Source organism: Streptomyces sp. NPDC087310 (assembly GCF_044744405.1).
Classification (GTDB): domain Bacteria; phylum Actinomycetota; class Actinomycetes; order Streptomycetales; family Streptomycetaceae; genus Streptomyces.
Window position 1 is genome coordinate 112,171 of sequence record NZ_JBIUYF010000006.1, and the last position, 56,211, is coordinate 168,381.

At 73.2% G+C, this 56,211-nt stretch carries 49 protein-coding genes; 23 read left to right on the forward strand and 26 right to left on the reverse strand.

The window, feature by feature from the left end; translation table 11 throughout:
- The first annotated feature begins 36 nt into the window (after positions 1-36).
- Complete coding sequence (locus tag ACIO3P_RS23395) at positions 37-501, forward strand: hypothetical protein (RefSeq protein WP_329823186.1); 465 nt, start codon at positions 37-39, stop codon at positions 499-501.
- A gap of 23 nt (positions 502-524) precedes the next feature.
- Here the strand turns inward: ACIO3P_RS23395 and ACIO3P_RS23400 are convergent, their stop codons facing one another.
- The 3 genes from ACIO3P_RS23400 to ACIO3P_RS23410 all read right to left on the reverse strand — a co-directional run bounded on the left by ACIO3P_RS23400 (position 525) and on the right by ACIO3P_RS23410 (position 2,463).
- Positions 525-1,019: a hypothetical protein gene (locus ACIO3P_RS23400; RefSeq protein ID WP_401851974.1), complete on the reverse strand. Its 495-nt coding sequence runs from the start codon at positions 1,017-1,019 to the stop codon at positions 525-527.
- A gap of 165 nt (positions 1,020-1,184) precedes the next feature.
- Positions 1,185-1,748 (reverse strand): DinB family protein, encoded by a 564-nt coding sequence (locus tag ACIO3P_RS23405; protein WP_401851977.1) that lies wholly within the window; start codon positions 1,746-1,748, stop codon positions 1,185-1,187.
- A 31-nt stretch (positions 1,749-1,779) separates the two neighbouring features.
- Positions 1,780-2,463, reverse strand: a complete 684-nt coding sequence (locus ACIO3P_RS23410) for a TetR/AcrR family transcriptional regulator (protein ID WP_401851980.1) — start codon at positions 2,461-2,463, stop codon at positions 1,780-1,782.
- A gap of 104 nt (positions 2,464-2,567) precedes the next feature.
- On the opposite strand from ACIO3P_RS23410, the gene ACIO3P_RS23415 reads away from it, so the two are divergent.
- Positions 2,568-3,800 (forward strand): FAD-dependent monooxygenase, encoded by a 1,233-nt coding sequence (locus ACIO3P_RS23415; RefSeq protein WP_401851983.1) that lies wholly within the window; start codon positions 2,568-2,570, stop codon positions 3,798-3,800.
- Positions 3,801-3,884: 84 nt separating this feature from the next.
- Positions 3,885-4,790: a Gfo/Idh/MocA family protein gene (locus ACIO3P_RS23420; protein ID WP_401851986.1), complete on the forward strand. Its 906-nt coding sequence runs from the start codon at positions 3,885-3,887 to the stop codon at positions 4,788-4,790.
- On the opposite strand, the gene lnt is transcribed toward ACIO3P_RS23420, so the two are convergent.
- From lnt to ACIO3P_RS23435, 3 genes are all read right to left on the reverse strand, one after another.
- On the reverse strand, positions 4,714-6,282 hold the full coding sequence (gene lnt / locus ACIO3P_RS23425; protein WP_401852558.1) for an apolipoprotein N-acyltransferase: 1,569 nt from the start codon (positions 6,280-6,282) through the stop codon (positions 4,714-4,716). The genes ACIO3P_RS23420 and lnt overlap by 77 nt on opposite strands.
- A gap of 169 nt (positions 6,283-6,451) precedes the next feature.
- The gene (locus ACIO3P_RS23430; protein ID WP_329823176.1) at positions 6,452-6,907 is read right to left on the reverse strand and encodes a nuclear transport factor 2 family protein; all 456 of its coding nucleotides are present in this window, start codon (positions 6,905-6,907) and stop codon (positions 6,452-6,454) included.
- 124 nt (positions 6,908-7,031) lie between these two features.
- Positions 7,032-7,202: a hypothetical protein gene (locus ACIO3P_RS23435; protein ID WP_329823175.1), complete on the reverse strand. Its 171-nt coding sequence runs from the start codon at positions 7,200-7,202 to the stop codon at positions 7,032-7,034.
- A 166-nt stretch (positions 7,203-7,368) separates the two neighbouring features.
- Here ACIO3P_RS23435 and ACIO3P_RS23440 point away from each other — a divergent pair, with 166 nt between their 5' ends.
- The gene (locus ACIO3P_RS23440) at positions 7,369-7,548 is read left to right on the forward strand and encodes a hypothetical protein (RefSeq protein WP_329823174.1); all 180 of its coding nucleotides are present in this window, start codon (positions 7,369-7,371) and stop codon (positions 7,546-7,548) included.
- A 63-nt stretch (positions 7,549-7,611) separates the two neighbouring features.
- Here ACIO3P_RS23440 and ACIO3P_RS23445 read toward each other — a convergent pair whose 3' ends face one another.
- The gene (locus ACIO3P_RS23445) at positions 7,612-8,484 is read right to left on the reverse strand and encodes an undecaprenyl-diphosphate phosphatase (RefSeq protein ID WP_401851989.1); all 873 of its coding nucleotides are present in this window, start codon (positions 8,482-8,484) and stop codon (positions 7,612-7,614) included.
- Positions 8,485-8,968: 484 nt separating this feature from the next.
- Between ACIO3P_RS23445 and ACIO3P_RS23450 the strand changes: the two genes are divergently transcribed.
- From ACIO3P_RS23450 to ACIO3P_RS23465, 4 genes are read left to right on the forward strand one after another with little or no spacing between them, the layout of a single operon-like run.
- Positions 8,969-10,879: a methylmalonyl-CoA mutase family protein gene (locus ACIO3P_RS23450; RefSeq protein WP_401851991.1), complete on the forward strand. Its 1,911-nt coding sequence runs from the start codon at positions 8,969-8,971 to the stop codon at positions 10,877-10,879.
- Positions 10,879-13,080 carry a methylmalonyl-CoA mutase gene (gene scpA, locus ACIO3P_RS23455; protein WP_401789870.1) on the forward strand — a complete coding sequence of 734 codons (2,202 nt, stop codon included), beginning with the start codon at positions 10,879-10,881 and terminating at the stop codon, positions 13,078-13,080. Before ACIO3P_RS23450 ends, scpA begins: the two co-directional genes overlap by 1 nt.
- A gap of 4 nt (positions 13,081-13,084) precedes the next feature.
- Entirely contained in the window at positions 13,085-14,071 is a 987-nt protein-coding gene (gene meaB / locus ACIO3P_RS23460) for a methylmalonyl Co-A mutase-associated GTPase MeaB (RefSeq protein ID WP_329823170.1), read from the forward strand.
- 52 nt (positions 14,072-14,123) lie between these two features.
- Positions 14,124-15,209 (forward strand): enoyl-CoA hydratase/isomerase family protein, encoded by a 1,086-nt coding sequence (locus ACIO3P_RS23465; RefSeq protein WP_401789873.1) that lies wholly within the window; start codon positions 14,124-14,126, stop codon positions 15,207-15,209.
- Between the two features lie 7 nt (positions 15,210-15,216).
- On the opposite strand, the gene ACIO3P_RS23470 is transcribed toward ACIO3P_RS23465, so the two are convergent.
- Positions 15,217-15,939: a TVP38/TMEM64 family protein gene (locus ACIO3P_RS23470; RefSeq protein ID WP_401851995.1), complete on the reverse strand. Its 723-nt coding sequence runs from the start codon at positions 15,937-15,939 to the stop codon at positions 15,217-15,219.
- 378 nt (positions 15,940-16,317) lie between these two features.
- Here ACIO3P_RS23470 and tuf point away from each other — a divergent pair, with 378 nt between their 5' ends.
- From tuf to ACIO3P_RS23485, 3 genes are read left to right on the forward strand one after another with little or no spacing between them, the layout of a single operon-like run.
- On the forward strand, positions 16,318-17,496 hold the full coding sequence (gene tuf, locus ACIO3P_RS23475; RefSeq protein ID WP_401789875.1) for an elongation factor Tu: 1,179 nt from the start codon (positions 16,318-16,320) through the stop codon (positions 17,494-17,496).
- A gap of 57 nt (positions 17,497-17,553) precedes the next feature.
- Positions 17,554-18,414 (forward strand): spermidine synthase, encoded by an 861-nt coding sequence (locus tag ACIO3P_RS23480; RefSeq protein WP_401851997.1) that lies wholly within the window; start codon positions 17,554-17,556, stop codon positions 18,412-18,414.
- 28 nt (positions 18,415-18,442) lie between these two features.
- Positions 18,443-19,090 carry a class I SAM-dependent methyltransferase gene (locus tag ACIO3P_RS23485; RefSeq protein WP_329823165.1) on the forward strand — a complete coding sequence of 216 codons (648 nt, stop codon included), beginning with the start codon at positions 18,443-18,445 and terminating at the stop codon, positions 19,088-19,090.
- Positions 19,091-19,198: 108 nt separating this feature from the next.
- Here the strand turns inward: ACIO3P_RS23485 and ACIO3P_RS23490 are convergent, their stop codons facing one another.
- On the reverse strand, positions 19,199-20,284 hold the full coding sequence (locus ACIO3P_RS23490; RefSeq protein WP_329823164.1) for a hypothetical protein: 1,086 nt from the start codon (positions 20,282-20,284) through the stop codon (positions 19,199-19,201).
- Between the two features lie 93 nt (positions 20,285-20,377).
- Here ACIO3P_RS23490 and ACIO3P_RS23495 point away from each other — a divergent pair, with 93 nt between their 5' ends.
- The 3 genes from ACIO3P_RS23495 to ACIO3P_RS23505 all read left to right on the forward strand — a co-directional run bounded on the left by ACIO3P_RS23495 (position 20,378) and on the right by ACIO3P_RS23505 (position 23,004).
- Entirely contained in the window at positions 20,378-20,830 is a 453-nt protein-coding gene (locus tag ACIO3P_RS23495; protein WP_329823163.1) for a DUF4442 domain-containing protein, read from the forward strand.
- Positions 20,831-21,001: 171 nt separating this feature from the next.
- The gene (locus tag ACIO3P_RS23500) at positions 21,002-21,670 is read left to right on the forward strand and encodes a DedA family protein (RefSeq protein WP_329823162.1); all 669 of its coding nucleotides are present in this window, start codon (positions 21,002-21,004) and stop codon (positions 21,668-21,670) included.
- 107 nt (positions 21,671-21,777) lie between these two features.
- Complete coding sequence (locus tag ACIO3P_RS23505) at positions 21,778-23,004, forward strand: cytochrome P450 (protein ID WP_401789881.1); 1,227 nt, start codon at positions 21,778-21,780, stop codon at positions 23,002-23,004.
- A 125-nt stretch (positions 23,005-23,129) separates the two neighbouring features.
- Here the strand turns inward: ACIO3P_RS23505 and ACIO3P_RS23510 are convergent, their stop codons facing one another.
- The 5 genes from ACIO3P_RS23510 to ACIO3P_RS23530 all read right to left on the reverse strand — a co-directional run bounded on the left by ACIO3P_RS23510 (position 23,130) and on the right by ACIO3P_RS23530 (position 27,733).
- Positions 23,130-24,398: a cytochrome P450 gene (locus ACIO3P_RS23510; protein WP_401852002.1), complete on the reverse strand. Its 1,269-nt coding sequence runs from the start codon at positions 24,396-24,398 to the stop codon at positions 23,130-23,132.
- The gene (locus tag ACIO3P_RS23515) at positions 24,395-25,009 is read right to left on the reverse strand and encodes an ATP/GTP-binding protein (protein WP_329823159.1); all 615 of its coding nucleotides are present in this window, start codon (positions 25,007-25,009) and stop codon (positions 24,395-24,397) included. The genes ACIO3P_RS23510 and ACIO3P_RS23515 overlap by 4 nt, the downstream gene beginning before the upstream one ends.
- The gene (locus ACIO3P_RS23520) at positions 24,990-25,346 is read right to left on the reverse strand and encodes a DUF742 domain-containing protein (protein ID WP_329823158.1); all 357 of its coding nucleotides are present in this window, start codon (positions 25,344-25,346) and stop codon (positions 24,990-24,992) included. The genes ACIO3P_RS23515 and ACIO3P_RS23520 overlap by 20 nt, the downstream gene beginning before the upstream one ends.
- Complete coding sequence (locus ACIO3P_RS23525) at positions 25,343-25,762, reverse strand: roadblock/LC7 domain-containing protein (RefSeq protein WP_329823157.1); 420 nt, start codon at positions 25,760-25,762, stop codon at positions 25,343-25,345. Before ACIO3P_RS23525 ends, ACIO3P_RS23520 begins: the two co-directional genes overlap by 4 nt.
- A 117-nt stretch (positions 25,763-25,879) precedes the next feature.
- Positions 25,880-27,733 (reverse strand): ATP-binding protein, encoded by a 1,854-nt coding sequence (locus ACIO3P_RS23530; RefSeq protein ID WP_401852005.1) that lies wholly within the window; start codon positions 27,731-27,733, stop codon positions 25,880-25,882.
- A gap of 529 nt (positions 27,734-28,262) precedes the next feature.
- Here ACIO3P_RS23530 and ACIO3P_RS23535 point away from each other — a divergent pair.
- A complete protein-coding gene (locus ACIO3P_RS23535; protein WP_329823155.1) occupies positions 28,263-28,835 on the forward strand; it encodes an XRE family transcriptional regulator in 573 nt (190 codons plus the stop codon).
- Positions 28,836-28,891: 56 nt separating this feature from the next.
- Here the strand turns inward: ACIO3P_RS23535 and ACIO3P_RS23540 are convergent, their stop codons facing one another.
- Positions 28,892-29,338 (reverse strand): CoA-binding protein, encoded by a 447-nt coding sequence (locus tag ACIO3P_RS23540; protein ID WP_329823154.1) that lies wholly within the window; start codon positions 29,336-29,338, stop codon positions 28,892-28,894.
- Between the two features lie 123 nt (positions 29,339-29,461).
- On the opposite strand from ACIO3P_RS23540, the gene ACIO3P_RS23545 reads away from it, so the two are divergent.
- From ACIO3P_RS23545 to ACIO3P_RS23560, 4 genes are all read left to right on the forward strand, one after another.
- Positions 29,462-29,878, forward strand: a complete 417-nt coding sequence (locus ACIO3P_RS23545; protein ID WP_401852008.1) for a cold-shock protein — start codon at positions 29,462-29,464, stop codon at positions 29,876-29,878.
- 67 nt (positions 29,879-29,945) lie between these two features.
- Entirely contained in the window at positions 29,946-30,581 is a 636-nt protein-coding gene (locus tag ACIO3P_RS23550; protein WP_329823152.1) for a YigZ family protein, read from the forward strand.
- Positions 30,582-30,700: 119 nt separating this feature from the next.
- Positions 30,701-31,867, forward strand: a complete 1,167-nt coding sequence (locus ACIO3P_RS23555; RefSeq protein ID WP_329823151.1) for an exonuclease SbcCD subunit D — start codon at positions 30,701-30,703, stop codon at positions 31,865-31,867.
- On the forward strand, positions 31,864-34,947 hold the full coding sequence (locus ACIO3P_RS23560; protein WP_401852010.1) for an AAA family ATPase: 3,084 nt from the start codon (positions 31,864-31,866) through the stop codon (positions 34,945-34,947). The genes ACIO3P_RS23555 and ACIO3P_RS23560 overlap by 4 nt, the downstream gene beginning before the upstream one ends.
- Positions 34,948-34,965: 18 nt before the next feature.
- On the opposite strand, the gene ACIO3P_RS23565 is transcribed toward ACIO3P_RS23560, so the two are convergent.
- Positions 34,966-36,186 carry an MFS transporter gene (locus ACIO3P_RS23565; protein WP_401852013.1) on the reverse strand — a complete coding sequence of 407 codons (1,221 nt, stop codon included), beginning with the start codon at positions 36,184-36,186 and terminating at the stop codon, positions 34,966-34,968.
- A gap of 117 nt (positions 36,187-36,303) precedes the next feature.
- On the opposite strand from ACIO3P_RS23565, the gene ACIO3P_RS23570 reads away from it, so the two are divergent.
- Positions 36,304-37,275, forward strand: a complete 972-nt coding sequence (locus ACIO3P_RS23570) for an ArsR/SmtB family transcription factor (RefSeq protein ID WP_401852015.1) — start codon at positions 36,304-36,306, stop codon at positions 37,273-37,275.
- 133 nt (positions 37,276-37,408) lie between these two features.
- On the opposite strand, the gene ACIO3P_RS23575 is transcribed toward ACIO3P_RS23570, so the two are convergent.
- A complete protein-coding gene (locus ACIO3P_RS23575) occupies positions 37,409-38,296 on the reverse strand; it encodes an ATP-grasp domain-containing protein (RefSeq protein ID WP_329823147.1) in 888 nt (295 codons plus the stop codon).
- A gap of 88 nt (positions 38,297-38,384) precedes the next feature.
- Between ACIO3P_RS23575 and ACIO3P_RS23580 the strand changes: the two genes are divergently transcribed.
- Positions 38,385-38,789, forward strand: a complete 405-nt coding sequence (locus tag ACIO3P_RS23580; RefSeq protein WP_329823146.1) for a GNAT family N-acetyltransferase — start codon at positions 38,385-38,387, stop codon at positions 38,787-38,789.
- Positions 38,790-38,819: 30 nt separating this feature from the next.
- Here the strand turns inward: ACIO3P_RS23580 and ACIO3P_RS23585 are convergent, their stop codons facing one another.
- The 5 genes from ACIO3P_RS23585 to ACIO3P_RS23605 all read right to left on the reverse strand — a co-directional run bounded on the left by ACIO3P_RS23585 (position 38,820) and on the right by ACIO3P_RS23605 (position 48,266).
- Complete coding sequence (locus ACIO3P_RS23585; protein ID WP_329823145.1) at positions 38,820-40,502, reverse strand: DUF885 domain-containing protein; 1,683 nt, start codon at positions 40,500-40,502, stop codon at positions 38,820-38,822.
- Positions 40,503-40,783: 281 nt separating this feature from the next.
- Positions 40,784-42,211, reverse strand: coding sequence for a GNAT family N-acetyltransferase (locus ACIO3P_RS23590; RefSeq protein WP_401852019.1), 1,428 nt, complete (start codon positions 42,209-42,211; stop codon positions 40,784-40,786).
- A 31-nt stretch (positions 42,212-42,242) separates the two neighbouring features.
- The gene (locus ACIO3P_RS23595; protein WP_401852022.1) at positions 42,243-45,122 is read right to left on the reverse strand and encodes a DUF6493 family protein; all 2,880 of its coding nucleotides are present in this window, start codon (positions 45,120-45,122) and stop codon (positions 42,243-42,245) included.
- Positions 45,119-46,534: an SWIM zinc finger family protein gene (locus ACIO3P_RS23600; protein WP_401852025.1), complete on the reverse strand. Its 1,416-nt coding sequence runs from the start codon at positions 46,532-46,534 to the stop codon at positions 45,119-45,121. The genes ACIO3P_RS23595 and ACIO3P_RS23600 overlap by 4 nt, the downstream gene beginning before the upstream one ends.
- Positions 46,535-46,646: 112 nt before the next feature.
- Positions 46,647-48,266 (reverse strand): alkaline phosphatase D family protein, encoded by a 1,620-nt coding sequence (locus ACIO3P_RS23605; protein ID WP_401852028.1) that lies wholly within the window; start codon positions 48,264-48,266, stop codon positions 46,647-46,649.
- Positions 48,267-48,518: 252 nt separating this feature from the next.
- Between ACIO3P_RS23605 and sigJ the strand changes: the two genes are divergently transcribed.
- Entirely contained in the window at positions 48,519-49,415 is an 897-nt protein-coding gene (gene sigJ / locus ACIO3P_RS23610) for an RNA polymerase sigma factor SigJ (protein ID WP_329823140.1), read from the forward strand.
- A 202-nt stretch (positions 49,416-49,617) separates the two neighbouring features.
- On the forward strand, positions 49,618-50,391 hold the full coding sequence (locus ACIO3P_RS23615) for a GntR family transcriptional regulator (protein WP_329823139.1): 774 nt from the start codon (positions 49,618-49,620) through the stop codon (positions 50,389-50,391).
- A 97-nt stretch (positions 50,392-50,488) separates the two neighbouring features.
- Here the strand turns inward: ACIO3P_RS23615 and ACIO3P_RS23620 are convergent, their stop codons facing one another.
- The 4 genes from ACIO3P_RS23620 to ACIO3P_RS23635 form a co-directional block, all read right to left on the reverse strand.
- Entirely contained in the window at positions 50,489-51,646 is a 1,158-nt protein-coding gene (locus ACIO3P_RS23620; RefSeq protein ID WP_329823138.1) for an ROK family transcriptional regulator, read from the reverse strand.
- Positions 51,647-51,850: 204 nt separating this feature from the next.
- Positions 51,851-53,308, reverse strand: a complete 1,458-nt coding sequence (locus ACIO3P_RS23625) for an MFS transporter (protein WP_329823137.1) — start codon at positions 53,306-53,308, stop codon at positions 51,851-51,853.
- Between the two features lie 224 nt (positions 53,309-53,532).
- Entirely contained in the window at positions 53,533-54,567 is a 1,035-nt protein-coding gene (locus ACIO3P_RS23630) for an NAD(P)-dependent alcohol dehydrogenase (RefSeq protein ID WP_329823136.1), read from the reverse strand.
- 120 nt (positions 54,568-54,687) lie between these two features.
- Positions 54,688-56,211, reverse strand: coding sequence for a mannitol dehydrogenase family protein (locus ACIO3P_RS23635; protein ID WP_401852032.1), 1,524 nt, complete (start codon positions 56,209-56,211; stop codon positions 54,688-54,690).

Here is a 56,211-nt window from a genome sequence, read left to right on the forward strand (position 1 = left end):
TCGTCGGAGTTACGGGACGGGCAAGCGGAGGCGGCAGTGGCGGAGCAGCGGCAGACGTCGGCGGATGCCGTCCTGACCAGGATCGGTCAGGCGGCCATGCTGCTCCACGGCGGCGACCGTGAGGAGGCCCGCAACCGCTTCGGCGAGCTGTGGGCGGAGATCGGTGAGGCGGGGGACGCGCTCCACCGCTGCACGCTGGCGCACTACCTGGCCGACACCCAGGACGACCCGGGGGACGAACTGGCGTGGGACCTGCGGGCGCTGACCGCCGTGGAGGGGCCGGACGGGGGCGCGGAGGAGCTTTCGCCCGCCGTGCGCGCCTTCTACCCGTCCCTCCATCTCAACCTCGCGGCCGACTACCTCAAGCTCCAGCGGCCGGAGGCGGCCCGGCTCCACCTCGACCGGGCGCGGGACGCGGCGGACGCGCTCGGGGCCGCCGGATACGGGAACGGGATCAGGACGGGCATCGACCGCCTGGAGCGGCGGCTGGGGGAGCGGTGAGGGGGCGGGGGTGAGGGGTGGGCTCAATTTCCGTTCGTCCCCTGGCAGATACGGGCCTGCGGACTGTCGGCCGGCCAGCGCCCGTAGCCCTCGCCGAGGGCGCAGACCTCACTGAGGGTCGGTACGGACGGGATCGATGCGGGCAGCCGGGGCGCCGACTGCCCGTGAGCCCCCTCGCCGGGCTGCCCGTGACCCCGCCCGGGCGCTCGCGAGGCCGAGGAGTGGTCCCCGCCCGCCGACCGCCCGGCGCCCTCCCGGTCGGGTGCCTGGCCCCGCGCCCCGGGGGAGGCGGAGGCGTCCCGCCCCGGGGTCCGGGTGGGGGCGATCCGCTCCAGGGCCTCCTTGGCCGGGGACTGCACGACCTGGGGTTCCACGTCGCCCGGCCCGCTGGAGGGGGCGGTCGCCGAGGGCGCGGGCCGGAGGTCCTGCGCGGGGCGCGGCCCTACGGCCACACATCCGGAGGTGGCCGTGACCGCCACGCCCACCAGGGCCATCACCACGTTTCTCGTTCGCTGCACGCGCGCAACTCTGCTGGGCGCGGGGCGCCGTTGGCGAGCGGAAGCGCGCTCCATGGCTCGTACGGGTGAAGCCAATCGGGGGGTGCGGTCGGCGCCCGTTGACGGCTCGATGCCACTGGCCGTGCGGCGCGGCGCGACGCGGCGGGTCTCGGGGCGCGCGCGGGGTCAGTCGCCCGTCGTGCCGTCGACGCGCTCGCGCAGGAGGTCGGCGTGGCCGTTGTGGCGGGCGTACTCCTCGATCATGTGCGTGTAGATCCAGCGGAGGTTGTACGGCTCGCCGGTCCTCCGGCTGCGCTCGCCCGTGCCGAGATGGTCGAGCGGGAGCGGCGCCGCGACCTCCCGCGCATGGGCGATCTGGGCCTGCCAGGTGGCGTACGCCTCGTCCCAGGTGTCGTCCTCGCCCGGGTGGAGGTCCCCGTCCGGGTCGGCGTCGGTGAAGTAGATCGGCGGGGCCTTCTCGTCGGTCAGCCGGTTGCGGAACCAGGAGCTCTCGACCTCGGCCATGTGCCGGACGAGACCGAGCAGGTTCAGGTCCGACGGTGGTACGGCTCTCTCCCTGAGCTGTTCCCCGTTCAGTCCGGCGCATTTGAGGGCCAGGGTCCCCCGGTGGAATTCGAGCCAGCCCTCCAGCATCTCGCGTTCACCCGCGACGGTGGAGGGCTCGGTGCGGGTGTCGGTGGTCAGGGCGGTGGGCGCGGAGGCGCTCTCAGTGGTGGTCATGGCGGTCATCCTCATGTACGGAGCCCGCCGTGGCCAGCGGTTATCCGACGGGCCCCGCCTTGTCACCCGTAGGTGGCACGGCTCCGCCCAGCATGCCGCGCAGCAGTTCGGCGAAGCCCCGGCGCAGCTCCTCCAGGGAGGGTACGGCGCTGTGGTACGAGCCGGCCGCGCAGGCGAACATCAGCCCCTCGCACCACGCGACCAGCGAGAGCGCGTGCCGTTCGGGTTCGGCGGAGCCCGCCGCCGTCATCATCGCGACCAGCGGTTGCCGGAACTGACCGCCCGTCGCGTCGTAGAAGGCCCGCAGCTCCGGACGGCGGGTGGCCTCCAGCGCCAGTTCGTAGCGGGCGATGAGCAGATCGGGGTGGCGGGTCAGATACCGGTGCAGGGCCAGGGCCAGCGCGTCGACAGGGCCGGCCTCGCCACCCATGGCCGCGGGCATCTCGTCCGGGGTGAGCACCCGCATCTCGCGCTCCGCGTGGCGCCGTACCGCGGCCTCCAGCAACGCCTGCCGGGTGCGCGCGTGGTTGGAGGTGGAGCCCTGCGGGAGCCCGGCCCGCTCGTCCACCGCCCGGTGGGTGAGTCCGCGCATCCCGCGCTCGACGAGCAGGGCGAGGGCGGCGTCGGCGATCAGCTCCGCGCGAGCCGTACCGCTCGTGCCCGAGGTTCCGGAAGGGGGCGGGGTGTCGGAGGCGCCGGCGGGGCGTGTCGTGCGTGGGGGCATGGCACCAATCTATCCCCATCACTACGCCTGTAGTACGCTGACGGCGTCAACCACTACACCTGTAGTTCGCGCCGATGGCGGTGCGGCGAGTGGAGGAGACGCCCATGAACCAGCCCCGGGCCGTCGTCATCGGCGGCGGAATCGGCGGACTGACCGCGGCCATCGCCCTGCATCAGCGGGGCTGGGCGGTCACCGTCCTGGAACGGGCCTCCGCGCTCACCCCGGTCGGCGCGGCCATCGGCCTCATGCCCAACGCGCAGCGCGCGCTCGATGTCATCGGCCTCGGCGGCCGGGTCAGGGAGCTCTCCGCCTGGCAGGGCGCGGGCGGACTCCGTACCCCCGGCGGCCGGTGGTTGAACCGGATGGACGGACAGGCGGCGGCCGACCGGTTCGGCGGCCCCCTCGTCCTGCTCCACCGGGCCACGCTGATCGGGATACTGCGCGACGCGCTCCCGGACGACGCCGTCAGAACCGGGGTCGCCGCCACGCTCGGCGACCCCGGGGACGACCGGAGGACCGCCGTCGTGGACACCACGGAAGGCGCCCTGGAGGCCGAACTCGTCGTCGCCGCCGACGGCATCCACTCCGCCGCGCGCCGGATGCTCTTCCCCGGCCACCCGGGTCCCGCGTACGCCGGATACACCACCTGGCGCGTGGTCGTCCCGCCGCCCGGACGGCCGTTCGCACCGCACGAGACCTGGGGCCGGGGCCGCCTCTGGGGCACCCAGCCGCTCAAGGACGGCCGGGTCTACGCGTACGCCATGGCCGTGCGCCCCGCCGGCGCCCACGCCCCCGACGACGAGCGGGCGGAGCTGCGCCGGCTCTTCGGCGACTGGCACGACCCCGTACCGCGTGTCATCGAGGCCGCCACGGCGGAGGGTGTCCTGCGCCACGACGTCCACGAGATGCGGGTGCCGCTGCCCGCGTACCACCGCGGCCGGGTCGCGCTGATCGGGGACGCCGCCCACGCCATGCAGCCCACCCTGGCGCAGGGCGGCAACCAGGCGATCGAGGACGCCGTCGTCCTCGCCCACCACGCCGGACCGGGCGCCGCCCCCGGACCCGGTGCCGACGCGGGCGCCGGGACCGTACCCGGCCTCGCCGCGTACACCGCCGACCGGCTGCCCCGCACGACCGCGATCGTCCGCCAGGCCCGCCGCACGGGCAGGCTGGCCGCCGCCGACGGGGCGGTCACCGTGGCCCTGCGCGACCACCTCGTCGCCGGGGTCTCCCGGCTCGTCCCCGGGCTCGTGCTGCGGAACTTCGACGGCATCGCCGACTGGCGGCCTCCGCGGCGCACGTATGCTTCCGGGACACCGCGCGGGCAGCGGGGATGACGCCCCGCATCAGGTCGTCGGGCCGCGCGGAGCACTGAACCCCACCGTGGAGCACCGCACTCCACCCACGCCAGGGAGACCCTCGTGAAGGTCGGCTGCATCGGGCTCGGCGACATCGCGCACAAGGCGTACCTGCCGGTGCTCACCACCCTGCCCGGGGTCGAGCCGCACCTCCAGACCCGTACCCCCGCCACCCTCACGCGCACCGCCGAGACCTTCCGCGTCCCCGCCGAGCACTGCCACACCGATCTGGACGCGCTGCTCGCCCAGGGGCTCGACGCCGCGTTCGTGCACGCCCCGACCGCCGCGCACGCCGGGATCGTCAGCCGCCTGGTGGATGCGGGCGTGCCCACGTACGTCGACAAGCCCCTGGCATACGAACTCGCCGACGCGCGGAGCCTGGTGGAGCTGGCCGAGGAGCGCGGCGTCAGCCTCGCCGTCGGCTTCAACCGCCGTTTCGCGCCCGGCTACGCCCAGTGCCTGGAGCACCCGCGCGAGCTGATCCTGCTCCAGAAGAACCGGGTCGGGCTCCCGGAGGACCCGCGCACCTTCGTCCTGGACGACTTCATCCATGTCGTCGACACCCTGCGCTTCCTGCTGCCGGGACCCGTCGAACACACCGATGTACGGGCCAGGATCAGGGACGGGCTGCTGCACCACGTCGTCCTTCAGCTCTCCGGCGACGGCTTCACCGCGATCGGCATGATGAACCGGCTGAACGGCTCCACCGAGGAGATCCTCGAAGTGTCGGGACAGGACACCAAGCGGGCCGTCCACGATCTCGCGACGATCGTCGACCACAAGGGGCAGCCGAGCGTACGGCGGCGCGGCGACTGGGTGCCCGTCGCACGCCAGCGCGGTATCGAGCAGTGTGTGCTGCACTTCCTGGACGCCGTACGGGCGGGCAGGCACCTCAGCGCACAGGACGCCCTGCGGACGCACGAGCTGTGCGAGCTGGTGGTACGCGCGGCGCTGGACCAGGCGGCCTGAGCGACCGTACGCCCTCCACCGCGAGCGCGACCGCCAGCACGGCGAGCGCCGCGTACACCGCCCAGTCGCCCAGCCTGACGTACGGGGTCGTGCCCGTCGCCAGCGGTACGTCGAAGACCGCGGCGGTGGAGCGGTCCGTACCGACGGCGTCCCCGACCCGCCGCCCGTCCGGGCCGAAGACCGCGCTGACGCCGGTGAGCGTGGCATGGACCATCGGACGGCCGCTCTCCGCGGCCCGCAGCGCCGCCAGCGACGCGTGCTGCTCCGGCGCCCAACTCCCCTGGAACGACGAGGTGGACGACTGCGCGACCAGCACCCGCGCCCCCGACTGCACCAGCCGCCGGCTCAGATCGGGGAACGCCGACTCGAAGCAGATCAGCGGCCCGAACCGCAGCTCACCGTCCGGTCCCGGCGCCGTCATCACCACCTGGCGCGTGCCGCGCACCCGGTCCTCGCCCGCCGCCTTGCCCACCGAGGTCGCCCAGCCGAGGGCGGCGCGCGCCGGTATGTACTCGCCGAAGGGGACCAGGCGCATCTTGTCGTACGCGGCGCCGGTCGGCCCGTCGGGGCCCACGAGGACGCTCCGCTTGAAGATGCCCGTACGGCCCGACGCGTCCGTGCTGCGCGCGTCCACGTTGACCAGGATCTCCGCGCCGACCGTGCGCGACAGCGCGGCGAGCCGCCCCGCGAGATCGGGCCGCCTCTCCAGATCCATCCCGACGCTGCTCTCGCCCCACACCACCAGACCGAGGCCCTGCCCGGCCAGGGTGCGGGTCAGGGCCTCGCCGCGCGCGAAGCGCCGCTCGACGGAGTCGGCGCCGCCTATGACGCCCGGCTGGACGACCGCGATCCGGGTGTGGCCCGACGGCTGCGGCCGGGGCGCCCACGCCGCCACCGACGCGACGGTGAGCCCGCACACCACCAGGGCCATGGCGGCGGCGGTTCGCGCGGCGGCCACCGCGATCAGCAGCGTCAGCGCGGTGTTCACCGCGACCACCAGCAGACTCACCAGCCACACCCCGCCCACCGAGGCGAGCCGCAGGGCGGGGGAGACCTCCCACTGGCTGGCGCCGAGCAGCCCCCAGGGGCCGCCCAGCCCCTCCCAGGACCTGGTCAGCTCGATCACCAGCCACCCGGAGGGCACCACGGCGAGCGCGCCGGCCGCGCGTCCCGGGGACGGCGCGGCGCCGCCCAGCGCGGACCGCACCAGCCACCCCCAGGGCGCCCAGAGCAGCCCGAGCAGGCCCGCCAGCAGCACGATGAAGACATGCAGGCTCGGCATCAGCCAGTGGTGCACGGCGACCATGAACCCGAGACCGCCCAGCCAGCCGTCGAGCGCGGCCCGGCGGGAGGTGGGGGCGCTCCGTACGAGCAGCATCCAGGGCACCAGCGAGACATACGCGAGCCACCACAGCGACGGCGCGGGAAACGCGAGCGCGGAGAGCGAGCCCGCCGCCACCGCCGCGGCCCCGCGCCACCACGGCGACGCCAGGCCGGGGCGGTACCGCGAGCGCTCCGGCCGGTCGGCCGTGGTCGCCGTCCCGGTACCTGTCCCCGTCCCCGTCACCCTGCCTCCTCGCCGAGTCCGTCCAGCGGACCCTTCCGTCCAGCAGACCCTTCCCCCGCCGGACGGCGGTGAAGCGGATCGGCGAGCGGCTGGATCAGGTCGCGGCGGGATCAGCGCCGCGCCGCCACTTCTCGTGCACCGCGACCGTACGCAGCCGCCACCGCGCGTCGTCACGGAGCAGCCCGAACGCGAGGGTGCCGCCGCGCAGCAGGTCCGCACCGGAGGCGTGGCGCAGCGGGCTCAGATAGTCGGCGCGTACCTCGGCGCGGTCGCCGGTGTAGCCGCCCAGATCCTGGAGGCGCAGCCGCCGGTTGACGATCAGGTGCTGACGTACGGTGTACGGCCGCAGTATGCCGGCCAGCCAGTCGGCGACCTCGGCGGCCGGTCCTTCGATACCGCCCGCCGCCGTGTAGTCGGCGCGGCCGTCCGGGGTGAACAGGGCCCGGAACCCCGGCCAGTCCGCCTCGTCCACGGCGACCGCGTAACCGGTGATCACCTCATCGATGGCGAGCCGGTCCATCACGGTCGCGAGGTCCACACGCTGTGTCATCGGCTCAGTCTCCGGCAGGGAACGCCCCGGGCCAAGAGGCGCGCACACCGGTGGCAAAAGGAACAGCCCCCGGATGGTCCAGGGGCTGTGCGGTGCGACGGCGGCCGGCGGTCGGCCGCGGGAACTAGGCGGCCTGGTCGACCTCGTCGTGGAGGGCCGCGGCCCACTCCAGCAGGAGGACTTCGTACGCCTCCGAGGGCCATGTTCCATCGGCCGCGTCGACGAGGGCGCGGATCCGCTCATTGGCCGCGACGGCGCCGGAGGCCGGGACAGCGGATGCGGAAGAAGAGGACATGGCCCAAGCGTAGGCGCAGTGAAGGGGCTCCTGGTGCCGATCCGGGAGCGTCCTTGCTCACACTCGTGGTAGGCAACCCCTTACACATCGGTATTTCATTTTATGTGCATTCGACGTCTTTGCGGGTATAAGACCCGTGGGGAGTGACCTCTGTGAGGAGGTGCGTATGAAGACCGAAGCGGAGTTCTACGCGAGTGACAGGCCGCCCCACCCGAAGCTGCCGGAGGACCGGCCGCGTGGCGGAGGCCCGAAGGCACCCCTGGTGCACACCGGTACCTGGAGCATCATCGCCATCGTGGTCGTCGTCGTGCTGGTGATCGCTGTCGGGATCGTGCTGTTCCCCTGATCCGCCGATCACCTGAATCCCTTCGGGGCCCCTGGAGTCGGGGCCCCTGGAGTCCGTACGCGGTCAGCCCGCCGACTCGCCGGCGTGCGGGCTGACCGTGTCCGTGCCGACCAGGACGAAGAGGGCGATGCCGAGCAGGACCCGGTAGATCACGAAGGGCATGAAGCTCTTGGTGGTGATGAACTTCATGAACCATGCGATGACGGCGTATCCCACCGCGAAAGCGATGAATGTGGCGAAAATGGTCGGACCCCAGGAGACATGACCCTCGCCCGCGTCCTTCAGCTCGTACGCGCCCGAGGCCAGCACCGCCGGGATCGCGAGCAGGAAGGAGTAACGGGCCGCCGCCTCACGGGTGTAGCCCATCAGCAGGCCGCCGCTGATGGTGGCGCCCGAGCGGGAGACGCCCGGCACCAGGGCCATGGCCTGGCAGAAGCCGAAGATCAGACCGTCCTTGACGCTCAGGTCCTTGAGGGACTTGCGCTCCTTGATCGCGCGGTGCTTGCCGCCCGTCTCGTCGCGGGCCGCCAGCCGGTCGGCGACGCCGAGGACGATGCCCATCACGATCAGCGTGACGGCGATCAGCCGCAGGTCCCGGAACGGGCCGTTGATCTGGTCCTTCAGCGTGACCCCGAGGACCCCGATCGGGATGGAGCCGACGATGACCAGCCACCCCATCTGGGCGTCGTGGTCGCCGCGCATCTCCTTGTTCGTCAGCGAGCGGAACCACGACGAGACGATGCGGGCGATGTCCTTCCGGAAATAGATCAGCACGGCCGCCTCCGTACCGATCTGGGTGATCGCGGTGAACGCCGCACCCGGGTCGTGCCAGCCTGCGAACACGGCGGTCAGCCGCAGATGCGCGCTGGACGAGATGGGCAGGAACTCGGTCAGCCCCTGGACGAGCCCCAGGATGAAAGATTCGAACCAAGACATGGGAGTACGACGCCATCCAAAAGATGATCAGGCACCGGCCGGCGCAGTGGCGGCGCGATGAGCGGCGGTGAGCGGCAGGGAAGGGGCGATCAAAGGAACGGGCGGGTGAGGAAGGGGACGGGCCGGACGCGGAGTCGCTCGTACGGAGGAAGGAGGGGGCCCGCCGAGGTGGATTCATGGCACGTCAAATGACCCCGTTCAGGCACAAACTATGGCGATCTCGTCGTCCCGGGCGTGGGCAGCGTAGCGCCTGCGGGTGAACGGACGGCGGCAGGGATCTGACGCCACGGGGTCCGCCGTACGGCATGCGCCGCCCTCGCGCGCCGTACGCGCCGCACCCTCCGCACCGCGCGCCGCATGCGCGGGGCCCCTGTTACCGCGTATCGGCCCTCGGGAAACCCCCGCACCGGCGAAAACAGGGGGAGGGCAACCTCACAGTCGTGCGCTCTGCTGCGCGATGAGAGCGCTGTCCTACGATCACGCCATGACGGTCCTCAATGACGACGGGCTCTCCCTGGCAGCCGAGTTCCCCGATGCGACCCGCGAGCAGTGGCAGAACCTGGTGTCAGGTGTGCTGCGCAAGTCGGGCCGTGACGTCGCGGGGGCAGCGGCCGAGGAGGCGCTCTCCACCCCGCTCCAGGACGGGCTGTTCACCCGTCCGCTCTACACGGCGGAAGACGCCCCCGGCGGTGCCTCGGACGGTACCGGCGGCGCCCCCGGCCTCGGCGGTTTCCCCGGCTTCGCGCCGTTCACCCGGGGCGGCAGACCGCAGGGCGGTGCCGTCTCCGGCTGGGACGTACGCCAGCGGCACACGCGTTCCGACCCCACCCTGACCAACGAGGCGGTCCTCTCCGACCTGGAGAACGGCGTCACCTCCCTGTGGCTCACCGTCGGCGCGGACGGCGTGCCCGTCCCCGCGCTGGCCGCCGCGCTGGACGGCGTCTATCTCGACCTGGCGCCCGTCGCGCTCGACGCGGGCGACGAATTCGCTCCCGCCGCACGCGAGTTGCTGAGGATCTACGACGAGCGCGGAGTGGACCGCGAGGCCGCGCGCGGCACCCTCGGCGCCGACCCGGTCGGCCGATTCGCCCGCACCGGACGGGAAGTGACGGACCGTACGGCCGAGGCCGCCGAACTCGCCGCGCTCTGCGACCGCGAACGCCCCGGCCTGCGCGCCATCGCCGTGGACGCCCTGCCCTACCACGAGGCCGGCGCCTCCGACGCGCAGGAACTGGGCTGTTCGCTCGCCACCGGCGTCGGCTGGCTGCGCGACCTCACCGCCAGCGGGCTCTCCGTGGACGCCGCCTGCGGCCAGCTCGAATTCCGTTACGCGGCCACCGCCGACCAGTTCCTCACCATCGCCAAACTCCGCGCCGCCCGGCGGCTGTGGGCCCGCGTCGCCGAGGTCAGCGGCGCGGGCCCCGCCGCCTCGGCGCAGCGTCAGCACGCCGTCACCTCGGCGGTGATGATGACCCGCCGCGACCCCTGGGTGAACATGCTGCGCACCACGGTCGCCGCGCTGGCCGCCGGGGTGGGCGGCGCCGACGCCGTGACCGTACTGCCCTTCGACCACGCCCTCGGGCTCCCCGACGCCTTCGCCCGCAGGATCGCCCGCAACACCTCGACGATCCTCCTGGAGGAGTCCCACCTCGGCCGGGTCATCGACCCGGCGGGCGGCTCCTGGTACGTCGAGCGGCTCACCGACGAACTCGCCCACGCCGCCTGGGCCTGGTTCCAGGAGATCGAACGCGCCGGCGGCCAGCGCGCCGCCCTGCGCTCCGGACTCGTCGGCGAACGGCTCGCCGCCACCTGGGCCGAGCGCTCCACGAAGCTCGCCGAGCGGCGCGAACCCATCACCGGTGTCAGCGAGTTCCCGCAGCTCGCCCAGGCCCCGGTGGAGCGCGAGGCGCCGCCCGCGCCGCCCACCGGCGGACTGCCCGTCGTCCACCGCGACGAGGCGTACGAGGAGCTGCGCGCCCGTTCCGACGCGCACCTCGCCTCCACCGGCGCCCGGCCCCGGGTCTTCCTCGCCGCGCTCGGACCCGCCGCCGCGCACACCGCGCGGGCCACCTTCGCCACCAGCCTCTTCCAGGCCGGCGGCATCGAACCCGTCCACGACCCCGTGACGGTCGACGCGGCGACCGCCGCCGACGCCTTCACCCGCAGCGGGGCGGGCGTCGCCTGCATCTGCTCCAGCGACGCGCTCTACGCCGAGGGCGCCGCACCCGTCGCCCAGGCGCTCAAGTCGGCGGGCGCGCACCAGGTGTTCCTCGCCGGCCGCCCCGGCGAACAGCGTGAGACCTATGTACGGGCCGGGGTCGACGACTTCGTCGTCGCGGGCGGCGACGCGATCGCCGTTCTCACCTCGGTCCTCGACCGTATGGGAGTGGCGTGATGGGGATCCCCGACTTCACCGAGATCGAGCTGGGCCCCGGTGACGGCGCCGGGACCACCGTCGACCAGTGGCGCACGGCCGTCAAGGAACAGACCGGGAAGGGCGACGACGACCTCCGCTGGGACACCCCGGAGGGCATCGCCGTCAAACCGCTCTACACGGCCGAGGACCTGACCGGGCTCGACTTCCTCGGCACGTACCCCGGGATCGCGCCGTACCTGCGCGGCCCGTACCCGACGATGTACGTCAACCAGCCCTGGACCATCCGGCAGTACGCCGGGTTTTCCACCGCCGAGGAGTCCAACGCCTTCTACCGGCGCAACCTCGCCGCCGGACAGAAGGGCCTCTCGGTCGCCTTCGACCTGCCGACCCACCGCGGCTACGACAGCGACCACCCCCGGGTCACCGGCGACGTCGGCATGGCCGGGGTCGCCATCGACTCGATCTACGACATGCGCCAGCTCTTCGACGGCATCCCGCTCGACAGGATGAGCGTCTCGATGACGATGAACGGCGCCGTACTGCCCGTACTCGCCCTCTACATCGTCGCCGCCGAGGAACAGGGCGTACCGCCCGAGAAGCTGGCCGGGACCATCCAGAACGACATCCTCAAGGAGTTCATGGTCCGCAACACCTACATCTATCCGCCGAAACCCTCGATGCGGATCATCTCCGACATCTTCGCGTACACCTCGCAGAAGATGCCGCGCTACAACTCCATCTCCATCTCCGGCTACCACATCCAGGAAGCCGGCGCGACGGCCGACCTGGAGCTGGCCTACACCCTCGCCGACGGTGTCGAGTACCTGCGCGCCGGACTCGGGGCCGGGCTCGACGTGGATGCGTTCGCGCCCCGGCTCTCCTTCTTCTGGGCCATCGGCATGAACTTCTTCATGGAGATCGCCAAGTTGCGGGCGGCCCGGCTCCTCTGGGCCAAGCTGGTCAAGAAGTTCGACCCGCAGAACGCCAAGTCGCTCTCCCTGCGCACCCATTCACAGACCTCCGGCTGGTCGCTCACCGCGCAGGACGTCTTCAACAACGTCACCCGCACCTGCGTCGAGGCGATGGCCGCGACCCAGGGCCACACCCAGTCGCTGCACACCAACGCGCTGGACGAGGCGCTGGCCCTGCCCACCGACTTCTCCGCCCGGATCGCCCGCAACACCCAGCTCCTCATCCAGCAGGAGTCCGGCACCTGCCGGGTCACCGACCCGTGGGGCGGCAGCGCGTACGTGGAGAAGCTCACCTACGACCTCGCGCGCCGCGCCTGGCAGCACATCGAGGAGGTCGAGGCGGCCGGCGGCATGGCGCAGGCCATCGACGCGGGCATCCCCAAACTCCGGGTGGAGGAGGCCGCCGCCCGCACCCAGGCGCGGATCGACTCCGGGCGCCAGCCCGTCATCGGCGTCAACAAGTACCGCGTCGAGACCGACGAGAAGATCGACGTCCTCAAGGTCGACAACTCCTCCGTACGCACCCAGCAGATCGAGAAGCTGCGCCGGCTGCGCGCCGAGCGCTCCGAGCCCGCCTGCCAGGACGCGCTGCGCGCGCTCACCGCCGCGGCGCAGGCCGGCTCGCGCCCCGGGCTCGACGGCAACCTGCTCGCCCTCGCCGTGGACGCCGCCCGCGCCAAGGCGACCGTCGGCGAGATCTCCGACGCCCTGGAGAAGGTGTACGGGCGCCACTCGGGCCAGATCCGTACCATCGCCGGTGTGTACCGCAACGAGGCAGGCAGCTCCCCGGCAGTCGAGCGCACCCGCGCCGCGGTCGAGGACTTCGAGGAGGCCGAGGGGCGCCGCCCCCGCATCCTGGTGGCCAAGATGGGCCAGGACGGCCACGACCGCGGCCAGAAGGTGATCGCGACCGCCTTCGCCGACCTGGGCTTCGACGTCGACGTCGGCCCGCTGTTCCAGACGCCGGGCGAGGTGGCCCGGCAGGCGGTCGAGGCCGACGCGCACATCGTCGGCGTCTCCTCGCTGGCCGCCGGGCACCTCACCCTCGTACCGGCGCTCCGTGAGGAACTCGCCGCCGAGGGCCGGGAGGACATCATGATCGTCGTCGGCGGGGTGATCCCGCCCCAGGACATCGAGGAACTGCGCCGGGCGGGCGCCGCCGCGGTGTTCCCGCCGGGCACGGTGATCCCCGACGCGGCGCACGACCTGCTGGTCTCGCTGGCCGCCTCGCTCGGCCACGAGCGGTGAGCGCGTGGCACCCCGGATCGACATCGACAGCTACGCCAAGGGCGTCCTGGACGGCTCCCGTTCGTACATCGCCCGCGCCGTCACCCTGGTGGAGTCCACCAGGACCGACCACCGGGCGCTCGCACAGCGGCTGCTGACCGAACTGCTGCCGCACTCGGGGCGGGCCCGCCGCATCGGGATCAGCGGCGTGCCCGGGGTCGGCAAGTCGACCTTCATCGACGCGCTCGGCACCCTGCTCACCGGCCTGGGCCACCGGGTCGCCGTCCTGGCCGTCGACCCGTCCTCCAGCCGGACCGGCGGCTCCATCCTGGGCGACAAGACCCGGATGGAGCGGCTGGCCGTGGACCCGGCCGCGTTCGTCCGCCCCTCGCCCACGGCGGGCACCCTGGGCGGCGTCGCCAAGGCGACCCGCGAGACGATCATCGTGATGGAGGCGGCGGGGTACGACGTCGTGCTCGTCGAGACCGTGGGCGTGGGACAGTCGGAGACCACCGTCGCCAACATGGTCGACTCGTTCCTGCTGCTCACCCTCGCGCGCACCGGCGACCAGCTCCAGGGCATCAAGAAGGGCGTCCTGGAACTGGCCGACGTCATCACCGTCAACAAGGCCGACGGCCCGCACGAACGCGACGCCCGCTCCGCCGCCCGCGAACTCGCCGGTGCGCTGCGGCTGATGCACCCGGTGGACGCGGCCTGGACGCCCCCGGTGCTCAGTTGCAGCGCCCGCGAGGGGACCGGGCTCGACACGGTGTGGGAACGGCTCGAACAGCACCGCCAGGTCCTCGACGCCGACGGCCGCCTCGCGCGCAAGCGCAGCGACCAGCAGGTCGACTGGGCCTGGACGATGGTCCGCGACCATCTGCTGGACCGGCTGCGTGAGCACCCGGGGGTACGGGAGGTGGCGCCCGCCCTGGAGCGGGAGGTACGGGAGGGCACGCTCACCGCGACGCTCGCCGCCGAACGGATCATCGCGGCGCTGGCCCTGCCGTGACCCCGCCCACCGGCCCGCCGGGACGCCCGCGCCGTACCCGATACTGGGCGGTATGGTCCACGACGACGAACCCGTGCTGCTCGGCCGGACGGGCGGCACGGCCCGCATCACGCTGAACCGCCCGCGCGCCCTCAACGCCCTCACCCACCCCATGGTGGTGACGATCGCCGCCGCCCTGGACCGCTGGGAGCACGATCCGGGCGTCACGGCTGTGATCCTCTCCGGCGCCGGGGAGCGCGGGCTCTGCGCCGGCGGCGACATCCGCGCCATCCACGAGGACGCCCGTACCGGCGGAGGCGCCTCGGCCGCCTTCTGGCGCGACGAGTACCGGCTCAACTCCCGTATCGCCCACTTCCCCAAGCCCTTCGTCGCGCTGATGGACGGCATCGTGATGGGCGGCGGCGTCGGCCTCTCCGGACACGCGGGGGTGCGGATCGTCACCGAGCGGTCCGCCGTCGCCATGCCCGAGACCGCCATCGGCCTCGTCCCCGACGTCGGCGGCACCTATCTGCTGGCCCGCGCGCCCGGCCAACTCGGCACCCACCTCGCCCTCACCGGGAACACGGCGGGCGCGGCGGACGCCCTGCTGTGCGGGCTCGCCGACCACTTCGTACCCTCCGAGCGGCTGACCGCGCTCGGCGAGGCGCTGGCCGCGCCCGGGGTGCGGGACACGGCGGACGTACGGGAGACGGTGCTGCGGTACGCGGCCACGCCCCCCGAGGGCCGGCTCGCCGCGGACCGCGCGTGGATCGACGCCTGTTACGGGGCCGGCTCGGTGCCGGAGATCGTCGACCGGCTGCTGGACAGCGGGCTGCCCGCGGCCAAGGACACCGCGCAGACGCTGCTCTCCCGCTCACCGACGGCCCTGAAGGCGACGCTCGCCGCGATGCGCCGTGACGGCCCGCCCAGCACCCTGGAGGAGGTGCTCGACCGGGCCTACCGCGCCTCGTGCGCAGCGCTCACCCACCCCGATCTGGTGGAGGGGATCCGCGCCAGGGTCGTCGACAAGGACCGCGATCCGCGGTGGTCCCCCAAGGAGCTGGCGCAGGTCACGGAGGCGGACGTGGCACGGTTCGCGGCCCCGCCGCCCGGCGGCGACCTCGGACTGGCCGGGGGAACGGCGCACCTCGCGCCCTGAGCCGCGGCTACGGGCGGCTTCCCGCGAGACGGTGCCGCTCACGCCAGGCGAGGACACCCGCGCCCACCGCCGTGACCACGATGAACCCCGTCGCCACCAAGAACGCCGGTGACGTCGGGGAGGTCGCCCGGCTGCCCGCGACCACATACGCCGCGGTGTTCGGGACCGAACCGATCGCCGTCGCCAGCAGGAACGGCGCCGCCCGCATCCGGGACACCGCCGCGCAGTAGTTCGCCGCGGCGAACGGCACCCCGGGGAAGAGCCGGATCGCCAGCATCGACCGGAAACCGTGGCCGCTGAGCTGCCCGTCCGCCGCCTTCAGCCAGCGGCCCCGCAACAGGGGCCGCAGCGCCTGCTGTCCGAGACAGCGGCCGAGCGCGAAGGACGCCCCGGCGGCCAGCACCGTCCCCCCGAGCGCCGCCGCCAGCCCGAACACCGAGCCGAAGAGCGCGCCCGCGGCGAGATTGAGCAGCGGGCGCGGGACGAACGCCGTGGCGCACAGCCCGTACGCCACGGCGAACAGCGCCACGGCCGGGCCCCCGCCGAGCTGGGCCGGCCAGCCGTCGGCGAGCAGCCGCTGCGGCTCGTACAGCACCACCAGGGTGGCCGCCGTGCCCAGCACGACGACCAGCACGGCGAACCGGAACCAGGGCGAGAGCAGCGCTCCGGAGCGGTGGTCAGCGACAACAGGGCCTTGGTCCGGGGAAGACCGGGGGACGGTGTCGAGCATCCGGGGAGACTAACCGACCCGAGGGAGGAGCGACGTAAAGTGTGGCGCACGTCGTACCGGACCCGCCCGCCACGAGGCCGCTCCGGCCGCCGGATCCGCCAACCGCCGGGCCGGGGAAAACCATTCGACGCGGCGCCCGGCATGGGACAGGATCAGCCCCATGTTCCGGTACGCCTTCCTCGCAGCGCCGTCCGCAGTCGCGGACGCGCCGAAGGCTGCCGCACACCTGACAGCGGCGCCGCTCGCAGCAGCAGCCGTCGCGGCGCCCCTCGGCGGCGCCCGAAGCTGACCCTTCCCGGAACGTCCGGCGGACCCCACAGGGGGAGGGTCGGCAAGGCCCAGGGGTCCCGCTCACGCTTCGAGTTCAGGCAGGAACCAATGCCCAAGACGGCATACGTGCGCACCAAGCCGCACGTCAACATCGGCACCATGGGCCACGTCGACCACGGCAAGACCACCTTGACCGCCGCCATCACCAAAGTCCTCAGCGACCGGGGGACCGGCACCTTCGTGCCCTTCGACCGGATCGACCGGGCCCCGGAGGAGGCCGCCCGGGGGATCACCATCAACATCGCGCACGTCGAGTACGAGACCGACACCCGGCACTACGCGCATGTCGACATGCCCGGCCACGCCGACTACATCAAGAACATGGTCACCGGCGCGGCCCAGCTCGACGGGGCGATCCTCGTCGTGTCCGCGCTCGAAGGGATCATGCCGCAGACCGCCGAGCACGTCCTGCTCGCCCGCCAGGTCGGCGTAAACCACATCGTCGTCGCCCTCACCAAGGCGGACCTGGGCGACGACGAACTGACCGACCTGGTCGAGCTGGAGGTCCGCGAACTGCTCACCGAGCACGGCTACGGCGGCGACGCGGTGCCCGTCGTACGGGTCTCCGCGCTGGGCGCGCTGGCGGGGCAGCCACGGTGGACCGCCGCCGTGGAGGCGCTGCTCGACGCCGTCGACACGTATGTGCCGATGCCGGTCAGATACACCGACGCGCCGTTCCTTCTCCCGGTGGAGAACGTCCTCACCATCACCGGACGCGGCACGGTCGTCACCGGCGCCGTCGAGCGCGGCACGGTGCGCGTCGGGGACCGGGTGGAGGTGCTCGGCGGCGACACGGGACCGCAGGCCACCACCGTCACCGGCCTGGAGACCTTCGGCAAGCCGATGGAGTCCGCCGAGGCCGGCGACAACGTCGCGCTGCTGCTGCGCGGGGTGCCGCGCGACGCGGTCCGCCGGGGCCATGTCGTCACGGCGCCGGACAGCGTCGTACCGAGCAGGCGCTTCACCGCGCGGGTGTACGTCCTGTCCACCAAGGAGGGCGGCAGGACCACACCGGTGAGCAGCGGCTACCGGCCGCAGTTCTACATCCGTACGGCGGACGTCGTCGGCGACATCGACCTGGGCGCGACGGGCGTGGCGCGCCCCGGGGACACGGTCACCGTGACCGTGGAGCTGGGCCGCGACATCCCGCTGGAGCCGGGACTCGGCTTCGCGATCCGGGAGGGCGGCCGTACGGTCGGCGCCGGTACGGTCACCTCGCTGCTGTGACGACGCCGCCCCCGGGGCCCGGGAGACCGGGTCCCGGGGGCGGCGCACAATGGAACGGTGAACGAGCCGATCCCCGTCATCCGCGCCGTCGACAGCGGCATCGCCAAGCTCCTGCCCGACGTGGACCGGGAGCGGGCCTGGCTGCTGACGGTCGACGGCGCGCCCCAGTCGTACGTGGACCTGGACGAGCCGGCGCATCTGGAGTTCGAGTACGTACGGCGCCTCGCCCATGTCGTCGACTGCGCAGCGTCCGCCCCGGGGGCGGCGATCCCCGCGCCGCTCACCGTGCTCCACCTCGGCGGCGGCGCCTTCACCCTGCCCCGCTACGTCGCCGCGACCCGGCCAGGCTCCGCGCAGTCCGTGGTGGAGGCCGACGCGGCGCTGCTGGCACTGGTCGAGCAGGAGCTGCCGATACCCGCCGGCGCGGGGATCACCGCCCACACGGCGGACGCCCGCCGCTTCCTCGAAACGGCGCCCGACCGCTCCGTGGACATCCTGATCGCCGATGTCTTCGGCGGCTCGCGCATCCCCGCGCACCTCACCTCCGTCGAGTACGCGCGGGAGGCCGCCCGGGTGCTGCGTACCGACGGGATCTACGCCGCCAATCTCGCGGACGGCGCCCCGTTCGCCTTTCTCCGCTCACAACTGGCCACTTTCGCCACGGCCTTCGAGGAGCTGGCGCTGATCGCGGAACCGTCCGTACTGCGCGGGCGCCGCTTCGGCAACGCCGTCCTGGTCGCCTCGCACCGCCCGCTCGACACGGCGTCCCTGGCCCGTCGTACCGCCTCGGACGCCTTCCCCGCCCGCGTCGAACACGGCGCTTCGCTACGGCGGTTCACCGGGAACGCGGCACCCGTACGGGACAGCGGAGCGGTCCCCTCGCCCCAGCCTCCGGACGGCGCGTTCTCCGTCGACTGAGATGTGGGCTGCCGCTACTGTCCTCGCCATGACCGAACCCACCTATCTGCGCGACACCCGCGACGGCTACGACAAGATCTCCGCCGACTACGCCGAGCGTTTCCCCACCATGCTGGCGGACGGGCCACTGGGCCGCGCCATGCTCACCGCCTTCGCCGAGTCGGTACAGGCCGCCGGGGGCGGCCCCGTCGTCGAAGTGGGGAGCGGGGCGGGCCGGGTGACCGGGTACCTGGACTCCCTCGGCGTGCGCGTCTCCGGTGTCGATCTGTCCCCTGCGATGGTGGCGCTGGCCCGGCGCAACCACCCGGAGCTGCGCTTCGAGGAGGGATCGATGACCGCGCTGGACCTCCCGGACGGCTCCCTCGCCGGCCTCGTCGCCTGGTACTCCGTCATCCATGTCCCGCCGGAGCTGCATCCCGGGGTGTTCGCGGAGTTCCACCGGGTGGTGGCCCCGGACGGCCACCTCCTGGTCGGCTTCCAGGTCGGCGACGAACCGCTGAGCTTCACCGAGGCGTTCGGCCACACCGTCTCCCTCGACTTCCACCGGCTCTCGCCCGACCGGGTCACCGACGCGCTGGAGAAGGCCGGCTTCACGGTGGAGGCCCGTCTGGTGCGCGAGCCCAGCGGCGACGAGAAGGTCCCGCAGGCGTACCTCATGGCCCGCCGGCGCGCGTAGACCGTTCCCCAGGAGCCGGGTCGAGTCGACGCCCGGTCCCGGCACCGCGAGAGCCGCCGCTGGCCAGCGGCGGCTCTCGCGGTGGTCAACGGCGTTCGCCGTGGCCGGTCAGGACTCCGGGGTCGTCCCCGAGAGCCGGACCGTGCCCATGATCTTCTTCATCGTCGCCTCGGGCACCTCGTCCGCCACACCCTTGTTGGCGTACAGCACCCACGTCGAGTAGTCGCCCTTGGCGGTGGTGAAGGTGAAGGCGATCGACTTGCCGTCGGTGTCGCACTTGTTCTTCTTGTCGAGACCCGTGGACTCGGCCGTCGTGAAGTGCCCCTTGAGCCCTGCCGTGGTGGTGAACTCCTCGGGCTTGCCGACCTTGATCTTCTTCCTCAGCGTGGCCTTCGGCTCGTGCTGGCCGTACGCGGCCCACACCCAGCTCCCCGCCTCGTTCTCCGAGGCCGTCGCCGTGTCCGAGGCGCCCTGGGCGCCCTTCGTGCCGGTGCCGGCGAGGCTGCTGTACTCCAGCTTGCCGTCCTTGTCGGTGTCCTGCGAGCACCACTCGGACTTGAGGAAGGCCGGAGCGGAGAAGGAGATCGCGGGCGATCCGTCACCCTTCTCGACATCCTCGAAACCGGATATGACGCCCGTCTTCGAGACCTCCCAGTCGGCGGGAACGTCGAACTGCGTCCCGTACTTGGGGTTGGTCACGACCTTCCAGCCGTCGATCTGCGGCTTGGCCGCGGCGCCGTTGCGCGGGTTCTCCTGGGACGCGCCCGTGTCCGGCTCCTCCGCGCCGGACTCCGACGCGGAGGCGGACGCCTTCGAGTCGGCCGCCTTGTCGCTCGAACCGTCGTCCTTGCCCAGGACGAAGAACGCCGTACCCGCGGCGGTGAGCACGACCACGGCCGCCGCGACGACCGCCACGACCGTCGTCCTCTTCTTGTCGTCGCCCGAGGGCCCGGCCCCGCCGGGCTGCCCCGGTGCGGGGTACTGCAGCGGCACCGTCGGCTGCTGGTACGGGTTGGGCTGCTGGTATCCGGGCTGCTGGGTCTCCGGCTGCTGCGGATAGCCGTAACCGGGCTGCTGTTGATACCCCGGCTGCTGGTACGGGTTCGGCTGCTGGTACCCCGGCTGCTGGTACGGATTGGGATTCTGGTCCTGCGGGTTCTGCTCGCCCCCGGGCGGCTGCTGTCCTGGCCACATGGCCAGTAACGATAGAGGGGAGCCCATGGGGCTGTGACGTCCGCCCCGTCAGGGGATGGTGAAGTCTCCTACCCGTGGGTAACATAATCGTCCATGAGCGCTGATCAGATGTCCGTCGGCGAGATGCTCGCCGCGACCGTTCCCATGGCCAGGACCCTCGGCCTCGACTACCTGGAGATCACCCCGGAGCGGGCCGTCGTCCGCCTCCCCGACCAGCCCGACTACCACAACCACGTCGGCGGACCGCACGCCGGAGCGATGTTCACCCTCGCCGAGTCCGCCAGCGGCGCGATCGTGATCGCCGCCTTCGGCCACCTCCTCGACCGGGTCGTTCCCCTCGCTGTCAAGGCGGAGATCAGCTACAAGAAGCTCGCGATGGGCCCGGTCACCGCCGCCGCCGTCCTCGGCCGCCCGGCCGCGGACGTCGTCGCGGAACTGGACGCCGGCGGGCGCCCCGAATTCCCCGTGGCCGTCACCCTCACCCGGGAGGACGGGGCGGTCACCGGGGAGATGACCGTGGTCTGGATCCTCCGCCCCCACTCCTGAGCCCGCCCCTGATCCTGAGCCCGCTGCCACTCCTGAGACCGCTCCGATCTTGAGCTGTTCGCGGATTCCTGACCCCGCCCGCTCACCGGGTAGGCTGCCCGGCGTGCGCCCGCGCGGCGCGCGCCGGGCCCGTCGGCCCACCGAACCAGGGATGCACAGGAGGAACCGCCGTTGCACGTCCAGGAGTGGCTCGAGACCGTCCCCGCGGTGAGTATTTACATCCTGGTCGGGGTGGTCATCGGACTGGAGAGCCTCGGTATCCCGCTGCCCGGCGAGATCGTCCTCGTCAGCTCCGCGCTGCTCGCCTCCCAGCACGGTGACATCAACCCGTACATCCTCGGCGCCTGCGCCACGGCCGGCGCGATCATCGGCGACTCGATCGGCTACGCCATCGGACGCAAGGGCGGCAGGCCCCTGCTCGGCTGGCTCGGCGCCAAGTTCCCCAAGCACTTCGGCGCCGACCAGATCGCGATGGCGGAGCGGTCGTTCGAGAAGTGGGGCATGTGGGCCGTCTTCTTCGGCCGCTTCGTCGCCCTGCTCCGGATCTTCGCCGGACCGCTCGCGGGCGTCCTGCGCATGCCGTACTGGAAGTTCCTGATCGCCAACGTGCTGGGCGGCATCGTCTGGGCGGGCGGCACGACCGCCGTCGTCTACTCGGTGGGCGTCGTCGCCGAGGCGTGGCTCAAGCGCTTCTCCTGGCTGGGACTGCTGCTCGCCGTGCTCATCGGGATCACCTCCATGCTCGTCCTGAAGAACCGCGCCAAGAAGGCCGGCGAACAGGCGCGGCAGGCCAGGGCCGTGGAGTCGGCCGAGCCGGACACCGTACCCGTCACGGACTGACCTACCCCGGACAGGCCAGGAGGTGGCCTGTTTCTGTTGGCCGATGATCAATACCCTTGGCGGTGCCGTCCGTTACCGATCGGACCGGCACCGACCGAGGGAGCGCCATGGCCACCGCACAGCAGATCCCGGACATACTGTCACCGGAGTTCGCGGAGAACCCCTACCCGGCCTACGCGGCGATGCGGGAGAGTGCACCGCTCATCTGGCACGAGGCCACGAAGAGCTACATCATCTCCCGGTACGACGACGTCGAACGGGCCTTCAAGGACAAGGAGTCGGTGTTCACCACCGACAACTACGACTGGCAGATCGAGCCCGTGCACGGCAAGACGATCCTGCAGCTCAGCGGGCGGGAGCACGCCGTACGCCGCGCGTTGGTCGCCCCGGCCTTCCGCGGCAGTGATCTGCGGGACAAGTTCCAGCCCGTCATCGAGCGCAACTCCCGGGAACTGATCGACGCGTTCCGGCACACCGGCTCCGTCGACCTGGTGGAGGCGTACGCCACCCGCTTCCCCGTCAACGTCATAGCCGACATGCTGGGCCTCGACAAGGCCGACCACGGCCGCTTCCACGGCTGGTACACCGCGGTCATCGCCTTCCTCGGCAACCTCTCCGGCGACCCCGAGGTGACGGCGGCCGGCGAGCGGACCCGGATCGAGTTCGCCGAGTACATGCTGCCGATCATCCGGGAGCGCCGCGACCACCTCGGGGACGACCTGCTCTCCACCCTCTGCGCCGCCGAGGTCGACGGCGTACGGATGAGCGACGAGGACATCAAGGCGTTCTGCAGCCTGCTGCTCGCCGCCGGCGGCGAGACCACCGACAAGGCGATCGCCAGCATCTTCGCCAACCTCCTGCTCCACCCCGAGCAGCTCGCCGCCGTACAGCGGGACCGTACGCTGATCGACCGGGCCTTCGCGGAGACGCTCCGGTTCACCCCGCCGGTGCACATGATCATGCGGCAGACGGCCACGGACGTGGAGCTGAGCGGCGGGACCGTGCCGGCCGGCGCGACGGTCACCTGCCTGATCGGGGCGGCCAACCGCGACGCCTCGCACTACCGGGAGCCGGACTCCTTCGACATCTTCCGTGACGATCTGACCACCACGACGGCGTTCTCCGCGGCGGCCGACCATCTCGCCTTCGCCCTCGGCCGCCACTTCTGCGTCGGGGCGCTGCTGGCCAGAGCCGAGGTCGAGACCGGGATCAACCACCTGCTGGACGCGATGCCGGACATCCGGCTGGCGGACGGCTTCGACCCGGTCGAGCAGGGGGTGTTCACCCGGGGACCGCAGTCCCTGCCGGTGGAGTTCACACCGGTCGGAGGGTGACGGAAACCGCCGGGCCCGGAGATCCCCGGGCCCGGCGGACGGTACGTATGTCAGCGCAGGTCAGCGCAGGTCAGCGCAGGTCGGCGTACGGCTGCGTAGGTCTGCGTGCAGCCGCGTACGCCCGGCTACTGCGCCGCGGGCGTGAAGCGCACCGGCAGCGCGGTCAGCCCGCGCATCCAGATCGACGGCCGCCACATCAGCTCGTGCGGCTCCACCGCCAGCACCACGTCCGGCAGCCGCTCCAGCAGCGTCTCCACCGCCGTACGGGCGATGACGTCCGCGAGGAGCGGACCCGGGTAGAGACAGCGGTGCTCACCGTTGCTGAACGACAGGTGCGCCGAGTTCTCCGCCCCGACATGGCCCTCGGGCCAGATCTGCGGGTCGGTGTTGGCCGCGGCGAAGCCGAGGACCAGACAGTCGCCCGCCTTGATGTGCCGCCCGGCGAGCTGGGTGTCGCGCACCGCCCACCGGCCGACGAAGTTCTGGGTCGGGGTGTCCAGCCACAGCACCTCGTTGAGGGCCTGCCCGACACTGAGCCGCCCGCCCGAGACGTTCAGCGCGAACCGGTCGTCGGTCAGCAGCAGCCGCAGGGAGTTGCAGATCCAGTTGGCCGTCGGCTGCTGGGCGGCGGCGATCAGGGTGATGAGGTCCTGGACGACCTCCTCGTCCGTCAGCCCGGCGGGATGCGCCAGCATCCGCGAGGTGACATCGGTGCCCGGGGTGCTCCGCTTCTCCTTGACGAGCTGCTCTATGCGCGCCTGCACCCGCAGATACGCGGCGACCGGGTCGTCGTCCTCGGGGGCGTCCAGCGAGATCCGCAGGTCCCGTACGAGATCCTCGGTGTCCTCGCCGCCGAGGGGCATCCCGCAGAGCTGGACCACGGCGCGCATCGGCAGCGCGTGCGCGAACGCGGCCATCAGCTCGGCCTCGCCGCTGCCCGCGAACCGGTCGATGAGACTCTCCGCGATCTCCCGGCAGCTGTGGGCGAGTTCGAACTGGTCGACGGCCTCCAGCGCCTCCGTGATCACCCCGGCGCGCCGCTGGTGCTCCGCGCCCTCGGTGAACAGCAGCGAGGGCTGGTAGCCGACGAACGGCATCAGCGGCCAGTCGGCCGGGATGTTCGGCCACTGGTTCCAGCGCCGCGAGTCCCGGGCGAACAGCTCGTCGTGGCCGGTGACGTAGGAGACCTCGGAGTAGCCGAGCACCAGCCAGGCGGGGATGTCCCCGTCGAGCAGGATGGGCGCGACCGCGCCGTGCTCCCTGCGCAGGGCGCGGTAGAGCTGGGACGGCGTCTGCTGGTATTCGAGGCCGCTCAGCCGTACGGCGCCGCCGGCGTGCGCGGGGCAGCCGGGCGGCGGCGCCTGTCCTTCAACAGGTGCTGCGGGGTGGTTCATGGTGTCAGCTCCCGGGCCATGGCCAGTTCGTAGAGGTGGTCCACGAGGGTGATCAGGACGTTCTTGCCGGACGACCGTACCCGAGCGTCGCAGTCGATCAGCGGTACGTGCTCCGGCAGCGAGAGGGCCTGGCGGATCTCGTCGAGCGAGAACGCCGAGACGTCGTCGTCGAACCGGTTGACGGCCACCACGAACGGCGTCCGGTGGTGTTCGAGCCGGTCGATGGCGTACCAGGAATCGCTCATCCGCCGGGTGTCGACCAGGACGACCGCGCCGAGCGTGCCGGAGAAGAGGCGGTCCCACAGGAACCAGAACCGCTCCTGGCCGGGCGCTCCGAACAGGTAGAGCACCATGCGCTCGTTGAGGCTGATGCGGCCGAAGTCGAAGGCGACGGTCGTGGTCGTCTTCGTGGCCAGCCCGGCGGTCTCGTCGACGCCGACCCCGGCCTGCGTCATGATCTCTTCGGTGTTGAGCGGCCGGATCTCGCTGACCGACCGGACCAGGGTGGTCTTGCCGACCCCGAAGCCGCCCACGACGACGATCTTCAGACCGGTCTCGGCGGCGTCGCTCAGCGGGGTACGCGCCGGCAGCTCAGAGGTTGCGGAGTCCAAGGAGTACCTCCTTCAGAAGAGCGGAGTCGGGCAGATCGGCGGAGCGCGCCGCGCGCGGGTGCCGGGCGGTGATACGGCCCGTCGCGAGGAGATCGCCGAGGAGGATCCGTACCACCGTCACGGGCAGCCGCAGCTCGGCGGCGATCTCGACGACCGCCGTGGGGTGGCCGCACAACTCCAGGATCCTGACGTGCTCCGACTGCATCCCGGCGGTCGGAGCGCACTCGCTGACGATCAGGGTGACGAGATCGAACGTGTCGTCGTCGACCCGGCTCCGGCCACCCGTGACGGTGTACAGCCGGTCGGGATCCCCGGTGTCGACGGGCCGCCTGGTCATGAGCGGGGACTGCCCTGGGCGGGTGTGCGGGGTTCGGCCCGCAGATGCTCACCGATCTGCTCGACCAGTTCGGTCATCTGATGGCCCACCACACCGGGGTCGGCGCCGTCCTCGGCCACGACCGCGAGATGCGCTCCGTCGCCGGCCTCCACGATGAACAGCAGCCCGCCGTGGAACTCCGTCATGGAGTGGCGTACGCCGCCGCTGCCGCTCCCGAACTCCACCGAGGCGCCCTGGGCGAGCGCCTGGATGCCGGAACAGATGGCGGACAACTGGTCGGCCTGGTCGAGGGTGAGGTGGCGGCTCCAGCAGAGCTTCAGTCCGTCACGGGAGAGCACGAGGGCGTGCCGGGTGCCGGGGGTGCGCTCCAACAGGTTCTCAAGAAGCCAGGTCAGGCTGTTGTCTGTGGTCTGCATGGTGTGCGTGGGGCGGGATGGAGCCGGTGGTCCGGTCACCTGCCCGTGCCTCCTTCTCGCGTTCCGGGGTGGGGGATGGGCGCCGATACGCCGGGCGCCGTACGGGTGGGCGCTGTCCTATCCGGCCGGAGTGCCGGGGGTGGCGGAGGCGCCGGGAGCGTCGGGCGGGCCGGCCGGGTCCTGGGGCGGGGACGCGGGAGCGGCCGGTGACCGCCCGCCGTCGGACTGCCCGCCGTCGGACTGCCCGCCGTCGGGCTGCCCGCCTTCCGAAGGCGCGTCGGCCGGGGCGCCGGTGGCCTCGGCCGCGTTGCGCGCGCGGTGGAAGGCGCCGAACTGGGCGCCCGCGTCGCGGCGTTCGGGCCGGCGGGCCGTGGGCTCCGGCTCCGGGTGCGGCCGGCCGCGGTCGGCGGCGGCCATCGTACGGCCGGGCGGGCGTACGGGCAGGCCGCCGGGCGTGGCGACGCGGGGCCCGCCGCCCGTGGCGGACGGGGAGGGCAGCACGGGCCACGCCGTGGACGTGGGGACGGGCGGGGGCGGCGGGGCGGTGGTCACCCGCGGGGCCACGACGGGCGGAACGGTCGCCTCCGGTGCCGGGCGGCGCAGCGACTGCTCGGGCGCCATGCCGCGCTGCTGGGCCATGAGCTGCGGCGGGAAGAGGACGACGACGCCGGTGCCGCCGCGTGACGAGGGCCGGTAGTTGACGCTGATGTGGTACTTGGCGGCCAGCCGGCCGACCACGGCCAGACCGAGCCGGGTGCCCTGGAGCATCGCGAGGTCGGTGACCCGGCCCGAGACGGACTCCTCGGCGCGGCGCATCGCGGCGGCGGCCATCTTCAGGCCGCTGTCCTCGATGGTCACCACGACGCCCGCGGTGCGCTCCTCGACATAGACATGGACCTCGTCGATCGGCGGGGAGAAGTTCGCCGCGTTGTCCATCAGTTCGGCGAGCAGGTGCATCACGGGCTCGGCGGCGAACCCGGCGATCGCGGCCTTGCTGGAGCAGTGCAGCCTGACGCGCTGGTAGGCGGCGATACGGCCGACCGCGCCGCGCAGGATGGACTCCATCCCGATCGGCTTGTTCCAGGCGCGGCTCGCGCGCCCGCCCATCAGCAGGGCCAGCCGGTCGGTGAGCAGCCCGAGTTGCGAGGTGTTGTGGTCGAGCCTGAGGAGGTCGCCGAAGACCTCCTCGCCGTACCGGTCCTGCATCTCGCGCAGGTCGGCCAGCATGGACACGGCCTTGGCCTGCACCCGGCTCAGCGCCTTGGCGCTCGCCGCCTGCGCCGCCGCGGCGCGCCGCTCACTGATGGCGAACTCCCGGACCACGGCGTCCACCAGGACGCGCAGCCGCGGGTCGGTGGGGGGTACGAGGGTGGCGAGCACGGTGTCGGCGGAGCCGCCGGCGCGCAGTCCGGCGAGTGCGTCGGGGAGTGTCTTGCCGGTGAGCAGGTCCAGTTCGTCGGCGGCCTTGGTCAGCCGGACCACTGCGGTCTCGCTGTCGGCGAGCGCCTGGCCCGCGCGGGTCTCGGCCGCGGCGATCTCGCCCGTGAACAGCTCCAGGACACGGCGGAGTTGCGGGTCGGACGGGGGCGGGGTGCTCGCGAAGGTCTCCTGGGCGCTCGCGCCCTCGCGGAGCTTCTTGACGACCGCGGGCAGCGTGACGTTCAGCAGATGCGCGCCGTCCGCGCCGCTCTGGGCGAGTTGCGTCTGCGCGGACCTGCTCTCGTTCTGCGCCGACGCCGCGGCGCGCCGCGCTCTGCGCAGCAGCAGCGCGGCGGTGACGACGGTGGCGGCCAGACAGACCCAGGTGACGGCGACGGTGGCGGCCACCCAGCCACGGGCCGGTCCGGGCGCCGCGGCGACCACGGCTCCTGCGGCGGCGCCGGCCACGACCAGCAGGGTCAGCGGGACGGCGAGCGACAACGACCGTGTCGTGGGTATGCGGTGCGGACTGGGGGCGACAGGCACTGACATTCCGCGGTCCCTCGGTACTTGAGTGCGGGGGGAACAGACCGGCCGACCTGCGGGCTTCGGCCGCACGGGCGGGATCTGACACCGATGGGGACGGCGATCTTCCGCACCACATGTGGCGCTCATGCTAACCACGGGACGCGGTACGGAAGCACTCAGGGCCCCCCGAGCCCACAGAACGAGCGACTTCGTCCCGAAGTCGCTGCTTGTGTCGGGGCGACATGGTAGAGAGAGGCGACCGTTACAAGCTGGGTCATATGCGCCCACTCTGCACCGGAGTGACGCCTGGGAGAGGCCGGAGTGACATCCGTGGGGCGGATCCGGCTGCGGATACGTTTTCCCGCGCGGCGTCATCCGGCGTCATCGAGCACCCGGAGCGATGGTTTTCGGTCAACTGTCCACGTCACATCTGAGGGTCCGGTGCCGGGTGAGGCCGGAGGGACGAGGCTCGCAGTACAGTGCGATGCATGCCCGGGTGCACCACAAAGTAGTGCAATGTACTGAACCTCTCCATGAACATATTGGACGGAATGTGTCGGACCTCGATCAGCTCACCCAGTCGCTCGCCCGCAATCTCAAGCGCTGGCGCGGCGAGCGGGGCTTCACGCTCGACGCCCTCGCGGCCCGTGCGGGGGTCAGCCGCGGGATGATCATCCAGATCGAGCAGGCCCGTACCAATCCGAGCGTCGGCACCACCGTCAAGATCGCCGACGCGCTCGGGGTCCCCATCACCGCTCTGCTCGACTACGAACAGGGCACCCATGTCAGGGTCGTCCCCGAGGGCCAGGCCGTACGGCTGTGGTCCACCCCGGCGGGCAGCCGCAGCACCCTCCTGATCGGCGCGGAGGCGCGCGGCCCGCTGGAGCTGTGGTCGTGGACGCTGATGCCCGGGGACGCCAGCGCCTCCGACCCGCACCGGCCCGGCACCACCGAACTGCTCCATGTGACCGCCGGTGAGCTGACGCTCCTCGTCGACGGCGAGCCGCACTCCGTACCGGCGGGCGCGTCGGCGACCTTCGAGGCCGACGTCCCGCACGTCTACCGCAACGACGGTTCCGAAACGGTCGAAATGATCATGTCGATCTCCGTCCCGCCGGTGCGCTGACCAGCCGTCCGCGCGGGTCGGGGCGGAGCCCGGACCGGTCAGCCGGGCCCCGGTGGTCAGCCGAGCCGGGGGATCTCGATCGCGGGGCAGCGGTCCATCACCATCGCGACCCCGGCCGCGCGCGTCCGCTCGTACGCCTGCTCGTCGATCACCCCGAGCTGGAACCAGACGGCCTTCGCGCCGACGGCGACCGCCTCGTCCGCGACCGCTCCGGCCAGCTCGCTGTTGACGAAGACATCCACCACGTCCACGGGGAAGGGGATGTCGGCGAGCGAGGCGTACCCGCGCTCGCCGTGCACCGTCTCGGCCTTGGGGTGCACCGGTACGACGCGCTTGCCGTAGCGCTGGAGCACCGCGGCCACGCCGTAGGCGGCCCGGGAGGTGTTGGCGGACAGGCCCACGACGGCCCAGGTGTCGCCACCCCGCTGAAGGATCTCGCGGATCGTCCCCGGGTCGGCGTGCCCGGCCTGTGCGTTTCCGGTCTGTGCTCTCTCTGCGTCCATGTCAGGGCAACGGATTCGCCGCGTACGTCATTCCACGAGCCACCGTGCCGGTTCACCGCGCAGGACGGGGCGTGCCATCCTGGCCGCGGTGTACGAGGTCCTGGTTCGCGTGGAGGTGGGGTTGTGCTGAGGACGGGAAAGATCCAGCGGTTCGACGAGACACGTGGGTACGGGTTCATCATCCCGAACGAGGGGGGTGACGACGTGTTCATGCACGCGAACGACCTGCTGGACGAGAAGTACCTCTACCAGGCGGGCCGTGAGGTCGAGTTCTTCGTGGAGATGGGGGACAAGGGGCCGAAGGCGTCGGAGATCCGGCTCATCCACCAGCCCTCGCAGCGCCGCCCGGCGCGCGACCTCGCGTCGGGCCCGGTGACGTACGGGACGGCGGGCGACGGCGAACCGACCGCGGCCGGTCTGCGCGGCGAGCTCACCGAGGCGCTGCTGGAGGCGGACGGCACCCTGACCGCCGACCAGATCAAGCGGGTCAGGGCGCGCGTGGTCGAACTGGCCCGCGCGCACGGCTGGATCACCGCCTGACCCCTCGGCCCCTGGGGCGCCCCCCGGAAGGTCGGGGCGGCGACCGGGCCCCGCATAGGGTGGGGGCATGCAGGAGCAGTACCGGACCGTCGCCCGCGCGGGCGTCCACGAGACCGAGGTCAACCGGTCGCGCTTCCTCTGCGCGCTGGCACCGGCGGCGACCGAGGAGGAGGCGCAGGAGTTCGTCGCGCGCGTCCGCAAGGAGCACCCGACGGCCACGCACCACTGCTTCGCGTACGTGATCGGCGCCGACGCCTCCGTGCAGCGGGCGAGCGACGACGGCGAGCCGGGCGGCACGGCCGGTGCGCCGATGCTCCAGATGCTGATGCGGCGTGAGGTGCGCTACACGGTGGCGGTCGTCACCCGCTACTACGGTGGGGTCAAGCTCGGCGCCGGCGGTCTGATCAGGGCGTACGGGGGAGCGGTCGGCGAGGCACTGGACGCCCTCGGCACCCGGACCAGGCGGCGCTTCCGGCAGGTCACCGTCACCGTCGACCACCAGCGCGCGGGCCGGCTGGAGAACGATCTGCGCGCCACGGGACGCGCGGTGCGCGAGGTGCGGTACGCGGAGGCGGTGACCATCGCGCTGGGGCTGCCGGACGCGGAGGTCGACGCGTTCCGCGCCTGGCTCGCGGACACGACGGCGGGCACGGCCGCCCTGGAGCTGGGCGGGGAGGCGTACGGCGATGGCCCCCCGGAGTGAGTCCCGCGCCCGCGCGGCCGGCAGAACGAACCGCAGGGACTGAGCGAGCTGGACGAACGAGACGAACCGTGCGAACGGAATGAACGGCGCGAAATGCGTGAACGGGAGGAAGACCTCACTTGAGGATTCTGCACACGTCGGACTGGCATCTCGGACGGTCCTTCCACCGCGTGAGCCTGCTCGACGCCCAGGCCGCTTTCCTCGACCACCTCGTGGCGACGGTCCGTGCCCATGACGTCGACGCGGTCCTCGTCGCCGGTGACGTCTACGACCGGGCCGTACCGCCGCTCGCCGCCGTGGAGCTGTTCGACCGCGCGCTGCACCGCCTCGCCGAGGCCGGGGTGCCGACCGTCATGATCTCCGGCAACCACGACTCGGCCCGCAGGCTCGGGGTCGGCGCCGGACTCATCGAGCGCGCGGGCATCCATCTGCGGACCGACCCGGCGGGCTGCGCCACCCCCGTCCTGCTCACGGACGCCCACGGCGAGGTGGCCTTCTACGGGCTGCCGTATCTCGAACCGGCCCTGGTGCGCGCGGAGTTCAAGGCACCGAAGGCCGGGCACGAGGCGGTGCTCGGCGCCGCGATGGAGCGCGTACGGGCCGACCTCGCCGCCCGTCCGTCCGGCACCCGCTCCGTCGTCCTCGCGCACGCCTTCGTCGTCGGCGGCGCGCCCAGCGACAGCGAGCGGGACATCACCGTCGGAGGGGTGGCCGCCGTGCCCGCCGGGGTCTTCGACGGCGTCGACTATGTCGCGCTCGGGCACCTCCACGGCTCCCAGACCCTCACCGAGCGCGTCCGCTACGCGGGCTCGCCCCTCGCCTACTCCTTCTCCGAGACCACGCACCGCAAGACGATGTGGCTGGTGGATCTCGGGCCCGCGGGGGAGATCGAGGCCCGGCGGATCGACTGCCCGGTACCGCGCGCCCTCGCCCGGATCCGCGGGACCCTCGACGGGCTGCTCGGCGATCCCGCCCTCGACCGGCACGAGGAGTCCTGGGTGGAGGCGACCCTCACCGACCCGGTACGCCCGGCCGAACCCATGGCGCGGCTCGCCGCGCGCTTCCCGTACACGCTCAGCCTCGTCTTCGACCCCGAGCGGCCGGCCGGCGACCCGCTCGCCTCCTACGGCAGGCGCCTCGCGGGCCGTACCGACCAGCAGATCGCCGAGGACTTCGTGGCGCACGTACGCGGTGGGTCGGGACCGGACGGGCCGGAACGCACCGTGCTGCGCGACGCGTTCGACGACGTACGGGTCGACGCGACGGTACGCGAGGTGGCCCCGTGAGACTGCACCGGCTGACCCTCACCGCCTTCGGCCCCTTCGCCACCACCCAGGAGATCGACTTCGACGCCCTCTCCGGCGCCGGGCTCTTCCTGCTGCACGGGCCGACCGGCGCAGGGAAGACGTCCGTGCTGGACGCGGTCTGCTACGCGCTGTACGGGGCCGTACCGGGCGCCCGGCAGAGCCCCGGCACCATCCTGCGCAGCGATCACGCGCCCTCCGGGACAGTCACCGAGGTCGTCCTCGAACTGACCGTCGCCGGGCGGCGGTTGGAGGTCACACGGCGGCCCGCCCAGCTCCGCCCCAAGAAGCGCGTCAAGGGGTTCACCACCGAGAAGGCGCAGAGCTGGCTGCGGGAGTACGCCCCTGACAGCGGCGCTGACAGCGGTGGATGGCGGGCGCTGAGCCGGTCCCACCAGGAGATCGGGGAGGAGATCAGCCAGCTCCTCGGCATGAGCCGCGAACAGTTCTGCCAGGTCGTGCTCCTGCCCCAGGGCGACTTCGCCCGCTTCCTGCGCGCCGACGCCGAGGCGCGCGGCAGACTCCTCGGCACCCTCTTCGACACCCGCAGGTTCGCCGCGGTCGAGGAACGCCTGGCCGAACTGCGGCGTGCCGCCGAGCACCGGGTGCGTGCGGGCGACGACCGGCTCCTCGGCATCGCGCAGCGCATCGCCCAGGCGGCGGTGGGGAGTTCGGCCGCGACCGGGGGCGCGGAGGTGCCGGGGCCACCTGACCGGCAGCCCGGTGACGCGGGGCTCGCCCCGGCCGTGCTCGCCTGGGCGGCCCTCGTACGCGGCGACGCCCACGAGCGGGCCGACATCGCCGCGTCGGCCCTCGCGCAGGCCGAGGAACGGCTCGCGGAGGCCCGGGGCGTACGGGACTCCGAGCGTGAACTGGCCCGACTCCAGGAGCGGTTCGCGGACGCCCGGCGGCGCGGGACCGCCCTCGAAGCACGCCGCCCCGAGTACGAGCGGACCCGTACGCTGCTGGAGCGCGACCGCAAGGCGGAGCTGGTCGCCCCTGCGCTCGCCCTGCGCGACGAGGCGGAAGAGGCCCACGACGCCGCGTCCGCCGCGCACGAGCGCACCCGGAAGCTGCTGCCCCCCGAACTCACCGACGCCGGAGCCGAACAACTCGCCGCCCTGGAAGGCTCCGTACGCCAGGAACTCGGCGCGCTCGACGCGGCCCGGCGCGCGGAGCGCCGCAGCGCGGAGATCACCGTCGAACGCGCCGAACTGGACCGGCAGGCACGCGCCGACGACGACATCCTCCAGGAGACGGCCGGCTGGCTGGCGGGCTGGGAGCCCCAACGCCGCGCCCTGCTCGGCCGCGTGGAGGGGGCCCTGGAGGCGGCGACCCGCGCCGAGCAACTCGCCGGGCAGCTCGAACCGGCCGGACGGCGGCTGGCCGCGGCCCGGCGGCGGGACACGCTCGAAGGGACGGTACGGGAGGCGGAGCAGCGGCTCCTGGCCGCGGGCACGCGCGTCAACACCGCCCACGAGAACTGGCTCGACCTGCGGGAACGACGGCTGAAGGGCATCGCCGCCGAACTGGCCGCGCGCCTCGCGGAAGGCGCCCCCTGCGAGGTCTGCGGCTCCGCCGACCACCCCGCGCCCGCGCGTCCCACGGGCGACCAGGTCGATCCGGCGGCGGAGGACGCGGCCCTGACGGAGTATCAGCGGTGCGGCGAGATCCAGGAGGAGGCGGACCGCGCGTACACGACGCTCCGGGAGCAGTACGCGACGGCCCGCACCCAGGCGGCCGAGCCGCCCCAGGACACCGACACCGGCCCCCGCGCAGCGGACCCGACGGACCCCACCGTCGACGAACTCGCCGCGCTCACCGAACGGTTGGACCGCGAACACACCGCGGCGCGCCGTGCCGCCGCCGGGGCGCACGCGGCGCGGGAGTCCCTGGCACGGGCCGAGCGAGAGTACGAGGGCCGGGTCACCGCGCAGCGGCAGGCCGAACGCCGCGCCGCCGCCCGGACCTCGCGGCGCGAGGCGCTGGAGCGCGAACAGGGCGCGCTGCACGCCGAGTTGAGCCGCGCCAGGGGAGCCGCCGCGAGCGTCGCCGACCGCGTGGCCGAACTGGCGGACCGGGCCCGGTGGCTCGCCGAGGCGGCCGAGACCGCACGCGTCGCGGACGCCACCGCGCTGCGTCTCAAGGAAGCCGACGGGAGCCTCGCGGGCGCCGCCTTCCGGGCCGGCTTCGACACCCCGGGCGCCGCCGCCCAGGCCCTGCTCGGCGCCGCCGACCGGCGCGCGTTCCAGCACCGTATCGACGACTGGCAGGCCGAGGCCGCCGCGGTCGCCGACCGGCTCGCGGAACCGGCCACCCGGGACGCCGCCGCGGCCCCGCCCGCCGACCCGGACGCCGCGCAGTCCGCCCACGACACCGCCGAACGCGCCCTGCGCGCCGCCGCGGCCCGGTCCGCCGCCGCACGGGAGAGCCGGGACCAGCTCGCCGGGCTCTCGCGGCGGGCCGAGGACGAGGTGCGCGGGCTCGGCCCCGTACGCGAGGAGTACGACCGGGTGGCCCGCCTCGCCGGGCTCACCGCGGGCACCTCCGCCGACAACGAACGCCGGATGCGCCTGGAGTCGTACGTCCTGGCGGCCCGTCTCGAACAGGTCGCGGCAGCCGCCACCGTACGCCTCCAGCGCATGTCCTCCGGCCGCTACGCCCTGTCGCACACCGACGCCCGCGCGGGCGGACAGCGCCGGTCCGGGCTCGGGCTCCAGGTCATCGACGCCTGGACCGGAAGCGCCCGCGACACCGCGACGCTCTCCGGCGGCGAGACGTTCTTCGCCTCCCTCGCGCTCGCGCTCGGCCTCGCGGACGTCGTCACCGACGAGGCCGGCGGCGTGCGGCTGGACACCCTCTTCATCGACGAGGGCTTCGGCAGCCTGGACGACCAGACACTGGACGAGGTGCTGGACGTACTCGACTCCCTGCGGGAACGGGACCGCAGCGTCGGCATCGTCAGCCATGTCGCGGACCTGCGCCGCCGTATCCCCACCCAACTGGAGATCGTCAAGGAGCGGCACGGATCCGCGGTACGGCAGCGCGTCGCGGGGGAGTGAGCCGCCTCCGGGGCGGTGTCACGGCGACGGGGTTTCCGTACGGGGTGCCCGCGCCCGCCCTGGTGTACCGTCGTCGGCCGCCGGGTCCTGCCGCAGGCCGCGCGCCAGGGTCAGGGTGACGGTGGCGGAGAGCACCGCCATGACGGCGGGCGCCGTCGCCGTTGAGGTGAGCTGGGCGACGCCGCCCGCCAGCGCCGCGCCCACCCCCTGCATCGTGAGCATCCCCGAGGTGTGCAACCCGAGGGCGTGGCCGCTCAGTTCACCCGGGGTCAGGGACATCAGCCGCTCCTGGAGGACCAGGCTCGCGGCGAACCCCACCGAGGCCAGGGCCACGGCCGCCACCACGAGCGGCAGCGCGGGACGCAGGGCGAGCAGCGGATACGGCAGGGCCAGCAGCAGAAGCAGCGGTACGCCGATCCGCCCCCGCCATCGCGCCGGCACGAACCGGCCCACCGCGACGTCCCCGGCGAGCATGCCGCAGGCGGCACAGGCGAAGAGGAGCCCCGCGTACCGGGGCGCGTAGGCGACGAAGAGCGATTCACAGCCGACGATCAGCCCGTTGGGAATCCAGAGCGCGAGATAGACGGAGCGGCGGGAACGCGAGGACCACAGAAGGGCGTTGGTCCGCCAGGTCTCGGCGGCCGAGGCGCGCCCGGTGGCACGCGGTGGCCGGCCGCTGAGACCGAGGCGGGCGACGATCGCGGTGGCCAGATGGAGGGCGGCGCCCGCGAGCAGCGTGCCGCGCGGTGACAGGACGGTCACCAGCACACCGCCGACCGCGTATCCGCCGATCTGCGCCGCGCCCGCGCACATGTTGAGCACGGAGCGCCCGAGCAGATAGCCGTCCCGCTCCAGGATCTCGTTGAGCAGCCCGTACCGCACCCCGCCGACCGGCGAGGCGACCGTACCCAGGAGGAACAGCACCGCGAAGGAGGCCCACACCGGCAGCCCGGGGACGGCCAGAACGGCGGTGCCGAGGCCGAACAGCAGCGACGTCCCGGCCAGCGTGGCGCGCGGCGGCAGCCGATCGGACGCCGAGAGCAGGGTGGTCGCGCCGAGCACCTGGGCGAGGGACGGCCCGAACATGGCGAGGGCGGAGAGCAGGGGAGAACCGGTCGCCGAGTAGATCAGGGTGCCCAGTGCCGGCCCGCTCACGGTCTGGGCGGCCACGTGCCCGGCGGAGGTGAGGAACAGCGGGGTGAACTCCGGTGTGCGGAAGAGGTCGTGGTACGTACGCATGACCGGAGTGTCGAGGGGCCGCGGCCGGGTCGTTACCCTTTCGCGCTGAGGCGAAAGGTGGGCCGGTGAAGCATGGGCTGTTGAAACATGGGCTGTTGAAACATGGGGTGGTGAGGCATGGGGTGGTGGCAGGTCAGCGCGGACACCCTCGCGAGCAGCCGTTTCGTCGTCTCCCCTCTCGCCGAGACGATCGCGAGCCTGAAAACCCTGGAGCGGGGTACGGCCGCACACCCGGGTGAGCGCGCCTGGCTCGACCTCCACCTGCCCGCCTACCGCCGGCGCCAGGCGGCCGACCCGGTCACCGCACTGCTCGTCCGGGCCGCGCTGGGGCGTCACTGGAACGCGGACTACCTCACCCCCACCCCGACCGGCGACGGCGACCAGCCGTTCGATGACGAGCTCACCCGAGTACGGGAGACACCCGCCGCGGCCGTCCGCGCCGATCTGACCGTCTCGCTGAACGGCCCGCTCCCCGCCCTGCTGCACCGCTCCGACCTGCCGGAACGCACCGCCGAGGCGCTGACGTGGGTGTGGGCGCGCACCGTGCTGCCCACCTGGCCCCGGCGCCGCCGGATCATCGAGGCGGACATCGTCGCGCGCACCGCCCGGCTCGGCCGGAGCGGCTGGGTCACGGCCCTGGAGGACATGCGCCCCGGGCTGCGCTGGCTCGGGCGGAGCCGCCTCCAGATCAACACGAGGGACTACCCGCCGAGAGAACTCACCGGGGCGCGCCTGATGTTCGTCCCCGTGACACCGGTCAACGGATGGGTCTCCTGGGACGCGCCGCACCGTTACGCCGTGGTCTACCCCTGCTCCGGCGTGCTGGCCGAACCGGACCGTACGCCCGTCCCCGAGAGCCTCGGCGTGCTGCTCGGATCCGCGCGGGCGGGCGTCCTCGTCCTGCTCGACACCCCGAAGAGCACCACCCACCTGGTGGCGCTGACCGGCCAGGGCCTCGGCTCGGTGGGCCGCCATCTCAAGGTGCTGCTCGACGCCGGGCTGATACGGCGGCGACGCGCCGGGCGGTCCGTGCTCTACTCCCGGACCGACGCGGGCGAGGTCCTGGTCAACGCCCGCGGGGAGGGCTGAGACGGCGGACGGGAGCGCCCCGGCCCCGCCAGGCGCCCTGCCCGGCGCACCGAAAACCACATGACAGCCGCTCCCGGCCCGGCCACCATGGGCGCCCATGCCCGCACGTGAACCGCCCCACCCCGTAGGCGCGTCAGTCGGTGGCGCCGGCCTCCGCCAGCGCCGCGAACAGCTCCCTCAGGTCCGCCCCGGCCGGCGCCCCGCTCACCTGCCCGTCGCCCACCTCCACCACCCGCCAGACACCGTCCTCCCGCAGCGCCAGATCCGTCGTCAGGAAACGGCAGCCGAGGGCCCGTACGGCCGCCGCCACCGCGTCCAGCGCCCGACCAGGCTCCCGTTCCGGCAGCTTGCCGGGGGTGTCCGGATGGGCGGTGGTCAGCACCGGCTCCCCGTCCACCCACCACACGCGCACCTCACCGCCCGGCACGAACGGTTCGTACGCGCGCAGCACCACCCCACCGGCGAGGGAGTCCTCCTGGAGCGCCAGGAAGCGGTCCACCACCGCCATGAGCCGTGTGTGGTCGGTGAGTTCGGGGATGAAGCAGGCTTCGTCCCACTGGTCCTTCCGGGACTTCACATAGTCCTTGACGATTCCGGGCCCCGGGCCGAGGGGCGCCGCGAGCGCGGCCAGCTCCGCCCGCGACAGGGGTGTGCCCGGTGCGTGCTCCCGCCAGACGCTCCGCGGCGTGACGTCGGCGAACTCCTCGTACCAGCCGGGGAGTTCATGCGCGCGACGGTACGAACCGGCATCGGTCAGCAGTCGGCAGCCCCGTACGTCCATGCCGCGCGCCAGTTCCTCGTAGGACGCGGCGGGCATCATCCACCCCCGGTACCAGTACGGTCCCGAACCGCGCCGTACCCCCGCCAGCGCGCCCGCCGTGTCCCCGGAGAGCAACGCTTCATGGCCGAGGAGCGCGAACTCCGAGTCCGGGGACCTCGCGAGAGCCGCCTCCGCGGCGAACACGGGATCGGTTCGGACCGCCCGCAGCGGATCGGCGCAGAACAGGAATCCGGCTTCCATCGCATCCCCCAGACCTTTCACAGCAGGTGAGTTTCGCGCCCCGTGACGCTCGCGCCCTGTGACGTCCGCGCCTTCGGCAGGAGAGAACATGTCCACGACCACCACACTCGACATCCGCCCCGCCCTCTCGGACGACGAGCTGAACGAACTCTTCGCCGCCTCGTGGCCCGGCCACGGTACGACGTCCTTCGCACCCGTCCTCGAACGCAGCCTGGTCTGGGTGGCGGCCCGGCGCGCCGGGCGGCTCGTCGGTTATGTCAATGTCGCCGGTGACGGCGGTGTGCACGCCTTCATCCTCGACACCACCGTCCACCCGGACCAGCGCCACCAGGGCCTCGGCCGCCGGCTCGTACGGACCGCGGCGGCCGAGGCGTGCGCGCGGGGCGCGCACTGGCTCCATGTCGACTACGAGCCGGGGCTGGCGCCGTTCTACACGAGCTGCGGTTTCCGGCCGACCGAGGCCGGGCTCATGCCGCTCGTACCACACGACTGAGCCCGCCCGCCCCCGCCGTACGGAAGGAGGTCAGAGCTTCGACAGCTCGTCCACCAGGTCGTCCAGCCCCAGCGAGCCCTGCGACAGGGCCGCCATGTGCCACGCCTTCGCGTCGAACGCGTCGCCGTGCGCCTTGCGCGCGTTCTCCCGCCCCAGCAGCCAGGCGCGTTCGCCCAGCTTGTAGCCGATGGCCTGGCCCGGCATGGACAGATAGCGGGTCAGCTCGCTGCTGACGAAGTCCGCGGGACGGCCGCTGTGGCTCCCGAAGAACTCCTCCGCCAGCTCGGGTGTCCAGCGCTCGCCCGGGTGGAACGGGGACTCCGCCGGGATCTCCAGCTCCAGATGCATGCCGATGTCCACGATGACCCGGCAGGCGCGCATCATCTGCGCGTCCAGATAGCCGAGTCGGCGCTCCGCGTCCGGCAGGAAGCCCAGCTCGTCCATGAGGCGTTCCGCGTAGAGCGCCCAGCCCTCGGAGTTGGCGCTGACCTGCCCCACCGACGCCTGGTAGCGGGAGAGCTGGTCCGAGACGTGCGTCCACTGCGCGATCTGGAGATGGTGGCCGGGGACACCCTCGTGGTACCAGGTGGACACCAGGTCGTACACCGGGAAGCGGGTCTCGCCCATGGTCGGCAGCCAGGTGCGGCCGGGGCGCGAGAAGTCCTCGGAGGGGCCGGTGTAGTACGGGGCGGCCGCGCCGCCGGGCGGGGCGATCCGGGACTCCACGCGCCGTACCCGCTGGGCGAGTTCGAAGTGCGTGCCGTCCAGCGCGTCGATGGCCTCGTCCATCAGCTTCTGGAGCCAGGTCCGCACCTCGTCGACGCCCTCGATGTGCGCGCCGTGCACGTCGAGATGGGCCAGCGCCTCCCAGGGGCCCGCGCCCGGCAGGATCTTCCCCGCCTCGTCCCGCATCTCGGCGAGCAGCCGGTGGTACTCCGACCAGCCGTACGCGTACGCCTCGTCCAGATCCAGGTCCGTACCGTTGTAGTAGCGCGCCCAGCGGGCGTAGCGCTCCCGGCCCACGGTGTCGGGCGCGTCCTCGACGGCGGGGGCGTACACGTCGCGCATCCAGTCGCGCAGCTCCGCCACCGCGCCGGTCGCCGTACGGGCGGCGGCGTCCAGTTCCGTACGGAGCGCGTCGGGTCCCGCCGCGGCGAACTCCTCGAACCAGCCCCGGCCCTCGCCCGCCCACTCGGTGAGCTGCCCGACAAAGGTCGCCGTCGCGCGCGGCCCCGCCGGCAGCTTGCGCTCGATGCCCAGGGCCAGCGACGCGCGGTACCCCTCCAGTGCGGCGGGCACGGCGCGCATCCGCTCGGCGAGCGCCGCCCAGTCCGCCTCGGTCTCGGCCGGGGTCACGCTGAAGATGCCGCGCACGAAGTGCGGGGCGGAGTGGAGGTTGCTGACCTCGCGCAGCCCTTCCTCGGTGTCGTGGACGGCGAGGAAGGCGGTGAGCCGCTCGCGCAGCAGCCGTGCGCAGCGCCGCTCGGCATCGCTGTCCGCGCCCGGCAGCGCCTCGGCCACGTCGAGCCGGGCGAGCGTGTCCCGGGCGAGGTCGGCGCGGGCCTGCTCCCCGGCCGGGGAGTAGTCGGGAAGACGGCGGGAGGACTCCGCCACGCCGAGATAGGTGCCGGTGATCGGGTCGAGTTCGATGAGTGCGTCGACGTAGGCGTCGGCGACCTGGCGGGGCAGCGCGCTGCCGGCTGTGTCTGACATACCGCCATCCTCTCCAACCCGGACCGCCGCGTCACTTCACATGTTCCGGGGCACGGCCGGATTGGCCGATCGGGGGCGCGGGCGCCGCGGGCGGCCGGATGTCACCCGCGGCGCCCGCGGAGGCGGCGGCGGACGCCGTGATCCAGCCTTGTCCGCCGCCGCTCCGCGCACCGGATCCCGGTCCACGGAGCGGCGCCCGCGGCCCGCGGCCGATTTTGGCCGGATCCGTACGCTCCCGCCGCGCTGAACGAGGGCGGGTCGGCCGGGCCGGGCCGTGTGTGTCACGGAGCGGATCGGCCGAACAGCCCGGAGTCCTCGTACGGGGGAAGCGTGCCCAGGGCGGTCGGCTCCAGCCGGGCCGTGATCACGAGCGTGCCCTCGTCGATCTGGTAGTCCAGCGGCAGCCCGAGGTCGCGCATGGCCGCGACCATGCCGGTGTTGGACGCCTGGGTGACCGCGTACACGCTGCCCGAGCGGGCCTCGACGGCGAGCGCGACGAGCCGGCGCAGCAGTTCGGAGCCGATGCCGCGCCGCTGCCAGTCGTCCTCGACGATCAGCGCGACCTCGGTCTCGTCGCCGTCCCAGAGGAGATGGCCGAGGGCGACGAGCCGCCCCGAGGACGTCTGGACGGCGAGCGTCCGTCCGAAGCGCGGGCTGAGCAGATGGTTCAGATAGCGGTCGGCGTCGCCCACCGGGCCGTGGTACCGCAGGTCCAGGGTGCGGGGCGTGCAGCGGCCGTGCATGGCGAGCGCGGCGTCGAGGTCGGCGGTGTCGGCGCGGCGGACGGTGATCTCCTCGCCCTGGGGGAGGGTGTGCACGTCCTGACTGCGGGGGATGCGCGGGCCGAGCCGGGTGTCCAGCTCCACCAGCGCACGGGCGCGGGCGAACTCCGTGGGCGTGAAGGGGAGGTACGGGCGCTCTATCGTGATGCTGCCGCCGTGCGGATCGCGCAGCCGCATCTCCGTACCGTCCTGTCCGTCGATGCCCTCGACGCACGCACCCTCCGGGCCGCTCCCGTCGGCCGCCCGGCCCTCGGTGGATCCGGCCGGCCGGGAGTGGATGGTGCAGCGGCCCAGCAACTGGCGCAGCGCGAGGGGAAGTTCCGCGGCGTCCAGCGCCGTGCGGGTGGCCAGGCCCAGCACCCGGGTCGGGGTGTCCACCAGGTCGTGCGCGTCGGCCCGCTCGATCCAGGTGCTGCTGCCGCCCGCGGCGGAGACCTCACGGGTGAGGTCCTTCGCCTGGAGCGACGCCGGGGCGCGCAGCAGGAACTCGTCGACGGTGCCGTCGGCCAGCGGATGGGTCTGCAGGGTGAGGATGTCCACCCGGTGTGTGGCGAAGGTGACGCACAGCGCGGCCAGGCTCCCCGGCTCGTCCCGTACGGTCGTCCGCATCCGCCAGAGGGTCGTCTCCTCCGGAGCGGACCCGTCCCGTACGTCCGGATCCGCGGCCGGGGCGGCGGGGGGTTCGTCAGTGCCGGACGCCGGTGGGGCGTGCCCGTGCCTCCGTGCCCACCAGGCGTGGAACGTGGCCGTGGCGATCAGCGCCACGGCCGAGGCGACCAGCAGGAACGCGCCGTCGGGTCCGTGCGCGATCAGGTTCGCCAGCGCGTCGGCGACCGCCACCGCCGTGAACAGGGCGGCCAGTTCGACGAGATCCCGCCGCCAGTGGTGGGGGCGGCGGGCACTCTTCGCGGAAGTCACATTGGTCATGACCTCACTCTGACGCAACGGTGTTGCGTGATCACGAACGGTTTGTGACTGATGGGTTAAGGTTGGATCTGTTCCTTTTTGGACCATCTTCGGCCATTTTTGGCGTGGAGTGATCGCTTCCCTGACGGATCGCGGCCAGAAGCCGCGCCGCTTGTGTGATCACCTGCGAGGTGCCCCCGCGTCCGGCGAGTTCCGGCAGCCCCGGTATCTCCTCCGCGCCCCCGCGGCGCTCCACGCAGTCGGCGGCCACGGACAGTATCTCCCCGAGCCCGGGGCGCGCGCTCACGGACCGGGAGGCGCCCGGGGCCACGGACGCCGATGCCACGGACGCCTCCCGGTCCGCAGACTCCCGGTCCGCCGACTCCGGGGCCACGGGGTCCGGGGCCAGCAGGGCGGGCAGGGCCGGCAGCAGTACGGAAGCGACCGTTCCGTACGCACCGGTCGCCGCGGCGGTACGGGCCGCGTCGGCCAGCCGGTTGATCTTGACGTCCCCCGAGATCACCAGCGCGGCCAGCTCCTCGCCCAGCACCGGCCCGGCCAGCTCGCCACGGGCGGCCAGCACCAGCAGCGCGTCCACGGCCGAGAGCCGGTCCTGCGCATGGCGGGCGCCCAGCCCGTACGCCACCCCCCGGTGCAGGCACCGGCCCGCCCGGCCCCCGCCCTCGGCGAGCAGCGGAAGCCACCAGGTCCCGCCCCGCTGATCGTCCCGCGCGCTCGACATCGCCTCGGTGAGCAGCCGGGCGGCAAGGGCCTCCCGGTCCTGGGGCAGCACGGCCGTCCAGTGGGCGTCCCGCAACCCGTCCCAGTGGTAGCAGCGCGGCACCGCCCGGGCCCCAGGGTGGCCCAGCCACGCGAACGCCACGGGGAACTCCCGCCGCACCGCCAGCAGTTCCGCCCGCTCGGTCTTCTCCTGCTTCTCCTTCTCCTTCCGCCAGGGGCGCAGGCCCGCCGCGAACGCCGCCGCCTTCCCGGTCAGCGCCTGCGCCGGCCACGCGGCGGCCACGGCGTCCCCGGCCCGCGCCGGCCGGGGAGGCTCCGCCATCGGCCGCAGCGCCGGTACGGGGGCGCCGTCCGCCGTGAGCCAGGCGGCGAGCCGGTCCCCCTCCGGAGTGCCGAGCGCCGCCGCCGCGCCCGCCGTCGCCGGGTCACCGCCCCGGTCCACCCGCAGCAGCGCCTGGGCGAAATCGGCCGGCCCCGGTACGGCGCCGAGCCGCTGGTACTCCCGCAGCCGCTCGACGAGCACATCGGCGTCCAGCGCGCCCGTCTCCCAGGTCGGGGTGGCGAGCAGGAAGGGCGGCGGCGCCGCGTGGACCAGATACGCGGCCTCCCGCAGCCGCGCGTCGATCACCCCGATGAGCGCCGAGTGCGCACAGGACCCCACGGTCTTCTCCCGCGTGTGCGCCTGGAGCGTCCGCGTGGATATCCGGTCGAGCAGCGCGGCGGCCACGACCTCCAGCCGGCAGGCATTCCGGGTGAACCACCGGTCGCGGTTCCCGGGCTCGTTGTCCTCCAGCCACCAGCACCCCGCCAGCGCCGGGCGCAGCGCGCGCACCAGCGCCACCCGGTCCCGGTAGGCGTGCCGGACCAGACCGTCCAACGCCCGCTCGAACGCCGGCATCCCGCCGTCCGGCGAGACGATCAGCGCCGCCACCTCCTCGACCAGTTCGGCCAGATCGACCGGGGCAGGGGCCAGCCGTACCGGCTCCGGGGCGGGCGGCAGGATCTCCTCGTACGGCGCCTCGTCGGCCACCGGAAGCTCCCCGAAGACCTCGCCCGCGCGGGCCCGGTGGACCGGACTCAGCAGCGCCGCCGCCCGCACCACCTCGGAGCGCGGGTCACCGTCCAGCGCGGGAAGATGGCGGGCCACCAGCTTGAGCGCCCGCTCCTGGACACCGGTGTCCTCGTGCCCGAACGCCTCGGCGACCACCGGCAGCAGCTCGCCCGCCGCACCGCGGTCGGCCCGCAGGACCTTGCCCAGCAGCACCAGTTGGGCCCGTACGAGCTTCTTCTCCGGCCGGAACAGCACCGAGGCCGACATGTCCGCGAGGCTCCGCGCGGGCAGCGCGCCCGAGAGCGCGAGCCGGCCCAGCACCCCCTGGGCGTGGCCTGCCACGGCCGACGGCCCGTCCGCGGCCATGCCGATCCAGTCGGCGGTCCGCTCGCGCTCCTCCTCCGCCGTCAGCGTCAGCCGGTGCAGCAGACGCAGGAAGAACGTCAGCTCGCCGGGGCGCCCGCCGCGCAGCAGGCGGGCCACGGCCGCGTCCACGAGCACCCGCCGCTCCACCACCCCCTCCTCGGCCAGGACGGTGAGCACCGAGGGCCAGTGGTGCGGATCGTCCGGATCGTTCTGCCATCCGAGCGGCCCCGGCAGCTCGGCCGTCTCGAACAGCCGCGGCACCATGATCCGTACGTCGGGGTCCGCCCGCAGGGCGGGCAGCAGCCTGCCGTGCGACGGGGTCGCCTCCGCCCAGCCGTGTACGAAGGCGTCCGTGGCCGGCACCTGACACCCCGCCAGCCGGACCATGCCCGCGATCAGCCGGTAGTCCAGCGTGGCCGTCGACGCCCGGCCCGCGAGCCGGTGGGCGACATCGCCCAGCCACCCCGGGTCACGGTCGGCGAGGACATCGAGCAGCAGCCCGTGCGGAAGGGTGAAGCTCTCCCGCAGATCGCGGGCGCCGATCCAGGCCGCCGTGGCCGCGGCGCCCGTCAGACACCCGGCGCCCGCCACCACCAGCGCGCACCCGATGCTCCGCCGTTCGCGCCACCGGCCCCACTCCCAGCCGCGCAGCTCCGCGCGGAGCGCCTTCAGCGCGGCCAGCTCCGTCCTGCGCTCCGCCGCCGTCAGCGGCTTCACCAGCCCGGGAACGGCCTCGGCGCGCCCCGCCCGCACCTCGTCGAGCAGCGCGCTCATCGCGCACCGCCCACGGTCGCCACGGCCGCACGGCGCGCCATCCGGACGGCCAGCGCGTGCTTGCACGGCCCCCGGCGCCCCCGGTGATCGGCCCACCACCGGCACGTACAGCTCAGCACACCCCCCGACTCCCGCACCTGATACCGGCGTTCACCCGACGCGACGGAGGCGACGGACGAAGCCGTGGCGGCCGGGGCCGCCGGGGCCGGTCCGTCGTCCAGCGTCACGGCCCCCTCGGCGAGCAGGGCGCGCGCCGCGACCAGCCGGGGGTTGTGCCGCTCCACGCGGCCCGCGTCGTACGGCAGTTCCCGGTGGAAGTACGCCGCGTCCGCGATGTCGTACCCCACCCGGCCCGCCGTGCCCAGCCGGGTCAGCGCCGCCCGTACCCGCTCCACCGGCAGCCCCGACTCCACGGCCAGCTCCGCCGGATCGATGCGCGGCTCCCACGCCAGCAGCACCGACACCAACGCGGCGTCCTCGGCCGCCTCCTCGGTGGCCAGCGCCTCCAGCACCCCGCCCTCCCCGGAGAACCCGCGCGCCGCCTCCGGCGACAGGGTGAGCGTCAGCCGCATCCCCGGCAGCACCGCCTCCCAGGCGCTCGACACCGCCGCGCCGTCCGCCACCGGCGGCCCGTACACCCGCAGCGCCGTCGCGTCCCGGAGCACCCGCTCCAACGACGCGAGCCGCTCGGGGCCCGGCAGACAGACGGCGCCCGGCACCGGCCGCGTCGTCGGCCGCAGCGTCCGCCCCGCGGGCACCACCCACATCGCCCCGCGCGAGGCGTTGCCCCCGCCACGCGGCAGCGAACGCAGGAAGCGCACCGCCTCGGCCCCGGTCAGCTCCGCCCGCAGATCGAAACCGGCTGAGGCCACCTGCGCCTCGGCGAACCCGCGCAGCCAGCGGTCCGGCAGCGGCACCTTCTTCTCCACCACCGACCCGCCGACCGTCGTGACCGCCAGCTCGTCAGGACCCACCCGAAGGTGCAGCGGATCGTCGCCGGCCATCCGGGACAGCGCCTCACGCAGGGGGTTGTTCACATCCACATTGGTCGTGCCATGCCCCGTACCCGCCCCGCCGAGGCCGTCCTCCAGCACATCGAGCCGCGCGTACACCCCGCAGCAGCCGGAGAACGACTCGAAGCGCAGCCGGTCGCCGTTCCCCGTCACCACCGGGTCCAGCGAGCGGCCCGGCACCCGCTGGTAGTACCGTGCCCCCGCCACATCGGCGACGGCCAGCAGGCCGCGCGCCGCGGCCCGTGGCGAGGAGAGGAAGCCGGAGAAGAAGCGCGGGTGCGCCTCGGCGCCGACGGGGGTGAGCCCGCCCGATGTCTCCAGGCCGAGGAGCCGTCCGCCCCGGGTGTGCTCCAGGGCGGACGGACGGGAATAGGCCAGCGCCTGCGTGGATCGCGTCATGGGAAAAACCGTAGACGCGACCACTGACAATCGCCCTGAGCTGGGAAGTCCCCGCTCGCGGACCCGTGGTGACGCCTGTTCTGCGCCGCCTGGTCCGGTGGTGCCGACCGATCTACTGGCCGACCTTGCCCGGCTGGAGGACCTTCGTGAACAGCACCGTGCCGCCCTGCTCCCGCAGCCGGACCGTCAACTCGCCGCTGGCGCCGTCGATGTCGACCTCGCCGAAGAGCGGGGGCGTCTCCATCGGCGAGAGGTTCGAGCCCGTCGGAGCCTTGACGAAGACCCGGTCGGGGCCGAAGGTCCCGTCCAGGGCGCTGGCCGGGAACTGCCCCGCCGCGATGGGGCCCGTGACGAACTCCCAGAAGGGCTCGAAGTCCTTGAAGGCGGCCCGCTCCGGCAGGTAGTGCTGCGCCGAGGTGTGGTGCACGTCCGCCGTCAGCCACAGCGTGCCGGTGATCCGCCGGTGCTTGATGTACCGCAGCAGGTCGGCGATCTGCAGCTCGCGGCCGAGCGGCGCGCCCGGGTCGCCCTGCGCGATCGCCTCGATGTTCGCCGTACCGTCCGGCACGACCAGACCGAGCGGCATGTCGGCGGCGATGACCTTCCACACCGCGCGCGAGCGGGACAGCTCGCGCTTCAGCCACTGGAGCTGGTCGGCGCCGAGGATGCCCGTGGTGTCGTCGGACTGCCGGCCGGGCGAGTTGGCGTTGCGGAACGTCCGCATGTCGAGGACGAACACATCGAGCAGCGGACCGTGGTTCACCACCCGGTGCACCCGCCGGTCCGTGCCGCGCGCGTGCAGCGTCGAGATGGGGAAGTACTCGCGGAACGCCTGGGACGCGCGGGCGGCCAGCACGTCCACGTTCTTCTCGGTGTAGCGGTCGTCGTCCAGGATCTGGCCCGGGTACCAGTTGTTGCGCACCTCGTGGTCGTCCCACTGGGTGATGGAGGGAACCTCGGAGTTGAAGCGCCGGACGTTGCTGTCCAGCAGGTTGTAGCGGAAGTTGCCCCGGTACTCGGCCAGGGTCTCCGCGACCTTCGCCTTCTCCTCGGTGGTGACGTTGCGCCAGACACGGCCGTCGGGCAGGGTCACGCTCGGCTCGATCACCCCGTCCGCGTAGATGTTGTCGCCGCTGGACAGGAAGAAGTCCGGGGAGAGACGGCGCATCTCCTCGTAGACCGTGAAGCCGCCGAGGTCCGGGTTGATGCCCCAGCCCTGTCCCGCGATGTCGCCCGACCAGACGAAGCGCACGTCCTGCCGGCGTTTCGCGGGGGCCGTACGGAACGTGCCGTACACCGGCTCACCGGTACGGCGCGGGTCGTCCGGGTCCGCGAGCGTCACCCGGTAGTGGACCCGCTCGCCCGCGGGGAGACCGCGCAGCGGGACCGTACCGGTGAAGTCCGTGCCGGCGCCGAGCAGCGGACCGCGGACGAGGTGCGCGCGGCGGAACGATTCGGTGGCGGAGGTCTCCACGATCATCCGGGCGGGCCGGTCCGACCGCACCCACACCAGCCCGGAGGAGGTCGTGATGTCGCCCGCCTGTACGCCCCAGCCGGCGCGCGGCCGGCCCGACAGGGCCTGCGCGGGCACCGTACCGCCCAGTACGGCGGCGCCGGGCAGCGCCAGCGCGGCCGAGGCGGCGAGCGAACCGCGCAGCACACCGCGCCGGCCGGGGTGGCGCGCGGGGTCGGGGGAGGGGGAAGCGGGGGTGTTCTGGTGGCCGTACGGCATCGATGCGTCTCCTGCGCGAGAGGTGACCCTGGTCGAGTGGTGACCGGAGTGTCCTGCCATGCCTAGCGCCCGGCGACGGCCACCGCGCGAACCCCGGGTGAACAACCGTCCGCGCGTACCGGGTCCGCACGCGCACCGTCCCGTACCGGGCCCACGCGCGCACCGTCCCGTACCGCCGGCGACGTCACCCCCGCACCATGCCCTGCGCAAACCGCCTGGACAACGGGGCGTCCCGTCCGGTGGGATGGGCGTGTGGCAGCCGACACCGTGAGTACCGACGCGTTCGAAGCACACCGACCGCTCCTGACGGGGGTCGCGTACCGCATGCTCGGCCGGTACGCAGACGCCGAGGACGTCGTACAGGAGGCGTGGCTGCGCTGGAGCGCCGCCGACCGCGCCGAGGTCCGTGAGCCGCGCGCCTTTCTCGTACGGATCACCACCCGCCTCGCCATCGACCGGCTGCGCCAGGCCCAGACACGGCGCGAGGCGTACGTGGGCCCCTGGCTGCCCGAACCCGTCGTCACCGACTTCGGCCCCACCGTGCCCGACACGGCCGAACGGGCCCTGCTCGCCGACTCCGTCTCCCTCGCCGTCCTGGTCGTCCTCGAATCGCTCTCGCCGCTGGAGCGCGCGGTGTTCGTCCTGCGGGAGGCGTTCGGCTTCCCCTTCGCCGAGATCGCCACCACGCTGGAGCGCAGCGAGTCCGCCGTACGGCAGCTCGCGGGCCGGGCCCGCCGCCACGTCGAGGAGCGCAGGCCCCGCTACGACGTCGACCCGGCCGCACGCCGCGACCTCACCGAGCGGTTCCTCGCGGCGGCCGGCGGCGGCGACCTCAAGGAACTGCTCGCCCTGCTCGCCCCCGACGTCCGGCTGGTCGGCGACAGCGGCGGCAAGGCCAAGGCGCCCCGGCGTGTCGTCGAGGGAGCCGACAAGGTCGGCCGCTTCCTGGCCGCGACCGGGGGCGGTGGCGGTATGTACGACATCACCGTCATCGAGGTCAACGGCGCTCCCGCGGTGCTGTTCAGGGCGGACGGAAAGCTCGACAACGTCCTCCAGTTGGAGATCGCGGACGGCCGGGTGCAGCAGATCCACATCATCCGTAACCCCGACAAGCTCGGTGGTGTCGCCGCGGGAGGGCCCACCCTGTAGGGCGCGGGTGCGATGTCCCGCGCCTGGGGTACGTGGCCACCCGTCCACGCCGGGTAAAAGATCCGTTTCTTTCCGTGACCGCCGGGCCTATTGGTCTTGACCAAGGGGTGGGGTCGTCTTATCGTCGCTTTTTAGTGCAGGAACCTTTAATAAACAAGGGCACGGAAACCCGTCGGCCAGCCGGCGATTGCGGAGGATCAGGGTGGGGACCACGCAGCTCGAAACGGTGCCGGAGCCCAAGTACTGGCATCTCAGGACGGTGCTCGCCGAAGCGCTCGACACCGACTTCGTGGTCGGCGAGGTGCTGCCCAACGAGCGTGAACTCGCCGCCCGTTTCGGTGTCGCCCGCGCCACCCTCCGGCAGGCGCTCGAACAACTGGAGCTGGAAGGCCGCCTCCAGCGCCGCCGCGGCGTCGGTACGACCGTCGCCCCGCCGCGCGTCGGTGTGGACGTCTCCACACCCCGGCACGAATGGCCGGGCGCCGACGAGGACGCCTGGCAGCCGCTCGACTGCGGTACGGCCACGGCGCCCGCCGCGGTCGCCCGGCTCCTGGAGACCGACGACGGCGAACAGGTCCACACCGTCCGCCGGATCCGTGTCACACACGGCCAGTCCGTCGCCGCCGAACTGATCTACGTACCGGTGGCGTCGGTCCCCGACCTGTCGGCCATCGAGGCGCCCTCGGGGCCCGCGCGCGCCCGCGCCGTCCTGCGGGAACTCCAGCACCTCGGACTCGACGCCCAGGAACGCGCGGTGGAGCTGGGCTCGGCGCGCGCCGACGACGCCAAGGAACTGGACCGGCTCCCCGGCGCGCCCGTCCTCGTGGTCACGACGCGCTATGTGGTGGCGGGCCGGATCGCCGCGGTCTCCGTGGCCACGTACCGCGCGGACACCTGCCGGCTCACCTTCGGGGACTCCGGCGACCTGGAGATCAGCGACGAGACGCAGGACCGCCAGGAGCGCAGGGCTTCCTGACACGGACCGGCCAGACGGCCGACCGCCCGGAAGCCCACTGCCCGGACGCCCATCCCGGAAGTCCGCCGCCCGGACGCCCACCTCGGACGCCCACCGCTCAGCGGCGGGCCGTCACCGGCCCCTCCACCGCGAAGAGCTGTTCCTCGACATGGTCGATGGCCAGCCGCAGCGCGCCCGTCGCCACCGCCGCCTCGCCGAGCAGCGAGAGGGCCACGCGCGGCGGGCGCAGACAGTAACGCGCCAACTCGTCGCGGAGCGGGTCCAGTACGCCGTCGAGCCCCGCCGCCCAGCCGCCGATCACCACCAGCTCCGGGTCGAGCGCGAGCACCAGCGCCGCCACGTCGTGCACCAGCCGCAGGATGAACCGCTCGACGGCCTCCCGGGCCCGTGCGTCACCCTGTCTGGCCTCGGCGAAGACCCGGGCCACCGCCTGCTCGTCCAGCGGGTGGAGCGGCTCGTCCGTCGTCGACAGCAGCCGCTCCGGGGTGACCCCGCGCCCCAGCAGATGCAGCGCGCCGATCTCGCCCGCCGCCCCGCCGAACCCGCGGTGCAGCCGCCCACCGATCAGCGCGCCCGCCCCCGGGCTGAGCCCGGCCAGTACGAAGACGATGTCGTCGGTGTCGGTGGCCGCGCCCTTCCACTGCTCGGCCACCGCCGCCGCGTTGGCGTCGTTCTCCACCAGGACCGGGCAACTGAAAGAGCGCCGCAGTCGCTCACCGAGCGCCAGCCCGGTCCACTGGGGCAGCGCCGTACCGAGCCGTACGGTCCCGTCGGCCTCCACGATGCCCGGGCTGCCCACGCCGACCGCCCGCAGGGAGCTGTGCGCCACCCCGGCCCGCCCCAGCACCTCGTCCGCGACGGCTTGGACGCGCGCGAGGCGTTCGTCCGCGTCCGCCTTCTCCGCGACCTCCAGGGCCCCGGCGCCGATGATCCCGCCGTCCAGCCCGGCGACCATCGCCGCCACCCGGTGCGCCCCGATCTCGATGCCCAGCAGATGTCCGGCCTCGGCCCGGAACCGGAACCGCCGGGCCGGGCGGCCCTGTTTACGGGTCTCGCCCTCCTCCGGCGCCGACTCGGCGGCCAGCCCGGTCTCGATCAGCCCCTCCACCACGCCCTCGACCGTCGGCCGGGACAGGCCGGTGATCCGGGTGATGTCGGTGAGGGTGAGCGAGCCCGAGTCGCGCAGGGCGTGCAGGACGACCGCGGAGTTGATCCTCCGCAGCAGGGACGGGTCTCCGCCGGTCAGCCGCCCCACGGTAGTCCTCCAGCTCGTGCGCGTGTGAGGCGGATCGTACTCGGTGCCCGACGGCGCGGCGAGGGGCGCGTACCGGCCGCGGGCGGGCGGAGCCGGCGGGCGGTCCTTCCGGGCGCGCCCGGACGCCGGAACGGGCAGCGCGGCAGGGAACACACCGCGCTGCCCGTGGCGTCGGGACGGATCCCGGCCGCGCTGCCCCCGTGGTCAGTCGCCGACCTTCTCCAGCCGGTCCGCGGGCCTGGCCGACGCCCGCTCCTGCTCGGCGCGTAGGTGCCCCGGGTCGGTGCTGTCGTACGGGAGGGTCAGATCGCGGTCACGCGTTTCGGGCGCCATCCGGGTGGCGATGAGGCTGACGGTCGTGACCAGCATCATGTAGACGGCGACCGGGATCCACGAGCCTGAGAAGGCGGTGACCAGCGCGGTGCAGATCAGCGGGGCGACCCCGCCGCCGATCACGGAGGAGAACTCCCGGCCCAGGGTGACCCCGGCGTACCGGTAGCGGTTCCCGAACAGCTCGGGGAAGAAGCTCATCTGGACACCGACCGCGCCCTGGCAGGCCAGGATGAAGCCGATGACGATCGCCACGGTGATCGCGACCTTGGACCCCGAGTTCAGCGCGACGAACGTGGGGGCCGGGAGCAGGACGAGGGCGCTCAGGATCAGCGTGTACACCGGCTTGCGCCCGAAGCGGTCCGAGAGGGTGCCGAAGCAGATCGCCGCGATACCGCCGCAGATGGCGCCCACCAGCAGCACCTCCGGTACGAAGTCCTTGTCGACGCCCACCGTCGTCACCAGGTAGGAGGCCATGAAGACCTGGTACGTGTACGACTGCGTGCTGATCCCGAAGTTCATGAAGAGGACCAGGAGCATCGGCTTGCGTCCGTGTGTGAAGACCTCCTTCACCGGCGACGCGGGCTTCTCCCGCTGCGCCTCGCTCTGCGCCCGCTGTTCCTTGAGGTCCTTGAAGACGGGGCTCTCGTTGAGCTTCCGCCGGATGACCATGGCGGCGATGGTCACCACGAGACTGGATCCGAAGACCAGCCGCCAGCCCCAGGACATCAGGGCCTCGTCCGAGAGGCGCTGGGCGAGGATCCAGGCCACGGCGCCGAGGGCCGTCCCCAGCGCCGCGCCCGTCATGACCAGGGAGGAGAGCCTGCCCCTGCGCCCCTTGGCGGCTGTTTCGGTGAGCAGGGCGGCGGCTCCCGACTGCTCGGCGCCGGCGCCGAAGCCCTGGCCCATGCGGCAGATCAGCAGCAGGATCGGGGCGAGCAGGCCGACCTGTCCGTACGTGGGCAGCAGACCGATGGCGAGCGTGGAGCCGCCCATCAGCAGGAGCGTCGCGACCAGGACCCACTTACGGCCGAGCCGGTCCCCGTAGCGGGAGAAGAAGAGTCCGCCGAGCGGCCGGGCGGCGAAGCCGACCGCGTAGGTGCTGAAGCTGGCGAGGATGCCCACGGACGCCGAGACGTTGGGGAAGAACAGCTCGCTGAAGATCAGCGCCGAGGCGGTCCCGTAGATGACGAAGTCGTACTGTTCGAGCGCGGTGCCGATCAGGCCGGCCCAGGCCGCGCGGCGGGTCGCGGCGGGGTCCGGTGCCGGTTCCCCGGACGGGGTCGTGGCCTCCGGTGGCGGGGGTGCCGCGGCGGGTGTCGTGTTGTCCATGATCCATGCCTCCTTGAACGGATCGAACTCCGGAGCGGAGCGGAGCTGGCGAAGCAAAGCGGGTCAAAAGGGGTACGGCGGGGTGTGGCTGGTCGTGCGTGTGGGGTCGGTGGGGTTTTGCGGAGCCGACAGTGGCTCGGGGGCCTCAAGGGCCGCAGGGGAGCGGGGGATCGGAGGGAGCGGGGGAGCGCCTCGCGGGATCGCCGCAGGGCGCGTCCGTCCCGTCAGACGGCGGTGTCGCCGGGCCGTACGACGACCTTGAGGTGGGACGGGTCGGCGCCCGGGGCCCGCAGCGCGTCGGCCGCCAGGTCGAGCGGGAACCGTCCGGTCAGGACGCCCGCGAGATCGACCCGCCCCCCGGCCACCAGCTCGATGGCGGTGGGGAAGGCGTGGGCGTAACGGAACGCGGTGGACAACTCGATCTCCCAGCGCTGGAGATGCGCCAGCGGCAGCCCGTCCATGGCGGGCGGGGCCTGTCCGACGACGATCGCCCGGCCCGCCGGACGCAGCGTGGCGAGCCCCTGCCGGAGCGCGGCCGGATGGGCCGAGCACTCCAGCAGCCGGTCGACGCCGGTCAGTTCGAGTTCCTGGTCCGCCGTGTTGACGACGGAGTCGGCGCCCAGCTTGAGGGCCTGCGCGAGCCGCGCGTCGTTGACATCGGTGACGACCACCTCGCTCGCCCCGGCGGCCCGCGCCACCTGGGCGACGAGGATGCCGATCGGCCCCGCGCCGGTGACCAGCACGCGGTCGCCGAACTCGACGGCGGCGCGCCGCACCGCCCACACCGCGACGGCCAGCGGCTCGATCAGCGAGCCGACCTCCAGCGGGATGACATCGGGCAGCGGGTGGACCGCGCGCGAGGTGGCGACGATGTACTCGGCGAAGGTCCCGTCGGTGGGCGGCGAGCCGAAGCAGGTGCCCACCGGGCAGAGGTTGTAGCGCCCGGAGCGGCAGGTCGCGCACGTTCCGCACCCCACCGCCGGCTCCACCGCCACCCGGGTGCCCACATCCAGGGCGACGGCGGAGCCCTTGGCGCTGATGACACCGGACGCCTCGTGCCCGAGCACGGTCGGCCGGCGCAGCTCGTTCCGGCCGTTGCGGCCACTGGCGAAGTAATGCATGTCCGAGCCGCAGACACCGACGGCGTCGACCGTGACGAGTACGTCGTCGGGGCCGAGGGGCCGCAGCGGGCGGTCCTCGACACGCAGGTCACCCGGGCCGTACAGGACGGCGGCGCGGGTCGAATCGGGAGCGAACACTTCTTTCACGTCCTTGTGAGCGGGAACCGGGGGTGGGAGAGGGAGGAGAGGGAGCGGTGGTCCGCCGACAGGGAACGGGGGCCGGCCCGGGGAACGGGTGACGGGGCCGGCCCGGGGGCCTCAGCCCGTGGGCTGCGGCTCGCACTCCGCGGCGCGCGCCGCCTCGGCGGCGGCCGCGCCCGGTCCGAACCGGACGACGACATCGATGAGTTCGGCGACCCGGCCGCCGAAGGCCGGATACTCCGTCAGACCGTCGCCGAGCAGCCCGCTGTCCAGGACGGCTTCGACGAAGGCGGCCCGCGACGCCCCGGAGGCGGCGGGCGCGGTGGCCGCGCGGTCCGCGATCGCGGCCAGCGTCCCGCGCGCCGGATCCGCCATCGCGGCGGCGTGCGGACCGGGCGAGAACCCCGCGGGCGGGGCCACGCAGCACAGATACGCGGCCACCGTGAGCGCCAGCCGGTGCGGCATGCGCCCGGCCCGCAGATGCAGCAGCGCCGGTTCGGGCACCCGCTGGCGCAGCTTCACCGAGCCGTCGGACCCGACCTGCTGAGTACGGTGGCCCAGCGCCGTGTTGGCCCAGCGCTCGAAGAGCTGCCCCACGTACGCGTCCAGATCGATGTCGGCGGGCACGGTGAGGCTCGGCAGGTACTCGGAGCCCAGCACACCCCGCGCCGCCTCCGCGATGAACGGTCGCCCGATCGACTCCGGAATGGTCGCCCGGCCGTCCAGCGCGCCCAGATAGGCGATGAGCGAGTGGGTGCCGTTGAGCAGCCGGAGCTTGAGCAGTTCGTACGGTTCGACGTCCGCCGTGAAGAGCGCCCCGCCGTGCTCCCAGTGTGGCCGCCCGGCGGCGAACCGGTCCTCCATCACCCACATGGAGAACGGTTCCGCCGGGACCGGTACCGCGTCGCGCACCCCGAGCCGGGCGGCGACCGCCTCCCGGTAGACGTCGGTCGTCGCGGGGACGATCCGGTCGACCATGGAGCTGGGGAACGTCACCGCGCTCTCCAGCCACGGCGTCAGCGCGTCCCGTTCGTCGGCGGGCAGCGCCTGGGTGAACTCGTGCACCAGGCGCTTCGTCTGCGCGCCGTTGCCCACCAGGTTGTCGCAGCTCAGCACGGTCACCGGGGTGGCGTGCGTACGCTGCCTGAGCTGCAGCCCGCGGACGATCTGCCCGATGGTGGTGCGCGGCGGAGCGTCGCCGCGCAGATCGGCCCGTACGGCCGGGGCGTCGAAGTCGAGCCCGTGGGTACGGGGCGAGAACGTGTAGCCGTGCTCCGTGACCGTCATCGTGATGACGGCCGTGGCGGGCGCGGCCAGAGCGTCGAGCACCTCCTGCGGCTGCGCCGCGGCCACCAGCGCCCCGGTGTGCACCGACGGGACGGTCACCTCGGTGTGTTCCGGGGAGATCTCCACGACCGCGTACCGCATGTCCTGCTCCCGCAGGGCCTGAGCCACCCCGGCCGACCTGCTCGCCACCCCGAGGATGCCCCACGGCCCCTCGGTGTGCGCCAGCGCGGCGGCCGTGTGCACGGCCTGGTGGGCGCGGTGGAAGTTGCCGAGTCCGAGATGGACGATGCCGGTATCGGCCGGCGGCCGCGCCGCGACGGTCCCGGCGCCGAGCCGGGGAAGTGCTGTCGTCAT

What these genes read in the sequence shown, in the direction of transcription:
- ACIO3P_RS23430 (WP_329823176.1), bottom strand. Translation starts at nt 6,907, where the DNA reads ATGACACAGCGTGTGGACCTCGCGACCGTGATGGACCGGCTCGCCATC.
- ACIO3P_RS23600 (WP_401852025.1), bottom strand. Translation starts at nt 46,534, where the DNA reads ATGACGCGATCCACGCAGGCGCTGGCCTATTCCCGTCCGTCCGCCCTG.
- ACIO3P_RS23415 (WP_401851983.1), top strand. Translation starts at nt 2,568, where the DNA reads ATGAACCAGCCCCGGGCCGTCGTCATCGGCGGCGGAATCGGCGGACTG.
- ACIO3P_RS23625 (WP_329823137.1), bottom strand. Translation starts at nt 53,308, where the DNA reads ATGGACAACACGACACCCGCCGCGGCACCCCCGCCACCGGAGGCCACG.
- ACIO3P_RS23565 (WP_401852013.1), bottom strand. Translation starts at nt 36,186, where the DNA reads ATGCGTACGTACCACGACCTCTTCCGCACACCGGAGTTCACCCCGCTG.
- ACIO3P_RS23495 (WP_329823163.1), top strand. Translation starts at nt 20,378, where the DNA reads ATGAGCGCTGATCAGATGTCCGTCGGCGAGATGCTCGCCGCGACCGTT.
- ACIO3P_RS23485 (WP_329823165.1), top strand. Translation starts at nt 18,443, where the DNA reads ATGACCGAACCCACCTATCTGCGCGACACCCGCGACGGCTACGACAAG.
- ACIO3P_RS23585 (WP_329823145.1), bottom strand. Translation starts at nt 40,502, where the DNA reads ATGTCAGACACAGCCGGCAGCGCGCTGCCCCGCCAGGTCGCCGACGCC.
- ACIO3P_RS23540 (WP_329823154.1), bottom strand. Translation starts at nt 29,338, where the DNA reads ATGGACGCAGAGAGAGCACAGACCGGAAACGCACAGGCCGGGCACGCC.
- ACIO3P_RS23550 (WP_329823152.1), top strand. Translation starts at nt 29,946, where the DNA reads ATGCAGGAGCAGTACCGGACCGTCGCCCGCGCGGGCGTCCACGAGACC.
- ACIO3P_RS23520 (WP_329823158.1), bottom strand. Translation starts at nt 25,346, where the DNA reads ATGACCAGGCGGCCCGTCGACACCGGGGATCCCGACCGGCTGTACACC.
- ACIO3P_RS23470 (WP_401851995.1), bottom strand. Translation starts at nt 15,939, where the DNA reads ATGCTCGACACCGTCCCCCGGTCTTCCCCGGACCAAGGCCCTGTTGTC.
- ACIO3P_RS23580 (WP_329823146.1), top strand. Translation starts at nt 38,385, where the DNA reads ATGTCCACGACCACCACACTCGACATCCGCCCCGCCCTCTCGGACGAC.
- ACIO3P_RS23510 (WP_401852002.1), bottom strand. Translation starts at nt 24,398, where the DNA reads ATGAACCACCCCGCAGCACCTGTTGAAGGACAGGCGCCGCCGCCCGGC.
- ACIO3P_RS23490 (WP_329823164.1), bottom strand. Translation starts at nt 20,284, where the DNA reads ATGTGGCCAGGACAGCAGCCGCCCGGGGGCGAGCAGAACCCGCAGGAC.
- ACIO3P_RS23505 (WP_401789881.1), top strand. Translation starts at nt 21,778, where the DNA reads ATGGCCACCGCACAGCAGATCCCGGACATACTGTCACCGGAGTTCGCG.
- ACIO3P_RS23525 (WP_329823157.1), bottom strand. Translation starts at nt 25,762, where the DNA reads ATGCAGACCACAGACAACAGCCTGACCTGGCTTCTTGAGAACCTGTTG.
- ACIO3P_RS23405 (WP_401851977.1), bottom strand. Translation starts at nt 1,748, where the DNA reads ATGACCGCCATGACCACCACTGAGAGCGCCTCCGCGCCCACCGCCCTG.
- ACIO3P_RS23440 (WP_329823174.1), top strand. Translation starts at nt 7,369, where the DNA reads ATGAAGACCGAAGCGGAGTTCTACGCGAGTGACAGGCCGCCCCACCCG.
- ACIO3P_RS23575 (WP_329823147.1), bottom strand. Translation starts at nt 38,296, where the DNA reads ATGGAAGCCGGATTCCTGTTCTGCGCCGATCCGCTGCGGGCGGTCCGA.
- ACIO3P_RS23570 (WP_401852015.1), top strand. Translation starts at nt 36,304, where the DNA reads ATGGGGTGGTGGCAGGTCAGCGCGGACACCCTCGCGAGCAGCCGTTTC.
- tuf (WP_401789875.1), top strand. Translation starts at nt 16,318, where the DNA reads ATGCCCAAGACGGCATACGTGCGCACCAAGCCGCACGTCAACATCGGC.
- scpA (WP_401789870.1), top strand. Translation starts at nt 10,879, where the DNA reads ATGGGGATCCCCGACTTCACCGAGATCGAGCTGGGCCCCGGTGACGGC.
- ACIO3P_RS23635 (WP_401852032.1), bottom strand. Translation starts at nt 56,211, where the DNA reads ATGACGACAGCACTTCCCCGGCTCGGCGCCGGGACCGTCGCGGCGCGG.
- ACIO3P_RS23465 (WP_401789873.1), top strand. Translation starts at nt 14,124, where the DNA reads ATGGTCCACGACGACGAACCCGTGCTGCTCGGCCGGACGGGCGGCACG.
- ACIO3P_RS23530 (WP_401852005.1), bottom strand. Translation starts at nt 27,733, where the DNA reads ATGTCAGTGCCTGTCGCCCCCAGTCCGCACCGCATACCCACGACACGG.
- ACIO3P_RS23450 (WP_401851991.1), top strand. Translation starts at nt 8,969, where the DNA reads ATGACGGTCCTCAATGACGACGGGCTCTCCCTGGCAGCCGAGTTCCCC.
- ACIO3P_RS23590 (WP_401852019.1), bottom strand. Translation starts at nt 42,211, where the DNA reads ATGACCAATGTGACTTCCGCGAAGAGTGCCCGCCGCCCCCACCACTGG.
- ACIO3P_RS23595 (WP_401852022.1), bottom strand. Translation starts at nt 45,122, where the DNA reads ATGAGCGCGCTGCTCGACGAGGTGCGGGCGGGGCGCGCCGAGGCCGTT.
- ACIO3P_RS23445 (WP_401851989.1), bottom strand. Translation starts at nt 8,484, where the DNA reads ATGTCTTGGTTCGAATCTTTCATCCTGGGGCTCGTCCAGGGGCTGACC.
- ACIO3P_RS23605 (WP_401852028.1), bottom strand. Translation starts at nt 48,266, where the DNA reads ATGCCGTACGGCCACCAGAACACCCCCGCTTCCCCCTCCCCCGACCCC.
- ACIO3P_RS23435 (WP_329823175.1), bottom strand. Translation starts at nt 7,202, where the DNA reads ATGTCCTCTTCTTCCGCATCCGCTGTCCCGGCCTCCGGCGCCGTCGCG.
- ACIO3P_RS23410 (WP_401851980.1), bottom strand. Translation starts at nt 2,463, where the DNA reads ATGCCCCCACGCACGACACGCCCCGCCGGCGCCTCCGACACCCCGCCC.